We start from the raw sequence: 57,671 nt of genomic DNA, 5'->3' as shown, positions 1-57,671 counted from the left end.
GGGGCGACGTCCGTGGGCGAGTGCCACGTTGTCCAGAAGCATCAGGTCGCCGCGGTTCCACTCGATGTCCACGGCGTGGTCGAAGCCCCGGTCGGAGATCTGGAGCACGTACTCCTCGGGGATCGGGGAGCCGTCGGTGAAGGTGACGTCGCGGGGCGGCGCGTCGACCGGGAGGACCCGGGACAGGGCGGCGCAGGCGGGGTCGTCGTCGTACGCGGGCGGGTACCAGCGGTGGGCCTGGTTGAACCAGACCTCGGCGCCGGTGACGGGGTGGGCGACGGTGGCGGGGCGGATCCGGGTGACCTGGATGCCGCCGTCCGCCTTCCAGGACCATTCGTCGCCGGTGCCGTCGAGGAAGACCTCGACCTCTTCGCGGTGGGTGGTCTCGAAGGTGTCCTGCCAGCTGTCGCCGAGGCCGGGGCCGTCGTGCAGGTAGCGGACGTAGCGGACCCCGGGGGCGAACCGTTCGCGCACTTCGGGATCCAGGGCGGCCAGCCAGCGTTCGCCGTCGACCACCACGGTGGCGCCGCCGCTGGTGGGGGCGGTGTGGCAGTGGAGGGCGAGGCGGGTGGGCCAGACGTGGTTGCAGCTCATCTCGTGGTGCGGGGCGACGGTGGCGTGCGGCCGGTCCTGGCCGGTGACGCGGATGTTGCCGCCGATGCGGTCGCACCGGTTCGGGCGTCCGAACCGGTTGGGCAGCACGAGGTCGAGGATGTCTTCGAGGGAGTCCGCGGTGATGTCGAAGTCGCGGAAGACCACGGCCTTCTCCTCGGTGAGGAGGGTGGTCAGCTCCTCCGGGCCCATGATCTTGAGCCGGTCGACGAGCTCTTCGGGGCCGCCGATGCCTTCTGGATCGATCTCCAGAGGGGTCCAGTCCTCCATCGCCATAGCGGCCTTTCTTCAGCGTCTCAACGGGGGCGGGCCGCCGGGTGGCCGCCGCGACCTGGGGTCGGGGAGGCCGGCCGCGGGGTGACTGCCGGTGAGAGGGGACGGGAAAGGTGTGCCGGACGCTTACGGCACGTGACCAATCGAAAGCCGGTCGCCTACTGCGTTCCTATGGCGGGCGGGGGTTCCGGCCAAAGACCTTGCCCGGTTGGCGAGTTGGCGGCGCCGACGGGGCCGGGGCTTATAGGCGGCGCGTAGAGGCCGCCGGAAGTTTGTGCTCCCCGACGATGTGACGGAAGACGCCACGTGGTTCGTCCCCCGGACGGCGTGGCGACGGCTCCGGGATCCGGAACGGGCGGGCCCGTACTCCGTCGTTCCTTCTGCCCTGTGAGGTGCTCGTGAACATGACCGCCACCGCCACCCCCACTGCCATCCGCCTCGATCAGCGTCGCTTCCGGGAGGTCCTCGGCAGGTTCTGTACGGGGGTGGCGATCATCTCCGCCGTCGACGAGGGGGCACCGGTCGGCTTTGCCTGCCAGTCCTTCGTCTCGCTGTCGCTGGAACCGCCGCTGGTGGCCTTCGCGGTGGCCGAGACGTCGACGAGCGGGCCCCGGATCGAGCGGGCGGGGTCGTTCTGCGCGACCGTGCTGGGCGCGGACCAGGCCGAGTTGTGCCGGGGGTTCGGGCGCAGCGGTGCGGACAAGTTCGCCGGGGTGGACTGGAGTCCGGCCGCGGCGACGGGTTCGCCGCGCATCTCTGGCGGGCTGGCCTGGGTGGACTGCCGGATCGAGTCGGTGGTTCCGGCCGGTGACCACCGGATCGTGGTGGGCCGGGTGCTGGATCTGAGTGTGGGCGACGCCGTGGAGGAGGCGGGCCCGTTGCTGTACTACCGGGGTGGTTTCCTCGGTTCTCCGATGGTGCGGGCGCGTACTGCCTGAGCGGCCGGCTTTTCTTGCTTCTTCTGCGGCCGGTCCCGTTACGGGGCCGGCCGCAGGTGCGCGGATGCCGTTTTCTGGTGGTGACGGGTGGTGACGAGCCGTCAGGAGCCTTCGCCGGAGCGCGGGTTGGGTACTGCGCCGATCGCCTTCGGGGCGCTCTGGAGGAGGCCGACGAGCTCGCTGTCGCTGTCGTTGTCGTTCTCGGCGTCCGGGGCGGGCAGCTCGTCGAGCCAGCCGAGGCGGGCGGCGCGCATTCCGGCCTGGAAGCGGCTCTTGGCGCCGAGCCGGCCCATCAGGTCGGCGGTGATCCGGCGGCCGGTGCGCACCGAGACGCCCAGTTTGCGGGCCACGCCCTCGTCGGTGAATCCCTCGCCGAGGAGCCGCAGTACGGCCTTCTCCTGGCTGGTGAGCCCCTGGGAGTCGGTGCTGGTGCGCTGGCGGCGGGCGGTGGTCAGGGGTGCGGAGCGCTCCCAGATGAGGTGGAAGAGTTCGCAGAGGCCGGCCAGCAGGCCCCGGCCCCGGAAGAGGTGTGCGCCGGTGCCGCTGTTGTCGGGGTCCATCGGGAGGATGGCCGCTTCGCCGTCGAAGACGATCATGCGGGAGGGGAGGGAGGCGACGGTGCGGACGTCGTCCCCCAACTCGACCAGCCAGCGGGCGTGTTCGAGGGTGGCGGGGTCGTTGTAGATGCTGTCCAGGTAGATGGTGCGGACGGCGACGCCGCGTTCGCGCAGGGACTGGCTGAGCGGGCGGGCGGCCTCGCGGTTGTCGGAGTTCTGGTGTCCGCCGGGAGCCAGGGTGACCAGGCTCCGCTCGCAGTTGAGGGTGAGCTCCTCTATGCGGTCGCGTATCTGGTCGATGCCCTCCAGCCGTTCGACCTCGCCGCGTCTTCGGTTGCGGGAGGCGGAGAACTCCTCCATCAGCCGGGCGACCTCCACCCGGGCCTCGGCCATCTGACGCTGCCGGGCGAGCAGGGTGGATTCCTGGCGGGCCAGGAGGGCCTGGAGCGCGACATCGGGGCTGGTGGCCCTGAGTTGGCCGGGAACCTCCCACGAGGGACGGATCAGGCCGAGCCGGACGCAGTCGTCCAGGGCGCTGCGTACACTTTCGACCGGTCGGCCGACCAGCCGGGTCAGTTCCTCGATCGATCCGCACGAATTCAGTAATGAGGCTCGATAAACCTCGGTTGCGTCCTCGCTCAATCCAATGGGCTCCAGCACGCGTCCCCCACGCCTGTCGTACGAAATCACCGTAAGTTCTCCACGACGCCGCGCAGTGTAACACGTAGACATGGCCAAAATAAGCCACCCTTCCCCCCGGCCGAGGGGAAGGGTGAGGGGATCCGGAATTAGTCAGCAGGTCATCCGGAGATGCCGGTGGGAGGGTTCTGCCAGCCCGGGTCGGAAGGGTTCGCGACATCGGCGAGCAGGCCGGTGGGGGGATTCTGCCAGCCGGGGTCGCCGGTTACCGAGACGTCGCCCTGCAGGCCGGTGGGCGGGTTCTGCCAGCCCGGGTCGCCGGTCACCGAGACGTCGCCCTGCAGGCCGGTGGGCGGGTTCTGCCAGCCGGGGTCGCCGGTCACGACGTCAGCGGCCCCCAGGCCGGTGGGCGGGTTCTGCCAGCCCGGGTCACCGGTCACCGCGTCATCGGTCCGCACACCGGTGGGAGGGGTCTGCCAGCCCGGGTCGGAGGGGTCCGTGGAGAGGTCCCGGACACTGACCGAAGATGGCTGCCGCGCGCTGTCCTTGTCACTGGCAAATGCGGTGCCTGCGGCCATCTGCACGACGACCAGCGAAAACAGGGTTGCAGTGGCGACGGATATCTTCTGGAATGCAGTGGACTTCATTTCCGTACTCCCCCAAGAGTATTTCCCGCTCGGACCGCCAAACACTTCCGATCTTCCGCCGGTGTTCTCTTCGGCGGGATTCCGGTGGTGCCTGCCGTGTTTCCCTGAGAAGGATTCTTGCCGCCTGATTCGGGGGTTGCCAGGTAAGGAACCCTTCATCCTGTTGCGATGGCATCAAACTGACAGCACCCGCCTCTACCGCCCCTCGACCCCCTCTCAACCCGGCCATACCGGGGAAAGCCGCAGGCAGCGGCGGTGCGGGGCCCGTTCGGGGGCCGTTCGGGGCGGATTCGGCGCATGATCGATTAGGCGGAGCGGCGTAGGAATCTCGTAGAGGGGCGGCCGACGCTCTCACCAACCGCAATTCCGCGCGCACTTGTGAGGTGGCACCGTGGCCAATCCGTTCGAGAACGAAGAGGCGTCGTACTACGTGCTCGTCAACGACGAGGGCCAGCACTCGCTGTGGCCGGCATTCGCCGAGATCCCAGCCGGCTGGCGGACCGTGCACGGGGAGGATTCCCGTGCCTCCTGCCTTGAGTACGTCGAGAACAACTGGACCGACATGCGCCCGCTGAGCCTGGTCAGGGCCATGGCGGGCAGCGCGGCCTGAACCGCGCACGAGCACGGCACAGGGCACACAGGGAAGGGGCCGCGGTGGGATCACCACCGCGGCCCCTTCCCTGTGCGTGCCCCACGGGGCGGGCCCGGCACCGGTGGTGCCGGGCCCGTGAGGGGCACTCAGGCGGCCTGCGACTGCGGGCTCCGCTGGTCGAGTTCGACCGAGAGGTGCTTGGCCAGCTGGGCCACGGTCGGGTAGTCCCAGATCGCGGTCGGGTCGAGGGGGGTGCCGAGGCGCTCCTCCACGTCGGCGGCGAAGGCCACCACCGCGATGGAGTCGAGGCCGTACTCGCCGAGTTCGCGGTCCGGGTCTATCTGTTCGGTGAGGTCGGGCAGGTACTCGCTGACCCGCTCGATGAGCCAGCCCTCCAGGCCGGCCGGGGTGGCGGTGTCGAATTCGGGGGCGGGAGTGATCACGAGGGTCTCCTCGGTTCGTGGGACGGGCGGAGTGAGGAACGTGCTTGTGGGGGATGGGAGTTCGGGGTGCCGCCCGCGCCGGGGCGGGCGGCGGTGCGGCGGTTCTCGCGGTGCACGTGGTGCGTGCGGTCCGTGCGATCCGAGCAGTGCCCGTGGCGCGTGCGGTCCGTGCAGTGCGTGCAGTGCGTGCAGTGCGTGCAGTGCGTGCGGTCCGCGCGGTTCATGCGGTCCGCACGGTGCACGTGGTGCGTGTGGTGCACGTGGTGCGTGTGGTGCACGTGGTGCGTGTGGTCCGCGCGGTTCATGCGTAGGGACGGGAGGTGAGGCCGAAGGAGAGGCGCTGGTCGTCGCGGGTCATGAGTTCCTCGATGAGCGCCCCTTCCACCTCCAGGGGCAGGGCGACGGGTGCCGCCTGCTCGAATCCGGTGAGGCGGGTGAGGGCGGCGACGAGCCATTCGGGCCGGGACAGGAAGTCGCCGGTGGGCGCGTGCCGGTGGACCCCGAGGCACGCCGCGGCGGCGAGTGCCACCGTGTAGCGGGCGGCGAGGTCGCGTACGGATACGTCGGCCGAGATGGACAGGTCGCGGGGCCTCAAGGCAGCTGCGGCGTCCGCGAGTTCGCCCAGGCGTCGTACGTGTTCCTCGGCGAGCGGGCGCACCGTCGGGTGGAGGTCCTGGTCGAGGGCGGTGCCGAGCGAGGCGGCGAGCCGGTCCCGGCCGCCGGAGACCAGGCGCAGCGCGGGCATGTCCAGCGCGGGCAGGATCGTTTCGGCGGTGAACAGGCCGCCCGGGGCGTCGGCCGGGTTCCGGTGGGACCGGGAGGTCAGGGCGGGCAGTTGGGGCAGCAGGGCGGACAGGCAGGCCGCGCGGGCAATGTGTCCGAAACCGATGGGCTTGACGTCGCGCACCAGCTTCTGGAACACGGCGTGCTCGCCGTCGCGGCGGTAGAACTCCGCGCCCATCACCTGGGCGAGCCGTTCGGTGGCGTCGAGCAGCATCCCGGCGACCAGGTACTTCACCGCCGGGGCGTGCACGCTGCCGGACTCGGGGGTCAGGTGCAGTCCGCGGGACGCGGCCCGGGAGAGGGCCTCGCAGATCAGCAGGTCCGTGAACGCCTCGGCCAGGGTGGTGCGCACCATCGGCACCGCGGCGGCCGGGCGGCCGTAGAGCCGGCGGCCGCGGGTGTGGTGCAGGGTGACGCGCAGGGCGGTGTCGAGCAGGCCGGTGCTCATGGCGGGCAGGGCGATGCGGGTCAGCTGGAAGGCGCGGGCGATGGTCTCGACTCCGGTGCCCGGGGCGCCGAGCAGTGCGTCGTCGTCGACGTGCAGGCCGTTGACCTCCATGCCGCCCAGGCGTACGCCGCGCATGCCGACCGAGCGGAAGCGTGGCAGGAACCGGACGTGCCGGGGATCGAGCTTGTCGAGCGGCAGGAAGAGCTGGGAACGGGCGCGGGGGCCGCCGCGCGGGTCGGTCTGCGCGAGGATGACCAGGGCGTCGGCGCGGTCCAGGTTGGAGATGCTCTCCTTGCTGCCGTTCAGGATCATGCCGGTGCCGCTGGGGTGGCGGTCGGCGGCGAACTCGACGGCGCCGACGTCGTTGCCGTGGGCGAGTTCGTGGAAGGCGCAGGCGATCTTGCGGCCGTCGAGGAGGAGACCGGCCGCGGTGGCCTGCTGTTCGGGGGAACCGGAGGTCCAGATGTTGACTCCGGCGAGGAGCTGGCCGGAGCAGTGGGCGAGGCCGAGTGCCGGGTCGCGGCGGTAGACCGAGCGCATCACCTCGATCAGGTGGTCGGCGCGGGAGAACCGGCCGCCGAGCCGCTCAGGGACGACCTCGGCGAGGATGTTGAACTCGTTGAGGGCCTCTTCGGCCGCCCGCGCGTTCTCCTCGCGTTCGTCGGCGGCCACGGCCGCGGCGAAGCCGGTGCCGCTGGAGTGGTCCCAGGGGTCGCCGAGGAGCTTTTCCAGGTCTGCGCTACGGGACATCAGGTCGCTCATGCGGGCACCTCCACCCGTATGTGGGTGTCGAGCACGGTCGCCCGGGCACCCGCTTCGGTCATCAGGAGTCCGCCGAGCCGGTCGTACACCTCGCCGGCCGACTCCTGCCGGTCGCCGAGGTGTTCCAGGACCAGGGCGAGGCAGCCGCGCAGCCAGAGCGCGTCCTGCCACCACTCGTCGCCGTGCCGCTGGTGGCGGGCGCGGTGCAGGGCGAGTGCGGCGGCGCCCGCCCAGCACCACTCGTAGCGTTCGGCGAGCCGCATCACGGCAGTGCTGGGGGTGCCGCCGGTGGGGCGGACGTCCGCGAGGTCGGCGCCGAGGCGCTCGTACGCGGTGAGCAGGGCGCGGGCGAGGCGGGCGGTCTCGGTGGCCGCGCAGGTGCCCTCGCCGGTGTCCCCGTTGTCCCCGTTGTCCTCGCCGGTTTCGGCGGTGAGGTCGGCGACCAGTTGCGGCAGGGAGCCGAGTACGGAGTCGCGGGGGGCCATCAGCCGCTGCCGGTCCGCGTCCAGCGGCGCGCTGTCGTAGTCCTCGCGCAGCCACTGGGCGGGCGGGTTCGGCGGCGGGGTGGCGGCGCGCGGGCCGCCGGGGCGGAGCAGGGGCAGGGCGGCGGCCAGGCCGGCCCGGTTGACCCAGGTGCTGCCGTCGAAGACGGGGACGACCTGGTGGTCGCGCTCCAGCTTGGCGAAGGGCCCGTACCCCTCGACCTCGGTGAGGAAGCCGCGGGCGCCCAACAGGTCGCCTATCAGGCGCAGTTGGCCCTGGATGATGCCGGGGACGCAGGCCTTGGTGACGGCGGAGACCAGGCTGAGTTCCTCCGGGATCTCGTGGGCGGCGCGGGCCGCGGTGTGGGAGAGCGCCTCGGCGAGGAACTGGCGGGCCACCGAGCGGCCCGCGACGGAGCGGGCGTGCGGCAGGTCGGCCAGCGGTTTTCCGTACAGCTTGCGCTCGGAGAGGAAGCGGCGGAGCAGGGCGAGGGCGTGATCGCCCGCGCCGAGGGAGAGCGCGACGCAGGCGATGCGGGTGAGCTGGAGTGCCTTGAGGACGAGTTCGACACCGCCGCCGACTGTGCCGACGAGGGCGTGGGCGGGCACCCGGGCGTCGGCGAATTCGAGGCCGCTGATGTCGGCGCCGCGGATGCCGTGGGTGGGCATCTTGGGCAGCGGGCGGACGGTGCCCTCGGGGGTGGCGCGCTTGTCGATGAGGAAGACGGTGAAGCCGCGGGCGCCGCCTGCCGGGTCGGTGCGGGCGAGCACGCACATGAAGCGGCCGCGGGTGGCGTTGTTCACCGGCCACTTGCGGCCGTTGAGGAGCCAGCCCGAGCCGTTGCGGGTCGCGGTGAGGGTGTTGGCGAGGAGGTCGCTGCCGTTGCCGGGTTCGGTGAGGCCCCAGGCGACGGGTTCGCCCGCCAGGACGTGGCGGGCGAGTATCGCGGCGGGTCCGTCGTCGGCGGCGGCCCACACGCAGGCGCCGCCGAGGAAGGTCTTGCCGTGGCCGACGGCCACCGTCATGTCGCGGGCGGCCAGCTTGCGCAGCAGCGCGTGCATCTCCTCCAGCCGGTCCTGCCGTCCGCCGTACCGCAGGGGTACGTAGTGCTCGGGCAGGCCCCAGGTGTCGAGGGCGGCGCACGCCTCGGCGGGGAAGGTCTCGGTCTCGTCGTGGGCGGCCAGCAGGGCGGGGTCGAAGGGGCCGCCGGGCGCCGACCACCGGGTGAGGTGGGCTTCGAGGCCGGCCGCTCTCATCGGTCCCCCCTGGCGGCGGCGAGGGCGGGCTCGGCGGCGGCCGTGCGGTAGCCGTCGGACCACAGCGGTTCGAGCTCTCCGCCGGTGTAGAGCGCGCGCATGACCGAGCGCTGGATCTTGCCGCTGGTGGTACGGCGGACGGCGCCGCGCCGCATGAGCATGACGGAGTCGGCGCGCACGCCGAACTCGCGGGCGACGGTGTTGCGGATGCGGGCGGCGAGGCGGGCGAGCTCCTCGTCGGTGCCCCGGCGGCGGACCTCGTGCATGACCACGAGGTGCTCGCCGGTGCCGTCCTCGGTGGGTACGGCGACGGCCGCGCCGAAGGTGTCGCTCAACTCCTCGTGGTGCTGGCGCAGTTCGTGCTCGATGTCGTGCGGGTAGATGTTGCGGCCCCGGACGATCATCATTTCCTTGAGGCGTCCGGTGACGTACAGCTCGCCGCCGACGAGGGTGCCGAGGTCGCCGGTGCGCATCCAGCCGCCGGTGTCGTTCTCGTCGTCGGTGAGGTGCTGGTCGAAGGTCGCGGCGGTGGCTTCGTCGTTGTGCCAGTAGCCGGCGACCACGGAGGGGCCGCGCAGCCAGATCTCGCCGACGGAGCCGTCCGGCCGGGCGCGGCCGGTGGCCGGGTCGACGATGACGGCGTCGAGGTCGCGGGGTTCGCCGCAGCTGACCAGGGCGCGGCCGGTGCCGTCGGCGGCGGGTGCCACGCGGCCCTGTTCCAGTTCGGTGGCGTCGCAGTGCAGGACGACGGGGATGCGGCCCGAGGTGGTGGAGATGAGGAGGGTGGACTCGGCCATGCCGTAGCAGGGGGTGCACTGTTCGATGACGAGGCCGGTGGGGGCGAAGCGCTCGGCGAAGGCCTCGACGACGCTCGCCTTGACCGGCTCGGAGCCGCTGATGGTCTGCTCCCAGCGGGACAGGTCGAGGTCCTCGATGCCCTCGTCGGGGACGCGGGTGAGGCACAGCTCGTACGCGAAGTTGGGGGCGGCGGACAGGCCGATGTCGAAGTGGTCGACGAGTTCGAGCCAGGCGCGGGGGCGGCGCAGGAACGCGGTCGGGGTCATCAGGGCGATGCCGTGGCCGGTGAGCAGCGGGGTCAGGATGTGCCCCATCAGGCCCATGTCGTGGTAGTTGGGCAGCCAGCCGCCGTAGCGCTGGCCCTCGCGGGTCGGGAGGTAGGTGTCGATGTTCCCGGCGTTGATGAGCAGGTTGCGGTGGGTGGTGATGCTGCCCTTGGGGTCGCTGGTGGAGCCCGAGGTGTACTGGAGGAGGGCCAGGTCGTCGGGGGCGGCCAGGTGCGGGGTGAAGGGCTCGGTGGGGGCGGCGGGGTCGGTGTCGGGGACCAGGACGGGGACGTCCAGGTTCTCCGTCCTGGCCCAGGCGCTGACCTCGGCGTGGTCGTCGGGGGAGGTGAGTACGCAGGTCACGGCGGCGTCGCGGGCGATGCCCCGGACGCGGCGCTGGTCCTGCTGGTAGCGGCCGGGCATGGAGGACGGCACCGGGACCAGGCCTGCGTAGAAGCAGCCGAGGAGGGAGACGACGAACTCGACGGAGTTGGGGTGCAGGAGCAGCACCCGGTCGCCGGTGCGGCAGGTGCGCAGCAGCTCCAGGGCGCAGACCCGGGCGGCCCGGTCCAGCTGTTCGTTGGTCGCCCACTGGGCGGTGGCGGGGTTGGCGGGGTCGGGGACGACCGCGAGGACGGGGAAGTCGCCGCGGGTGCGGGCGTTCTCGGTGAGGATCTCGACGACGTTCGAGGCGCCGGACAGGTCAGCCATGCTGCGCGTACTCCTGTGTCGTGGGGTCGGGGGCGGGCCGACGGGGGTCGGACCGCCGGGCCTTGTCGCCGGTCCTTGTCGGAGCCGGGCCTTGTCGGAGCCGGTCCGGGTCGGGCTCGGGGTGCGTCGGGCTCGGGGTGGTGGGCTCGGGGTGCGTCGGGCTCTGTGTGGTGGGCTCGGGGTGCGTCGGGCTCGGGGTGGTGGGTCCCGGTCAGACCCGGTGGGTGACGTGGCGCCGGGTGGGGAGCCAGGGGGCGAGCACGTCGAGAACGGCCTGCTCGTCGGTGAGGTAGAAGTGACCGCCGGTCAGGGCCCGGGTGCCGAAGGCGCCGTTGGTGCAGGCGCGCCAGCGGTGCAGGTCCTCGGGGCTGACGTCGGGGTCGGTGGTGCCGCCGAGGGCGAGCAGGGGGGCGGCCACGGGTACGGGGGTGTCCCTGCGGTAGCGGGCCACGACGCCGAAGTCGGCCCGGATGGGCGGCAGTACCAGGTCGAGGAGTTCGGGGGCGGCCAGCAGGTCGTCGAAGGAGTCGTTCAGGCTGCGGAGTTCCTCGATGAGGGCGGCGTCGTCGAGTTCGTGCCGGTCGTGCGTCTCCCGGTGGTGGGGGGCGCGCGAGCCGGAGACGGCGAGGAGGTCCACGACCTTGCCGTGGCGGCGTTCGAGTTCGAGGGTCGCCTCGTAGGCGACGAGGGCGCCCATGCTGTGGCCGAACAGGGCCAGGGGCTCGCCGAGGAAGGGTTCCAGTGCGTCGGCGAGCGGGCCGGCCAGGTCGGCCATGGTGGTGGGGGTGGGTTCGCCGAGCCGGTCCTGGCGGCCGGGGTACTGCACGGCGTGCACCTCGACGTCGGCCGGGAGGCCGGTGGGCCAGGTTCGGTAGGCGTGGGCGGTGCCGCCCGCGTGCGGGGCGCACACGAGTCGGCACCGGGGCCGGGGCACCTGGTGGAACGGCCTGAGCCACCGAGACTGCGTGCGCAGGTCCGGAATCGTCACTGTCATCGCCTCCCATCGCGCTTGCGCAGACCAGCAGAGTCAGGGGCGCTATCCGCGGTCTATAAGCGGTGGGGGTGGGGTGGGGTGTGTCCGGGTTTGGGGGGTGGGGGCGGTGGGGGGGTGGCTGGGTGCGGGCTCCGGCGGAGGGCGGGGTGCGGTGCGGTGCGGTGGGCGGTAGGGGGCTGTGGCGGGGGTGTGGGGGTGGGGGCCATGGCGGAGGTGGGGCGGGGGCGGAAGGTGCGACTCCGTCGGGGGCCGCCCCCTTGCCCGCCCGTTCCGCCCCCGGGGGGGGCGGCCCCGCCGCCCAAGGAGGCGGGCGGCGTAGGGGTGGCCGCGCCGCACAAGGGGGCGGGGCAACGGGTGGGTGCGGCCCCGCCGCCCAAGGGGGCTCGGCGGGGGCCGCCGCCCAAGGGGGCGGGGGCGTAGGGGCTTCGGCGGTCGAGGGGGTGGGGTAACGGGTGGGGTGGTGCACGGGAGCGGCCCCGGGGGGATTCCCCGGGGCCGTTCTGGTGGTGTGGTGCCCGCTTTGGTTTTTCTGGGGGTTCGCCTCCTTCCTACCTCCGTACCGGGCGGGCTGGGTTCGTGGGTTGTGGTGGGTTATGCGGGCTTCTTCAGGGTCTTTGCCGTGACCATCACCCCCGCCAGGATCGCTGCGACCAGGGTGCCGATGACTGCTGTGGTGATGGCGCCGTTGTTGAGGTGGAGGCCGACGTCGGCCGAGGTGGCCTGGGAGAGGCCGGAGGCCATTCCGGCCAGCGGGGGCAGGGTGACCAGGATGCCGAGGCCGGCGCCGACGCCGACCAGGACCGCGGTCTCGCTGGCCGCCAGCTTGAGGAGCTGGCGGACCGTGCCGCCCGCCGACTTCATGACCGCGAAGTCGCGGCGGCGGCCGTGGGCTGCCATGGCCATGCTGTTGGCGACGGCGATCACGCTGTAGCCGACGGCGATGGCGATGAGCATGGCGGCCAGGCTGTCGGTGAGCTTGGCGTCGGTGTTGTAGTCGTCGAGGGCGTACTGCAGGGCGTCGTGGACGGCGGTGCCGGGGACCGCGGCGGAGGCCTTGTGGCCGGCGGGTACGAAGATGTCGTCGGTGAGGGCGGCCGGGTCGTGGGCCCGGACCAGGTCACGGGCGACCACGAAGTCGCCTCGGGCCGGGTCGTCGGCCAGGACCTTGCTGATCTTCAGGTTGACGGTGGTGCCGTCCGCGAAGCGGACCGGGGTGCTCTGGCCCTCCTTCAGGCCCAGGTCGGTGGCGGTGCGCTGGCCGAGGACGGCCTCGCCGGGCTTGTTCCACTGGGGGTCGCGGGTGCCGAGGACATCCAGGACGGTGTGCTTGTCGCCGATGAAGGCGCGGGTCGGGACGGAGGCCTTGCCTACCGGGTTGGCGGCGACCACCTCGTCGGTGTTTCCGGGGGTTCCGTCGGAGGTGACGATGGTCTGGCCTGCGACCTTGAGGGCTTCGCCGGCCGGGTAGGCGACGCGCATCGTCTCGACCGCTCCGCTGAGCAGGACGGCGAAGCCGACCGCGGCGATGACGGGGGCGACCAGGGAGGCGGCGCGGCGGGAGTTGGCGGTGAGTTCGGAGCGGATCAGGACCGAGTCGGCCTTGCCGCGCTTCTGGAAGGGGGCGGTGAGCAGGCGGCCGATGGGGCCGACGAGGGCGGGGGCCAGCAGGGCGGCGGCGACGATGAGCGTCATGGTGGCGAAGAGCGCCATGCTGATGCGGCTGTCGGCGCCGGTGGTGGCGGTGGCGATGGCCAGGACCGCGCCCAGACCGAGGACGGAGAGTCCGGCGATCCAACGGCCGCGCCCCATCCCGCTGTTGGCGGAGCGGCTGTCGAGCAGTGCCTCGATCGGGGCGACCTTGGCGGCCTTGCGGCCGGCGGCCCAGGCACCGATGACGCTGACGCCGATGCCGACCGCGGAGGCGACGAGCAGCGGCCAGGCGGCCACGCTGATCTCCATGCCGGGCGGGGTGACGTCCAGGCCCTTGAGGATGTCGCGCAGTACCGGGGCGGCGGCGATGCCGGCCAGGCAGCCGACGGCGGAGCCGAGGAGGCCGACGACGGCGGCCTCGCCGAGGATCATGCGGCGGATCTGGCTGGGTGCGGCGCCGATGGTGCGCAGCAGGCCGATCTCCCGGCGGCGCATCCCGGTGGACAGGACCAGCATGGAGGCGACGACGAAGACGGTGGTGAAGAGGCCGAGCGCGGCCATGGCGCCGATGAGCTGGACACCGAGGTTGCGCTTGTGCTCGACGTACTGGGGCTGGAGTTCGGAGCGGGCGTCGCCGGTGAGGACGGAGCCCTTGTCGCCGACGATCTTCTGGGCGCCGGCGGCGATGGCGGAGGCGGCGGCCCCCTTGTCGGCGATCAGGCCGAAGGTGCTGACGCCGGGCTGCTGCTTGGCGGCGAACGCCTCGCTGAAGTAGTAGCCGGGGCCATCGACGGTGCCGACGACGGTGAACGGCTTGCGGCCTTCGGTGATGTTGACGGTGAGGGTGCTGCCTGCGGCCACGCCCAGCGCCTTGTCGACGACGACCTCGTTGGCGGCGCTGGGTGCCCGGCCGGAGGCCAGCTTGTAGGGCGCCATCTGGGCGCTGCCCCAGCCGTGTCCGGCTTCGGCGGCGCCCTCGTCGGTGACGGGCTTGCCGTTCTGGATGGCCTGGGCGTAGAAGGAGCGGTCGATGACGACGGAGGAGACTCCGGGGACCGCGTCGAGCTGGGCGCGGATCGGGGCGGCCTCGGCCGGGCTCCACGGCATCCGGTCCTCGGCGCTGCCGTCCGTCTCCAGTGCCTGCTGCGGCAGGGCCAGTGCGGCGGCGCCGGAGTAGCGGTCCTGGACGGTGGGGCGGCTGGAGTCGTAGATGACGAGGGTGGTGGTGATCAGGGCCACGCCGACCATGACGGCGAGGAAGGCTCCGAGGAAGCTGGACCAGCGCTCGCGTACGTTCGCGATGATCAACATCACGCCTCCAGCCGGGCCATGTGGGCGGCGATGGCCGCGGCGTTGTTGGCGTTGGGGTCGCGGTGGAGCGGGATGCGGTCGGCGATCCGGCCGTCCTTGATGAAGACGACGACGTCGGCCACGGAGGCGGCCACCGGGTCGTGGGTGACCATCAGCGTGGTCTGGCCCTCCTGGTCGACCAGCATCCGCATCATCCTCAGCACTTCCTTGGAGGTGACGGTGTCCAGGGCGCCGGTGGGCTCGTCCGCGAAGAGGACGTCGGGGCGTGTGACCAGGGCGCGGGCGAGGGCGACTCGCTGCTGCTGGCCGCCGGAGAGCTGGCTGGGACGGTGGTTGGAACGCTCGGCGAGACCGACCGAGGCGAGCGCCGCGGCGACGGCCCTCGGGTCGACCTTGCGGCCGGCGAAGCGGGAGGGCAGTTCCACGTTCTGGGCCGCGGTGAGCGACTCGACGAGGTTGAAGGCCTGGAAGACGAAGCCGATGTGCTTGCGGCGGAGCTCGGTGCGCTGCTTCTCGTTCTGCTTGCCGATGTCGACGCCCGCCAGGACGATCTGGCCTTCGGTCGGCTGCTCCAGGCCGGCCGCGCACTGCAGCAGGGTGGACTTGCCGGAGCCCGAGGGGCCCATGATCGCGGTGAAGGTGCCGCGGGGGAACCCGATGGAGATGCTGTCCAGTGCGGTGACCGCGTGGTCGCCAGTGCCGTGGACCTTGCGCACGCCGTGGAGTTCGACTGCGTCCTGTACGGAGGTTTGCGTCGTTGTCGTCATGCATTGATCTCACCGCACGAGGGGGGGTCGGGGCACTGACCCACCCTCTACTTCGCGGGTAGTGCCAGCACTACCCCGGTGGTTCGAACTGCCGGGCTACGGTGGCCACATGCGTCCCACAACGGCCTGGCAGGCCATGGCTCAGCGCCCCATGAGCTTCCTGAAATCGAGCTGGCCCTGGCGGTCCCTCGCCTATCTGAGCAGCGGTGTTCTGGTCGGCACGGCGGCGATCGTGATCTTCGCCGCCGGGCTGGCGGCCGGGCTGTCGCTGCTGGTGGTACTGATCGGCGTCGCCCCTCTGGTGGGGGTGGTGATGGCCTCCACCGTGGTGGCGAGGCTGGAGCGGTGGCGGCTGCGGCTGGTGGACCTGGACCAACTGCCCGACCCGCACCAGCGTCCGAACGAACCAGGCACCAAGGCGTGGGTGATGACCCGGCTCAAGGAGCAGGTGACCTGGCGGGAGCTGGTGTTCACGCTGATCTCGTCGGCGGGGCTGTGGTGGGTGGACCTGATGGTGCTGCTCTTCTGCTTCGGTCTGCCGGCGGTCTTCCTCAGTTCGCTGGACAGTGAGACGTGGCCGTGGGCGATCTTCTCGGCGGCTCTGCTGCTGGCGTCGCCGTACACGGTGACCTCGTGGGCGGGGGCGCGGGCCGCGATGGCGCGCACCTTCCTGGCGCCGCGCGACAAGGAGCTCGGGGAGGAGCTGCGCGAGGTGCGCGCCTCGCAGGTGCGGCTGCTGGACGCCTTCGACGCGGAGCGGGTACGGATCGAACGCGATCTGCACGACGGGGCGCAGCAGCGGCTGGTGTCGCTGGGGATGACGCTGGGCATGCTGCGCCTGGACACCCCGCCCGGCTCCCCGCAGGCCGAGCTGCTCACCCAGGCGGAGACCCAACTCTCCACCGCGCACCAGGAGTTGAGAGCGCTGATCCGTGGCCTCAATCCGCCGGTACTGGCCGATCACGGGCTGGTCGCGGCGATCGAGGACTACGCCGCCCGGTTCCCGATCCCGGTCACGGTGGACCTGCGGCTGCCCGAGGGGCTGCCGAAGAAGGTCGAGACGACGATGTACTACCTCATCAACGAGGCCATGACGAACATCGCCAAGCACAGCGGGGCCCAGAAGGCGGAGGTGCGCGGTCGGTACCATGCCGATCTGCTGATCTTCGACATCACGGACGACGGGAACGGCGGCGTGGACACGGAGGCGGGCACGGGTGTCACCGGGCTCGCCGACCGGGTCAGGGCGCTGGACGGCCGTATGCGGGTGTCGAGTCCGGTCGGTGGTCCCACCCTGTTGCATGTGGAGGTTCCGTGTCGCTACGCCTGATCGTGGCAGAGGACGCTGTGTTGTTACGCGAAGGCCTGGTCGGGCTGTTGCAGCGGGTCGGGCACGAGGTGGTGGCGGCGGTCGGTGACGCCGACGCCCTGGTCGCGGCGGTGCGCTCGGAGCGGCCGGACCTGATCGTCACCGACGTACGGATGCCGCCGACGCTGAGCGACGACGGGCTGAAGGCGGCCGTGCAACTCCGGGAGGAATTCCCCGGGTTGCCGGTGCTGGTACTGAGTCAGTACGTGGAACGCTCGTACGCGCTGGGCCTGTTGGACTCCGGCGGCGGTGCCGGGGTGGGCTATCTGCTCAAGGAGCGGGTGGCGGCGGTGGCGGACTTCACGGCCGCCATCGACCGGATCGCGATCGGTGGGACAGTGGTGGACCCGGAGGTGATCCAGCAGCTCGTACGGCTGCGGAAGGACCCCCTGGAGGGGCTGAGCCCCCGGGAGCGCGAGGTGCTCGCCCTGATCGCCCAGGGGCGTACGAATTCGGCCATCGCCGCGGAGCTGTTCGTCAGCGACGCCGCCGTGAACAAGCACATCGGCAACATCTTCACCAAGCTGGACCTGCCGGTGGCCACCGAGGGGCACCGGCGGGTGCTGGCGGTGCTGGCGTTCCTGCGGGCGTGAGGGGCGGCAGCCGTACGGGCGTGTGCCGGGCGGCCGTTCGGGAATGAGCCGGGCGGCCGTTCGGGCCCGGGGGCATGCCGGTGCCCCCGTACTCCCTGGGGGGTGGGAGGACGGGGGCCGGCCGGGGGCAGGGGCCGGGGGTCAGTCGGACATGGCCACCAGGATGCGGCGGGAGCCCTCGAAGGGGCGGCGGCCGTGGCCGGTGAGGACGTTGTCGATCAGCAGCACGTCGCCGACCTGCCAGTCGCAGTCCACCGCGAGCTCCAGGCCGCGGTCGCGGATCTGCGTGACGTACGCGTCGGGGATGGTGCTGCCGTCGGCGAAGGTGACGTACTGCGGGAACTCCTCGGGCGGCAGGATGTCGTACAGCTCCTTGGAGGTCTCGTCGCCGAGGCCCGCCGGGTGCCACTGGTCGGCCTGGTTGAACCAGACCTCGGCGCCCGTCACCGGGTGCGTGGTGGTGGACTTGCGGTGCTGGACGACGCGGATGCCGTCCGGGCCCCACTCCCACTCGGCCTCGGAGGCGGCCAGGAAGCGCTCCACCTCGGCCTTGTCGTCGGTCTCGAAGGTGTCCATCCAGCTCTTGCCGAGGCCGTATCCGTCGTGCAGGTTCTGCACGTAGCGGATGCCGCCGGCGAACGCCTCGCGGACCTCGGCGTCCAGGGACGCCAGCCACAGCTCGCCGTCCACGACCGGGGTGGCACCGCCGGACTCGGCGGCCGTCTCGCAGTAGAAGGCGAGCCTGGCCGGCCAGCGGTGGGCGTAGTTCAGCTCGTTGTGCATCGAGATGGTGAAGCGCTGCGGGTACTCGGTGGAGGTGTAGAGGTTGCCGCGCACCCGGGTGCGCGGGGAGTTCCCGTGCACGTACGGCAGCCGGTTGGGCAGCAGCTGGTCGAGGACCGGCTCGATGGACGTGGGGGTGACGCCGAAGCCCCGGAAGACGAGCGCCTTGTGCTCGGTCAGCAGCTCGGTCAGCCCGTCCGCGCCGAGCTCGGTGAGGTGGTCGGCCAGGTCGCGGCCCTGGGCCTCGGCGCCGGTGATCTCGCGCGGGGACCAGGTCCGGTCCGCCCGCAGGGTCGTGCTCATGACGTCTCCTGTCTCGTCTGGCTCATCTGAGGGTGTGGCTTGCGTGACGTGCGTGACGTACGAGATGTGCGTGGCGTGCGTGACGTGCGGCGGGGCTCGGCGGGAGGGGCTCAGCGGGAGATGATCTCGTTGAGCTTGCCGAGCTTCTCGATGCCGTCGAGCACGGTCTTGGACTCGACCCCGAAGTCGACCAGGCAGCCGATCTCGTCGACGCCCAACGCCTGTACCTGCGGCAGCAGTTCGGCGGCACGCTCGACGCTGCCGAACAGGCCGCCGGTCTCGAAGTAGCGGTCGAAGGCGCGGGCGGCGAGGTAGTCCATGTCCGCGGCGTTCATCTCGGAGAGGTCCGTCTCCTTGCCGGTGAAGGACTTCGCGGTGAGGTTGGCGGAGCTCTTGAGGTAGTTGGTGAACGGCTCGCGGACCTGCTCGCGGACCTGCTCCAGGTCGTCGCCGAGCAGGGTGTGCAGCATCAGGACGACGTGGCCGCCCCAGCCGTCGTGCTCCTCGGCGGCCACCCGCCGGTACTCGGCGATCTTGCCCGCCACCTCCTCCAGGGACTGGCCCAGCAGGTGGGTGAGGATTCCGGCGCGCATCCTGGCGGCCGCCCGGAAGGTGTCCACGCCGCCGGCCGAGGTCAGCCAGATCGGCAACTCGCTCTGGACGGCGGGCGGGTAGGCCCGGATCTCGACGGGGCGGCCGAGGCCGTCGGTGGTGGCGAGTGCCTCGCCGCGCCACAGCCTGCGCACCTCTTCCGCGGTGTCGCGGACCAGGGTGCGGCGGTCGGCGTGGTTCTCCGGGCGCAGCGCGAAGTCGACGGTGTTCCAGCCGGACGCGAAGGCGACGCCGGCCCGGCCGCCGGAGAGGTTGTCCACCACGGACCACTCCTCGGCGATCCGCGCCGGGTGGTGCAGCGGGGCAACGACGCTGCCCGCGCGGATGCCGACCCGCTGGGTGGACATGGCGAGGGCGGCGCCGAGCACGGCCGGGTTGGGGTAGGCCCCGCCGAAGGGGTCGAAGTGGCGCTCCGGGGTCCACACGGCGGCGAGCCCGGCCCGGTCGGCCAGCTTCGCACCCTCGATCAGCAGTTCGTAGCGGCCGGCCTGGCCGGGCGCGGTGGAGTCGTGCGCGAAGTAGAAGAGGCTGAGGTCCATGGACGGTCCTTCGGGTGGTCCGGGTGGGTGGGGTGGATGGGGTTCGGGCGGCTGGGCATGGGCGGGTGTACGGCGAAGTCCGGTGCGGGGAGCGGTAGTTCAGGGAGTCAGGACGCTCTCTGAGCCGGGTTGCGCATGCGGCTCGGGGCGCGGGGGTCCGGTGTGGTGGGCGCGGCGGACGGACGGGATCAGGGTGCCCGTCAGGGCGAGCAGGGCCATGCCTCCGGCGGCGGTCAGGAGGGAGCGGGTGCCGCCCCATTCGGCGAGGAGGGTGCCCGCGCCGAACGCGCCGAACGTGGATCCGGCGGCGGTGATCAGTCCGGCCAGGGCCGCGACCCGGCCCTGGAGTTCCTCGGGGGTGGTGGTCATCTGGAAGACGGCGGTGGCCACGCCGAAGACCGCGCCGACCGCGTTCATGACGGCGAACAGCACGCCCATGAGGACGGGGCCCGAGGCCAGCGCCATGCCGGTCATCAGCCCGGCCCACAGGGCCAGTCCGCCGAGCAGCAGCACGGGCATCGGGCAACGGGCCATCCACCAGCGGGCGGTGAGCGCGCCGAGCACGCCGCCGCAGCCGCTGATGCCGAGCACCAGGCCCACCGTGGACTCCGGGTGGCCCTGTTCCTTGACGAGGAGTACGACGAGGGAGAGCTGGACCACCTGGAGGAGTACGGCGGCCAGCGTGACGACGGGCAGTACGGCGCGCAGCACGTGCTGTCCGCGCAGCCAGCGCACGGCGTCGGCCAGGTCGTCCCTGATCCGGCGGTGCTCCGCTCTGGCCGGTGGCCTGAAGTCGGCCTTGATGAAGCGCAGTTGGACGGCCGCGGCGAGCGAGCCGACGGCGGCGCCGAGGTAGGGGCTCCAGCGCGCCCAGGTGAACAGCACGGTGCCGGCCGGGCCGCCGAGCAGTCCGGCGACCCTGACCCGGGCCTCGTTCTGCGAGAGCGCGGCGGTGAGCTGGGAGGGCGGGACCACGGTGCGTACGGCGGCCCGTTCGGCGAGGTTGGCGACGATGGTGAGGGAGACGTCGGCGGCGATCAGTGCGAGCAGCACGCCGACGGAGAGCGCGTCGAGGTAGGCGGCGACCGCGAGGGTGCCCAGGACGAGGGCCCGGCCGAGGGCGCAGGCCCGCATCACGGTGCGGCGGTCCCAGCGGTCGACCAGAACTCCGGCGGGCAGCTGCACGACGGCGAAGGGAAGGACCGCCGCCGCGGAGGCGAGACCCACCGCACGGGCCGACCCGCCGGAGATCTGGAGCGCGAGCAGCGGGTAGCAGACGCCTCCCATGCGGGAGCCGAAGAACTGCAGCCAGTTGCCCGTCCACAACAGGAGGAAGTCGCGGTTGCGGCGAAGGGGGGTCGCCGCAACCGTGCTCTCGTCCGTTGTTGTCATGCGCCGAGCCTGGGCGCTGCCCCTACGGTATTTCTACGTACGTGGTCCTCGGCGGCCGCACCGGTGGCGCCGGCCGCGTCGAGGTCCGCCAGCCGGTCGGCGAGCAGCCGTCCGACGTGGGCGATCGGTCCGGGGCGGGTCATCAGGCCCTCGTGGTCGGAGTCGACGGGGTGGTTCTCGATCACTCCGCCGACGTACGGCTCCCAGGCCTGGTGGCCGCGTTCCAGGGCGAGTGCGCCCCGGTCGCGTTCGGCGGTGACGAACAGGACGTCGCCGCTGAACCGGGTGGGGGTGTGGGACCACATGAGTCGGGTGTTGTTGACGTAGACGTCCTTCATGGCGAGGATCTCGTGCGCCTCGAAGCGGGCCATGACCTTGTTCTCGCGGGCCAGGAAGGCCCGGTAGCGGTCGATGGGGAAGGTCTCGGCGGTGAGTTCGCCCTCCTGGAAGTCGAAGCCGATGGCCCGGAGGTTGTGGGCGACGATGGTGGCCTCGGAGGGGGGTTCGGTGCCGACGGCGTCGGCGACCGGGTAGGCGTCCAGGATCGCGAGGAGTTCCACCTCGGCGCCCCGGCGCTCCAGTTCGGCGGCGACCGCGTGGGCGACGGTGCCGCCGACCGACCAGCCGAGCAGCCGGTAGGGGCCCTCGGGGCGGACGGCGCGGATCTGGTCGGCGTAGTCGACGGCCATCTCCTCGATGGAGGCGGGCAGCACCTCGTTGCCGTCGGTGCCGCGCGCCTGGAGCCCGTACAGCGGGTACTGGGGGCCGAGGTGGGCGAGCAGTCCGAGGTAGCACCAGCTCAGTCCGGCGGCGGGGTGCACACAGAACAGCGGCGAGGCGGTGCCGGAGGCGCGCAGCGGGACCAGGACGCCGTGCCCGTCCTGCGCGTCCGCCGGTTCGAGGGCGCGCAGCAGGGCGTCGGGGGTGGGTGCCTGGAAGAGGCGGCGCAGCGGTACGTCGACGCCCAGGACGGCGGTGACCCGGCCGACCAGCCGGGTGGCCAGCAGGGAGTGGCCGCCGCACTCGAAGAAGTTGTCGTCCAGGCCGACGCGGGCCAGGCCAAGGACTTCTGCGAACAGGGCGCACATCAGCTCTTCGCGCGGGGTGGTCGGGGGGCGTCCCGTGGTGCCCGCGGAGAAGTCGGGGGCGGGGAGCGCCTTGCGGTCGACCTTGCCGTTGGGGGTGAGTGGGAGCGCGTCGAGGGTGACGACGGCGGCGGGCACCATGTGGGCGGGCAGGGCCTCCTTGAGGCGGTCGCGCAGTACGGTGCCGAGCCCGGCGTCCTCGCGCCAGCGGGCGGGGTCGTTGTGGTGGGGGCGGGCGGGGTCGGGGGCCGCGCGGTACACCCCGGTGAGGGTGAGGCCGTCGAGTCCCCCGGCGGTGCCGTGGTCGGCGGTGCTGTGGTCGGCGGCGGTGTCCTCGGCGACGAGTACGGCATCCAGTTCGCCCGCCCCGTCGTCGCCGGTGCCCGCCCAGGTGAGGGCGACGCGGTGGCCGGTGCGTTCGGTGAGGGCGTGCAGTTCCTCGGGGTCGACGGCGGTGGCCGCGTGCGCGGCGGGGCGCTGTTCCTGGCCGAGGAGGTCGCGGACCGCGCGGGTCTCGGCGAGCACCCGGCGGTTGGGGATGCGGGTGACGCGCAGGACGCGGGGGGCGTCGGGGCGGGTGAGTTCGACGACCAGGTCCTCGACGGAGCCGATCCGCTCCCCCCAGACGAGCTCCGGGGCGCCGGCCACGTCGAGGCCGGGCGCGGTGCGCAGGACGACGTCGTAGCGGTGGCGGGTGAGTTCGTTGTGGTGGGTGCCGCGCCGGACGCGCAGGTCCACGCCCCGGACGCCGGGCAGGGTCTCGCGCAGTGCGGTGAACCAGTCGGGGGCCAGCAGCAGTTCCTTCTCGCGGGCGACGGTGCGCTCGGTCTCGGCGCGCAGTTGGTCCCTCTCGGCGGTCGCGAGGTCCGCCGGGTCGCGGTCCTGGAGGGCGACGGCGCCGCGCAGGGCGGGCAGGGTGCGCAGGTTGCGGACGTCGCCGACGAAGACGGTGCCGCCGGGGGCCAGCAGCCGCATCACCTTGGCGAGGACGTCGGTGAGGTAGTCGGCGCTGGGGAAGTACTGGACGACCGAGTTGAGGATGACGGTGTCGAAGGCGCCGAGCGGCATGCCCTCGATGTCGTGGGCGGGGCGGGCGGAGAGGATGACCCGGTCGGCGAGGTCGGGGCGGGCGGCGACCTGGGTGCGCAGCCGCCGGACGACGGCGCCGGAGAGGTCGGTGGCCCAGTAGCTCTCGCAGTGCGGGGCGACGTGGGCGAGGATCAGGCCGGTGCCCGCGCCGATCTCCAGGACGCGTCCTGGGCGGTCGGCGAGGATCCGCTCGACGGTGCCCGCGCGCCAGGCGCGCATCTCCTCCAGCGGGATGGGGTCGCCGGTGTAGGTGCTGCGCCAGATGCCGAAGTCCTCGCCGAAGGGGACGGCGGAGGAGGTGCCGTCGGCGGAGGTGTCTGCGGCGCTGTCGTCGTAGAGGGCGTCGTAGGCGGCCTCCCACTCCTCGACCTGGCGGTTCTCCTGTTCGGTGTCGCGGGTGCCGTCGCCGCGCTCGGGGACGGCGTAGGCGACCAGGCGTTTGTCGCCGGGGGTGTCCTCGCGCGCCACGACGACGGCCTGCGCCACTTCCTGATGCGCCGTCAACTCAGCCTCGATCTCGCCGAGTTCGATGCGGAAGCCGCGGAGCTTGACCTGGTGGTCGGTGCGGCCGATGTATTCGAGTACGCCGTCGGGGCTCCAGCGGACCAGGTCGCCGGTGCGGTACATCCGGGTGCCGGCCTGGCCGAAGGGGTCGGCGGTGAAGCGTTCGGCGGACAGGCCGGGGCGGCGCAGGTAGCCGCGGGCCACGCCGAGGCCCGCGATGTAGAGCTCGCCCGCCTCGCCCGGGGCGACCGGGCGGAGCCCGCCGTCCAGGACGTACACCTGGGTGTTGTCGAGGGGGCGGCCGATCGGGGGCCGGGCGCTGGTGCCGGCGTCGAGGACGGCGGCGGTGGACCAGATGGTGGTCTCGGTGGGTCCGTAGACGTTGGTGAGGGTGCCGCCGAGCTCTTCGAGGGCGGTGCCGAGCGGGCCGGGGAGAGCTTCGCCGCCGACGAGTTTGGCCAGGCCGCGCAGGGCCTGCGGGCGGGCGTTGACCAGGCCCTGCCAGGTGGTCGGGGTGGCCTGGAGGACGGTGGCGCGGGACGTCTCGACGAGCCGGGCCAGGGCGTGCGGGTCCTTGACGGTCTCGCGGGCGGCCAGGACGAGTTGGGCGCCGTGTGCGAGGGGGGTCCACAGCTCCAGGTTGGAGATGTCGAAGCCGACGGTGGTGACGGCCAGCAGCCGGTCGTCCTCGGTCATCGAGAGGTGGTCGCGCATGGCGTTGAGCAGGTTGAGCAGGTTGCCGTGGCCGACGACGACGCCCTTGGGGCGGCCGGTGGAGCCCGAGGTGTAGATGACGTACGCCGGGTGGTCGGGGTGCGGCGGGGCGAGCGCGCGGGCCGTGGCGAGCTGGTCGCCGGTGGTGGCGTCGAGGGCGCGGACGGTCTCCGGGTCGTCGAGGACCAGGCGCGGCACCTCGGGGGCGGTGTCCGCGGGCAGCGCGGTGGCGGTGTCGTGGTCGGTGAGCAGGAGTACGGGGCGGGCGTCGTCGAGCATGTAGCCGACCCGGTCGGCCGGGTATTCGGGGTCGATCGGCACGTACGCGGCACCGGACTTGAGGACCGCGAGGAGCGCGACGACCAGTTCCTCGGTGCGGGGCAGGGCGACGGCCACCAGGTCCTCGGGGCCCACGCCCCGGGCGGCCAGCGCGTGGGCGAGCCGTTCGGAGCGGAGGTCGAGCTCGCGGTAGTCCAGGACGCGTCCCTCGAATTCGAGGGCGGGTGCGTCGGGGGTGCGGGCGGCCTGGGCGCGGAAGAGCGCGGGCAGGTGGTCGGCGGGGAGGTCCCTGGCGGTGTCGTTCCACTCCACGAGCAGCCGCTCGCGGTCCGCCTCGGGCAGGCTGTCGAGGGAGCCGACGGGGGCGTGCGGGCGGGCCGCCGCCGCGGTCAGTACGGCGACGAGCCGGTCCGCGAGGGCGCGGGCGGTGCTGCGGTCGTAGAGGTCGCCCGCGTACTCCAGTACGCCGGCGATCCCGGCGGGGCGGCCGTCGGCGGCGGGCCGCTCGCCGAGCCGGAACATCATGTCGAAGCGAGCGACGCCGGTGCCCACGCCCTGGCCGGATGCGGCCAGTTGGGGCATCGCGTCGTCCCCGGCGGCCTCGGCGGCGCTGCGGGCGGCCACGTTGTCGAAGGTGAGCATGGTCTGGAAGAGCGGGTGGCGGGCCATCGAGCGGGCCGGGTTGAGGACGTCGACCAGGCGCTCGAAGGGCACGTCCTGGTGGGCGTACGCGGTGAGGTCGGTCTCCCGTACCCGGGCGAGCAGGTCGGCGAAGCTCTCCTCGGGCCGTACCTCGGTGCGCAGTACGAGGGTGTTGGCGAAGAAGCCGACCAGGTCCTCCAGCGCGTCGTCGGTGCGGCCCGCGATGGGGGTGCCGATGGGGATGTCGGTGCTGCCGCTGAGCTTGGCGAGCAGGGCGGCGAGGCCCGCCTGGACGACCATGAACAGGCTGGCCTGATGCTCCTTGCCGAGGTCGGCGAGGAGGGCGTGGGTGGCGGCCGGTATCTCCACGTCCAGGACGTCGCCCCGGTAGGAGGCGACGGCCGGGCGGGGCCGGTCGGTGGGCAGGTCCAGTTCCTCGGGCAGTCCGGCGAGGGTCTGCCGCCAGTGGTCGAGCTGGCGCGAGGCGAGGCTGTCGGGGTCGTCCTCGGAGCCGAGCAGGTCGCGCTGCCACAGGGTGTAGTCGGCGTACTGCACGGGCAGTTCGCTCCAGCCCGGCGCCCGGCCCGCGCAGCGGGCGGTGTATGCGGCGGTCAGGTCGCGGACCAGCAGGGGCATGGACCAGCCGTCGGTGGCGATGTGGTGGACCAGCAGGAGCAGTACGTGTTCCTCGGGGCCGACCTCGAACAGGCGGGCGCGCAGCGGGGGTTCGGCGCTGACGTCGAAGCCGTACGTGGCTTCCTTCTCCAGCGCCCGGCCGAGGTCCGCCTCGGTGGTGCGGATCAGCGGGAGCTCCGGGCGGGCCTGGTCGGGGGCGAGCACCGTCTGGTAGGGGCCCTCGGCGTCCTCGGCGAAGACGGTGCGCAGGGTCTCGTGGCGGGCGGTGAGGTCGGCGAGGGCGGCCTTGAGCGCGTCGTGGTCGACGGTGCCGGACAGGCGCAGCCCGGTGGGCACGTTGTAGGTGTGGCTGCGGCCCTCGAACCGGCCCAGGAACCACAGGCGTTGCTGGGCGAAGGAGAGCGGGATGCGGTCGGGGCGGGCGCCGGCCAGCAGCCGGGTGCGGGCGGGTCCGCCGTCGCCGAGCACGGCGGCGAGACCGGCCACGGTCGGCGTCTCGAAGAACTGCCGGATGGTCAGTTCCTCGCCGAGGGTGGTGCGGATCCGCCCGGCGAGACGGGTGGCGAGCAGGGAGTGGCCGCCGAGGGTGAAGAAGTCATCGTCGAGGAACACCTGCGGCACACCGAGAACCTCGGCGAACAGCCCGCACAGCAACTCCTCGTGCGGAGTACGCGGGGCCCGGCCCTCGCGGGGCGCGGTGTGGTCGGGGGCGGGCAGGGCGGCGCGGTCGAGTTTGCCGTTGGGGTTGAGCGGCAGGGCATCCAGCGCGAGGAACGCGGAGGGCACCATGTGGGCGGGCAGGGCCGCGGCGACGTGGGCGCGCAGGGCGGCGGTGTCCAGGTCGGGGGCGGCCGGGCCAGCGGTGCCCAGGTCGGTGGCAGCCAGGCCAGCGGTGCCCAGGTCGGAGCCGGCCAGGCCGGCGGTGTCCAGGCCGGCGGCGAGGTGCTCGGCGGCCGCGCGGTCGGTGGTGGTGCGGTCGGCGGCCGCACGGTTGGGGACGACGTACGCCACCAGGCGTTTGTCGCCGGGCCTGTCTTCGCGGACGATGACGGCTACGCGGGCCACGTCCCGGTGGGTGGCGAGTACGGACTCGATCTCGCCGAGTTCGATGCGGAAGCCGCGGACCTTGACCTGGAAGTCGGTGCGGCCCAGGTAGTCGAGCTGTCCTTCGGCGTCCCAGCGGACCAGGTCGCCGGTGCGGTACATGCGGGTGCCCGCCGGGCCGTGCGGGTCGGCGACGAAGCGTTCCGAGGACAGGCCGGGGCGGTGGTGGTAGCCGCGGGCCAGGCCGGGTCCGGCGATGTAGAGCTCGCCGGTGACGCCGACGGGGACGGGGCGCAGGGCGGCGTCCAGGACGTAGAGGCGGGTGTTGCGCAGGGGGGCGCCGATCGGGGGGACGCGGGTGATCTCGTCCTCGGTGTACCAGGCGCTGGCGTAGACGGTGGCTTCGGTGGGGCCGTAGATGTTGGCGAAGCGGCGGGCGCCGACGGCGCTGACGATGGCGTTGGCGTCGTGGGCGGAGACCCCTTCGCCGGCGAGGACGACCTCGCGGGCGGTGACCAGTCGGCCGCCGTCCCCGACGATCTGGGCCATGGCCGAGGGCACTCCGCTGACCAGGCCGAACGAGCGGCCCGCGTGGGCCGGGTCGGCGAGTTCCAGTACGTCGCGCATCACTTCGACGGTGCCGCCGGACAGCAGCGGGCCGAACATCTCGAAGACGGAGACGTCGAAGTTGAGCGAGGTGGAGGCCACCACGTGGGCCATGCCCAGGGGGCCGAACTGCTCGACCGCCCAGGCGGCGAGGTCGCCGACGTTCTCGTGCGGGACGACGACGCCCTTGGGCAGGCCGGTGGAGCCCGAGGTGTAGATCGCGTACGCGGCGTGCGAGGGCAGCAGGGGGGCGCGGCGGTCGCGGTCGGTGGGGTTGTGGGCGGGGCCGGCCGCCAGGGCAGCAGCGGTGTCGGGGGCGTCCAGGACGAGGCGGCGCGGCCCGCCTTCGGGCAGCCGGGCGGCTGCGGCGGCGGAGGTGAGGAGCAGGGCGGGGGCGGCGTCGCCGAGCAGGTGGGCGATGCGGTCGGCCGGGTACTCGGGGTCCACCGGCAGGTAGGCGGCACCGGACTTGAGGACGCCGAGGACGGCGACGAGGGTCAGTTCGGTGCGCGGCAGCGCGATGGCGACGAAGTCCTCGGGGCCCGCGCCGTGCGAGGTGAGCAGGTGGGCCAGGGCGTTGGCCCGGGTGTTGAGCTCGGCGTAGGTCAGGGTGCGGTCCGCGAAGCGGACGGCGGGGGTGTCGGGGGTGCGGGCGGCCTGTGCCTCGAAGAGGGCGGGCAGGGTCGCGCGGGGTGTCTCGCGGGCGGTGTCGAGCCAGTCGCCGAGGATCTTCCCGCGCTCGTCGTCCTCCAGCAGGTCGACGCGGCTGAGCGGCAGTTCGGGCTGTCGGCTGACGGCGTCCAGGAGCAGCAGGAGGCGTCGTACGAGGGTCTGGGCGCTGTCCTTCTCGAAGAGGTCGAGGTTGTACTCCAGGTGGCCGGTGAGTCCGGCGGGGGCGCCGTCGTCGGTGCGGCCGTCGGCGACGGCGAGCAGCAGGTCGAACTGGGCGATGCCGGTGGTGACCTGGCTGCCGGAGACGGTCAGTCCCGGCAGCCGGCCCTCGCCGAGGGCGGCCCGCTGGTCGACGTTGTTGAAGGCCAGCATGGTCTGGAAGAGGGGGTGGCGGGCCATCGAGCGGGCCGGGTTGAGTACCTCGACGAGGCGCTCGAAGGGCACGTCCTGGTGGGCGTACGCGGCGAGGTCGGTCTGCCGGGTGCGGGCGAGCAGGTCGAGGAAGGTGGGGTCGCCGGAGACGTCGGTGCGCAGCACGAGGGTGTTGACGAAGAAGCCGACCAGGTCGTCCAGGGCCTCGTCGGTGCGGCCCGCGATGGGGGTGCCGATGGGGATGTCGGTGGTGCCGCTGAGCTTGGCGAGCAGGGCGGCGAGCCCTGCCTGGACGACCATGAAGAGGCTGGCCTGGTGGTCGCGGGCGAGGCTCTCCAGGCGCTGGTGGAGTTCGGCGGGGACGGTGAGGGGCACGGTGTCGCCCCGGTAGGTGGCCTCGGCCGGGCGGGGCCGGTCGGTGGGCAGGCCGAGCTCGTCGGGGAGGTCGGCGAGGGCGGTGCGCCAGTGGTCGAGCTGGCGGGAGACGGGGCTGTCGGGGTCGTCCTCGGAGCCGAGTACCTCGCGCTGCCACAGGGTGTAGTCGGCGTACTGCACGGGCAGTTCGCTCCAGCCCGGTGCCTCGCCCGCGCTGCGGGCGGTGTAGGCGGCGGTGAGGTCGCGGACCAGGACCGGGGTGGACCAGCCGCCGTCGCTGGCGATGTGGTGCACGAGGAGCATCAGTACGTGCTCGTCGGGGCCGAGTTCGAAGAGGTGGACGCGCAGCGGCGGTTCGGCGGCCAGGTCGAAGCCGCGCCGGGCGGCCCGCTGGAGCTCGGCGGTCAGTCCGTCCTCGTCGGTGGCCACGACCTGCGGTTCGGGCCTGGCCTGTTCGGGGTCCAGGACGATCTGGTGGGGGCCCTCGGCGTCCTCGGCGAAGACGGTGCGCAGGGTCTCGTGGCGGGTGACGACGTCCAGGAGTGCGGCGCGCAGGGCGTCCCGGTCCAGGGAGCCGGTCAGCCGCAGGGTGGTGGGGATGTTGTGGGCGGCGCTGGGGCCTTCCAGGCGGCCCAGGAACCACAGGCGGCGCTGGGCGAAGGAGACGGGGATGCGGGCCGGGCGCGGCTGGTGGGCGGTGAGCGGGATACGGGCGGCGTCGCCGGTGGCGACGAGTCCGGCGAGCCCGGAGACGGTGGGCGTCTCGAAGAGCTGGCGTACGGGGAGTTCGACGCCGAAGGTGGCGCGGATGCGGGTCATCAGCCGCAGGGCGAGCAGCGAGTGTCCGCCGCGGGCGAAGAAGTCCTCGTCGACGGTGATCCGGCCGACGCCGAGCACCTCGGCGAACAGCCCGCACAGGATCTCCTCCTGCGGGGTGCGCGGGGCGCGGCCGGCGCTCTCCACGCCGTAGGCGGGGGCGGGCAGCGCGGCCCGGTCGAGCTTGCCGTTGGGGGTCAGCGGCAGCGCGTCGAGGGTGACGAAGGCGGTGGGCACCATGTACTCGGGCAGGGCGGCGCCCATGTGCTTGCGGAGCACCGCGTGGTCGATCCTGCGGTCGGGGGCGGCGACCGCGTAGGCCACCAGGCGTTTGTCGCCGGGGGTGTCCTCGCGGACGACGACGGCGCTGCGGGCGACGTTGGGGTGGTCGGCGAGCACCGTCTCGATCTCGCCGAGTTCGATGCGGAAGCCGCGGACCTTGACCTGGAAGTCGGTACGGCCGAGGTACTCCAGGCTGCCGTCGGTGCGGCGGCGGACCAGGTCGCCGGTGCGGTACATGCGGGTGCCGGCCGGGCCGTACGGGTCGGCGACGAAGCGCTCCGAGGACAGTCCGGGGCGGTGGTGGTAGCCGCGGGCCAGGCCGGATCCGGCGATGTAGAGCTCGCCCGCGACGCCTGCCGGGACCGGGCGCAGGCCCTGGTCGAGGAGGTAGAGGCGGGTGTTGGCGATGGGTCCGCCGAGGGAGACGTCGCCGTCGGCGGTCACCTCGGAGGCGGAGGACCAGACGGTGGTCTCGGTAGGACCGTAGAGGTTGGTGACGGACCGCCCGCCGGCCGCCAGGGTGCGGGCGAGCGGCGCGGGCAGTGCCTCGCCTCCGACCAGCACCCGCAGCCCGGCCGGGATGCCGTCGGCCTCGGCGAGGGCCTGCCAGAGGCTCGGGGTGGCCTGCATGGCGGTGGCGCCCGACTCGTGGAGCAGGCGGGCCAGTGCGGGGGCGTCGCGGACGGTGTCGCGGGAGGCGAGGACGACGGCGGCGCCGTGCAGCAGCGGCAGGAAGAGTTCGAGCCCCGCGATGTCGAAGCCGACGGTGGTCACCGCGAGCAGCCGGTCGGCGGGGGTGAGGGCGAACCGGTCCTGCATGGAGGTGAGGAAGTTGACCAGTGCGGCGCCGGGGACGGCCACGCCCTTGGGGCGGCCGGTGGAGCCCGAGGTGTAGATGACGTACGCGGTCTGCTCGCCGGAGCGGCCCGGTATGTGCACGTCGTCGGAGGGGTGGGTGCTCAGCTCCGCCTCGGCGAGGTCGGCGCCGGTCAGGGTGAGGACCGGTTCTGCGTCGCCCAGGATGTGGTCGATGCGCTCGCGCGGGAAGTCCGGGTCCACGGGTACGTATCCGGCGCCCGACTTCAGTACGGCCAGCAGGGCGACGACCAGGTCGACCGAGCGCGGCAGCAGTACCGCCACCAGCTTCTCGGGGCCCGCGCCGCGTGCTGCGAGCCAGCGGGCCAGGCGGTTGGCGCGGGCGTTGAGGTCGGCGTAGCTGATCTCCGTACCGCCGAAGAGGAGGGCCGGTGCGTCGGGGGTGCGGGCGGCCTGCGCGGCGAAGAGCTCGGGGACCGAACCGGCGGGCGTCCGACGGCCGGTGGCGTTCGCCGTCTCCAGTTCCCGCTGCCGCTCGTCGGCGGACAGCAGGTCGACGGCGGCGACGGGTGCGTCGGGTGCGCCGACCAGCGCGGTGAGCACCCGGACGAAGCGGGCGGCGATCTGCTCGGCGGTGTTCCGCTCGAAGAGGTCGGTGCTGTAGTTGAGGGCGCCGGTCAGGCCGCCGGGGGTGCCGTCCGCTCGGGGGGCGCGCTCCTCCAGGGTGAAGGAGAGGTCGAAGCGGGCGGTGCGGGTTTCGGCCGAGTGGCCGGAGACGGTCAGTCCTGGCAGTTCGGCGGCGGCGCCGCGGGCCTGCCGCTGGTCGTTGTCGTTCCAGGTCAGCAGGGTCTGGAAGAGGGGGTGGCGGGCCATCGCCCGGGGCGGGTTGAGGACCTCGACCAGGCGCTCGAAGGGGATGTCCTGGTGCTCGTAGGCGGCCAGGTCGGCGGCGCGGACGCGGGTGAGGAGCTCGCGGAAGGTGGGCGTGCCGGAGAGGTCCGTACGCAGCACCAGGGTGTTGACGAAGTACCCGACCAGGTCTTCGAGGGCCTCGTCGGTGCGGCCCGCGATGGGGGTGCCGAGGGGGACGTCGGTGGTGCCGCCCAGTTTGGACAGCAGGGCGGCCAGGGCGGCCTGGACGACCATGAACGGGCTGGCCCGGTGTGCGCGGCCCAGCTCCAGCAGGGCCGCATGGACGTCGGCGGGCACGCTGAAGGGCAGGGTGTCGCCGTGGTGGGTGGCCGTCGCGGGGCGGGGCCGGTCGGTGGGCAGGTCCAGCTCGTCGGGGAGGTCGGCGAGGGTGGCGCTCCAGTGGGCGAGCTGCCGGGAGATGACGCTGTTGGGGTCGTCCTCGGAGCCCAGCAGTTCCTGCTGCCAGACGGTGAAGTCGGAGTACTGGACCGGGAGTTCCTCCCAGCCGGGGGCGTGGCCCGCGTGCCGGGCCGCGTAGGCGCCGAGCAGGTCGCGGACCAGGACGGGGACGGACCAGCCGTCGCCGGAGACGTGGTGCAGCAGGATCATCAGGACGTACGCGTCGTCGCCGAGGTCGAACAGGGTGCAGCGCAGCGGGGTCTCGGTGAGCAGGTCGAACTCGTGGCGGGCGGCCTGCTCCAGCGCCCCGTCGAGCTCGTCCGCGCCGATCAGTACCTCGGGCAGGTCGGGGACGGCGGCGGGCGAGTCGGCGTCCAGGACGATCTGCTGGGGTCCTTCGGGGCCCTCGCCGAAGACGGTGCGCAGGGTCTCGTGGCGGGCGGTGACGTCGACGAGGGCGGCGCGCAGGGCTTCCCGGTCCAGGGTGCCGGTCAGCCGCAGGGCGGTGGGGATGTTGTAGATCGCGCTCGGGCCGTCCAGCTGGTTGAGGAACCACAGGCGGCGCTGCGAGAAGGACAGCGTGGTCACGAGTTCTCCTTGTTGCCGGCGGTCCGGCGGCGAAGCGCGGGGCGGGTGGTGGTGGCCTGCGCGCCTTCGAGGCTCGCGGCGAGTGCGGCGACGGTGGGCTTCTCGAAGAAGCCGCGGATGCTCATCTCCTTGCCGAGCGCGGCGCGGACCCGGGCGACCAGGCGGCTCGCGAGCAGGGAGTGCCCTCCGAGGGCGAAGAAGTCGTCGTCGACGGTGACCTGCACGACGCCGAGTATCTCGGCGAACAGGCCGCACAGGACCTCCTCCTGCGGGGTGCGCGGTGCGCGGCCCTCGCCGAGGCTTCCGTAGTCGGGGGCGGGCAGTGCGGCCCGGTCGAGCTTGCCGTTGGGGGTCAGCGGCAGGGCGTCCAGGGTGACGAACGTGGACGGCACCATGTAGTCGGGCAGGGTCTCGGCGACGTGCTTGCGCATGACGTCCCCGTCGGGGGCGCTGCCCACGACCGGCACCAGGTAGGCCACCAGTCGTTTGTCGCCGGGCCGGTCCTCGCGGACGACGACCGCCGTGCGGGCGACGTCCGGGTGGCCTGCGACGACCGCCTCGATCTCGCCGGGCTCGATGCGGAAGCCGCGGACCTTGACCTGGAAGTCGGTGCGGCCCAGGTAGTCGAGCCGGCCGTCGGTGCGGCGGCGGACCAGGTCGCCGGTGCGGTACATGCGGGTGCCCGCCAGGCCGTACGGGTCGGCGACGAAGCGCTCCGAGGACAGGCCCGGGCGGTGGTGGTAGCCGCGCGCCAGACCGGATCCGGCGATGTAGAGCTCGCCCGCCACTCCGAGGGGGACGGGGCGCAGTGCGGCGTCCAGGACGTAGAGGCGGGTGTTGGCGATGGGGCCGCCGAGGGATACGTCGCCGTCGGCGGTCACCTCGGACGCGGAGGACCAGACGGTGGTCTCGGTAGGACCGTAGAGGTTGGTGACGGACCGTCCGCCCGCCGCCAGGGTGCGGGCGAGCGGTGCGGGCAGTGCCTCGCCGCCGACAAGCACCCGCAGCCCGGCCGGGATGCCGTCGATCTCGGCGAGGGCGTGCCACAGGCTCGGGGTGGCCTGGGCGATCGTCGCCCCCGAGGTGGTGAGCAGGGAGGCGAGTGCCTCGGTGTCGCGGACGGTGTCCTTGTCGGCGAGGACGACGGCGGCGCCGTGCAGCAGCGGCAGGAAGAGTTCGAGCCCCGCGATGTCGAAGCCGACGGTGGTCACCGCGAGCAGCCGGTCGGTCGGCGTGAGCGAGAAGCGGTCCTGCATGGAGGACAGGAAGTTGACCAGTGCGGCGTCCGGTACGGCCACGCCCTTGGGGCGGCCGGTGGAGCCCGAGGTGTAGATGACGTACGACGTCTGCTCGCCGGAGCGGCCCGGGAGCGGGGTGTCGTCGGCGCCGTCACCGTCGGGGCCTGCCGGTGCGAGGTCGGCCTCGGTGAGGGTCAGTACGGGGTCGGCGTCGCGCAGGATGTACTCGATGCGCTCCTGGGGGAACTCCGGGTCCACCGGTACGTATCCGGCGCCCGACTTCAGTACGGCCAGCAGGGCGACGACCAGGTCGACCGAGCGCGGCAGCACCACGGCCACCAGCTTCTCCGGACCCGCGCCGCGTGCCACCAGGCGGCGGGCCAGCCGGTCGGCGCGTGCGTTCAGTTCCCGGTAGGTGACCTCCACGCCACCGAAGACCACAGCAGTCGCCTGAGGTGCGAGCGCCACGCGCGCCGCGAAGAGCTCCGGGAGCGAGCCCCCGGGTGTTCCTGTGTCGCTGTCGTTCCACTCATTGAGGACCCTCTCGGTCTCGCCCGGTGCCATCACGTCCACGTCCCGCACCGGGGTGTCCGGGGCGGCCACCACCGCTCGCAGCACCCGCTCGAAGCGCGCCACCAGGTCTTCGGCGGTGGTCCTCTCGAAGAGGTCGGTGGCGAATTCGAGGTGGCCGTGCAGGCCGTCGGGGGTGCCGTCGGAGGTGTGGGCCTCCTTCAGGGCGAGGGTGAGGTCGAACTTCGCGACCCGGGTGCCCAGTTGCATCGGGCTCGCGGCCAGGCCGGGGAACCGGTCGGCGACGTCGTCCGGCAGCCGGTCGTCGTTGTTGTTCCACATCAGCGCGATCTGGAACAGCGGGTGACGGGCCGTCGAGCGGGCCGGGTTGAGTACCTCGACGAGCTGCTCGAAGGGCACGTCCTGGTGGGCGTACGCGGCAAGTGACGTCTCGCGCACCCGGCCGAGCAGTTCGCCGAAGGAGGGTGCGCCGGACAGGTCGGTGCGCAGCACCAGGGTGTTGACGAAGAAGCCGACCAGTTCGTCCAGGGCGTCGTCGGTGCGGCCGGCGATCGGGGTGCCGAGGGGGATGTCCTCGCCCGCGCCCAGCCGGGACAGCAGGGTGGCCCAGGCGGCCTGGACGACCATGAAGAGGCTGGCGCGGTGCTCGCCGGCGAGGGCGGCCAGTGAGGCGTGCAGGTCGGCGGGGACCCGGAAGGCGACGGCGTCGCCCCGGTGGGAGGCGGCCGGGGGCCGGGGCCGGTCGGTGGGCAGGGTGAGTTCCTCGGGCAGTCCGGCGAGGGCCTCGCGCCAGTAGGCGAGCTGTTCGCCGGCGGCGCCGGGGGTGTCGTCGGAGCCCAGGACCTCCTGCTGCCACAGGGTGAAGTCGGCGTACTGGACGGGGAGTTCGGACCACTGGGGGCTTTCGCCCGCGTGCCGGGCCGCGTACGCCCGGGTGAGGTCCCTGGCCAGGACGGGGGCGGACCAGCCGTCGGTGGCGATGTGGTGCAGGAGCAGCAGCAGGACGTGCTCGCCGGGTCCGGTGCGCAGCACGGTGACCCGTAGCGGCGGCTCCTCGGCCAGGTCGAAGGGCCTGGCGGCGGCCCGGGCGAGCTGGTCCTCCAGGGCGTCGGGTGCCACCGTGACGGTGGCCTGGGAGCCGAGCCGGGAGAGCGCGTCGGCGGGGTCGAGGACGATCTGGTGTCCGCCGTCGGGGTCGTCGGCGAAGACGGTGCGCAGCGCCTCGTGCCGGGTGAGGACGTCGCCGACGGCGGCCCACAGCGCCTCGTGGTCGAGGTCGCCGGACAGGCGCAGTGCGGTGGGCATGTTGTAGGTGGCGGTGGGGCCGTCCATGCGGTGCAGGAACCACAGCCGCCGCTGGGCGTAGGAGAGCGGGATGCGGTCGGGGCGCTCGCGGCGGGTGACGGCCTGGCGGGCTCCTTCCGCGGTGTCCAGGAGGGTGGCGAGTCCGGCCGGGGTGGGCTCCTCGAACAGGCCCCGTACGGCGAGTTCGACGCCGAGTACGGAGCGGACGCGGGCGACGAGGCGGGTGGCGAGCAGCGAGTGGCCGCCCAGGTCGAAGAAGTCCTGGTCGATGCCGACCGAGGGGAGGCCGAGCACCTCGGCGTACAGGGCGCACAGGGCTTCCTCGCGCGGGGTGCGCGGGGCGCGGGTGTGCGCGGTCTCGTGGACGGGGACGGGCAGGGCGGCCCGGTCCAGTTTGCCGGTGCGGGTCAGCGGCAGTGCGTCGAGGACGACGAAGGCGGCCGGGACCATGTGGGCGGGCAGCCGTCCGGCGAGGTGGGCGCGCAGGTCGGCGGTGGCGGGGGCCGGGTGGCCCTGTCCCGCGACGACGTAGGCGACCAGGCGCTTGTCGCCGGGGTGGTCCTCGCGGACGACGACGGCGGCGCGGGCGAGGTCCTCGCGGGCGGTGAGGGCGGCCTCGATCTCGCCGGGTTCGATGCGGAAGCCGCGGATCTTGACCTGGTGGTCGGCGCGGCCGACGTAGTGGAGCTGTCCGTCGGCGGTGACCTTCGCCAGGTCGCCGGTGCGGTACATGCGGGTGCCGGGCAGGCCGTACGGGTCGGCGACGAAGCGCTCCGCGGTGAGGTCGGGGCGGTCGAGGTAGCCGCGGGCCAGCGGGTCGCCCGCCAGGTGGAGTTCGCCGGTGACGCCGGGTGCGACCGGCAGCAGTGCGGCGTCCAGGACGTAGGCGCGGGCGCCGTCGACGGTGGTGCCGATCGCCGGGGTGTCCGGCCAGCGGTCGACGTCGGCGGGCAGGGTCCACCCGGTGGCGACGTGGGTCTCGGCGGGCCCGTAGTGGTTGTGCAGGAGGGCGGTGGGGTGGTCGGTGTGGTGGGCGCGGACGTGCTCGCGGAGGGTGAGTGCCTCACCGGCCTGGACGAGGTGGCGCAGCGCGGAGAGGTCGGCGCCGCACTCGCGGACGGCCTCCAGGACGCCGTCGATGACGAGGTTGGGCGCGTACAGCTCGGCGACCTTGTTCGCGGCGAGCCAGCGGGCCAGTTCGCGGGGGTCGCGCCGGGTGTCCTCGGGGCAGACGGCGAGGGTCTTGCCGCTGAGCAGCGCGCCGAGGATCTCCTGTACGGAGACGTCGAAGCCGACGGCGGTGAACTGGGCGACCACGGTGCCCGCCGGGCCCGGTACCGCCCGCTCGTGCCAGTCGAGCAGGCCGGCGAGCGCGCGGTGGGGCATCACGATGCCCTTGGGGGTGCCGGTGGAGCCGGAGGTGTAGATGACGTAGGCGGGGTGGTCGGGCAGGGCGTCCCCGAGTGCCTCGGCGGTGGTCGCCGACGGCAGCGGGTCCTCGATGAGGATCCGGGGGGCGCCGGTGGCGGGGAGGCCGGCGGCGAGGGTCCCGTTGGTGAGGAGTGCGCCGGGTGCGGTGGCGCGGAGCATCAGCTCGATGCGCTCGGCGGGGAGTTCGGGGTCGACGGGTACGTAGGCGCAGCCCGCGGTGAGGGCGGCGAGGAGGGCGACGGTGAGTTCGGTGCCGCGGGGCAGGGCGACTGCGATCCGGTCCTCGGGGCCCAGGCCCCGGCGGCGCAGTTCGGCGGCCAGGGCGTGCGCCCGCTCGCGCAGTTGCCGGTAGGTGAGGGTGTCGGAGCCGTCGGTGACGGCGGTGACGTCGGGGGTGCGCTCGGCCTGCTCGGCGAAGGTGACGGCGAGCGGGCGGTGGGTGCGCGGGGCCTCGGGTACGGGGAGCCGGTCGCGGGCGGCGCCCGAGGTGAGGTCGATGCGGTGCACGGGGCGTTCGGCGTCGGCGGCGACGGCGGTGAGTGCGGCGAGCAGGGAGGTGGCGAACAGGTCGGCGGTGGCCGGGTCGTAGAGGTCGGTGGCGTACTCCAGGCGGACCGCGATGCCGTCCGGGGCGCCGCGCTCGGTGCGCAGGTCGCTGAAGCCGAACAGGAGGTCGAAGGTGGCTACTTGGGAGGTGACCTCGCCGATGCGCATGCGCAGGTCGGGGAGGTCGTGGGTGAGCGGCTGCGCGGTGTCGTGGCCCGCGTTGTTCCAGGTGACCATCGTCTGGAAGAGCGGGTGGCGGCCCAGCGAGCGGCTCGGGTTGAGGGTCTCCACCAGCCGCTCGAAGGGCACGTCCTGGTGGACGTACGCGGCCAGGGACTCGGTGCGGACGCGGTCGAGGACCTCGGTGAAGGCGGGGTCGCCGGAGAGGTCGGTGCGCAGCACCAGGGTGTTGACGAAGAAGCCGATGAGGCCGTCGAGGGCTTCGTTGACGCGGCCCGCGCTGGGGGTGCCGAGCGGGATGTCGTCGCCCGCTCCCAGCCGGGAGAGGGTCACCGCAACGGCGGCCTGGACGACCATGAAGAGGCTGGCGCGGTGGCGCTGGGCGAGCGCTTCCAGTTCCGCGTGGAGTTCGGCGGGGATGTGGAAGCGGATCTCGGAGCCCTGGCCGGTGGCGCGGCGGGGGCGGGGGCGGTCGGTGGGCAGGGCGAGCTCTTCGGGGAGGTCGGCGAGGGCCTCGCGCCAGTGGGCGAGCTGCTTGCCCAGTTCGCTCGCCGGGTCGTCGGCGGCGCCGAGCACCTCGCGCTGCCACAGGGTGTAGTCGGCGTACTGCACCGAGAGCGGTCGCCAGGCGGGGGCGGTGCCGGCCCGGCGGGCGGCGTACGCGGTGGTGAGGTCCTTGACCAGCAGCGGTACCGACCAGCCGCCGTCGCCCGCGATGTGGTGCATGACCAGCAGCAGGGCGTGCTCGTCGGCGGCGAGGGCGAACAGGTGGGCGCGCAGCGGCCGGTCCTGGGAGAGGTCGAAGCCGGTGCGGGCGGCCGCGGTGAGCAGTCCTGGCAGCTCCTGCTCGGTGGCGGGGATGACGGTCAGCGGTACGGGCGCGGGTTCGAGGACGATCTGGTGGGGGCCCTCGGTGTCCTCGGCGAACACGGTGCGCAGGGTCTCGTGGCGGGTGCTGACGTCGAGGAGGGCGCCGCGCAGGGCGTCCTCGTCGAGGGTGCCGGTCAGCCGCAGGACGACGGGGACGTTGTACGTGGCGCTGCCGGGCTCCTCGAACCGGCCGAGGAACCACAGCCGTTGCTGGGCCGGGGAGGCCGGGATCCGGTCGGGGCGGGGGCCCGCGACCAGCGGGGCGCGGGTCGCGGAGGCGCCGGTGAGGCGGGCGGCGAGGGCGGCGACGGTGGGTGCCTCGAACAGGACGCTGATGGGCAGGTCCACGTCGAGGACGGAGCGGATCCGGCCGACCAGGCGCATCGCGGCGAGCGAGTGGCCGCCGGAGGCGAAGAAGTCGTCGTCGATGGAGATCCGGGCCCGGTTGAGGATCTCGGCGAACAGCCCGCAGAGGATCTCCTCCTGCGGGGAGCGCGGCGGGCGGCCGGTGGTGTCGTGGGTCTCGGTGGGGTCGGGCAGGGCCTTGCGGTCGAGCTTCCCGTTGGCGGTGAGCGGGAGTTCGGGCAGCGCGACGAAGGCGGCGGGGACCATGTACTCGGGGACGGCGGCGGCCAGGTGGGCGCGGAGCACGAGCGGGTCGACGTCGCCGACGGTCCAGGCGACCAGGCGGTCCTCGCCGCTGGTGGCCGGGCGCACGCCGACGGCGGCGGCGGTGACGTCGGGGTGGGCGGCGAGCAGGGTCTCGATCTCGCCGGTCTCGATGCGGAAGCCGCGCAGCTTGACCTGCTGGTCACCGCGGCCGACGTACTCCAGGAGGCCGGCCGGGGTGCGGCGGACCACGTCGCCGGTGCGGTACATCAGGGTGCCGGGGGTGCCGTACGGGTCGGCGGTGAACCGCTCGGCGGTGCGTCCCGGCTGGGAGAGGTAGCCGCGGGCCAGGCCCGCGCCGGAGAGGTAGAGCTCGCCGGGGACGCCCGGTGCGACCGGCCGCAGCCGGTCGTCCAGGACGTACGCGCCGGTGTTGTCGAGCGGGGTGCCGAGGTGGATCGCGGCCGGGTCGGTGACCGGGGCGGCGGTGGACCAGACGGTGGTCTCGGTGGGCCCGTAGACGTTGAGGACGCTTTGGGCGGACGCGGTCAGTACGGCGGCCAGGTCGGCGGGCAGTGCCTCGCCGCCGACCAGGACGCGGACGTCGGCGAGGAACGGGGCCTCGTTGCCGGTGGCGGCCCGCCAGAGGGTCGGGGTGGCCTGCATGACGGTGATGCCGTGCGCGGTGACGGCGGCGCGCAGCGCCTCGGGGTCGCGGACGGTGTCGGGGCCGGCGAGGACGACGCTGCCGCCGGTGGCCAGCGGCAGGTAGAGCTCCAGGCCCGCGATGTCGAAGCCGACGGTGGTGACGGCGAGCAGCCGGTCCTCGGGGGTCATGGCGCAGCGGTCGGCCATCGCCCGCAGGAAGTTGTCGAGGGCGGCGCGGGGCACCACGACGCCCTTGGGGACGCCGGTGGAGCCGGAGGTGTGCAGGACGTAGGCGGTACTGCCGCCAGCCGCGCGCAGTTGCGGGTTGCCGTCGTCGTAGGCGGAGGTGTCGGCCTCCTCGGCGAGGACGGTGGGCACGGCGGCGTCGGGCAGGCCGGGCAGGAGTTCGCCGGTCGTGACCAGGACGGCCGGGTCGGCGTCGGCGATCATGCGGCGGATGCGGTCGGCGGGGAAGCGGGTGTCCAGCGGCAGGTAGGCGGCGCCGGACTTCTGGACGGCGAGCAGGGTGACCAGCAGGTCGGCGGTGCGGGGCAGGGCGACGGCGACGAACCGCTCGGGGGCGGCGCCGCGTTCGGTCAGCAGCCGGGCGAGGGCGTTGGCCCGGGAGTTGAGCTCGGCGTAGGTCAGGGTGGTGTCGCCCGCGTGCACGGCGGGCGCGTTCGGCCGTACGTCGGCGTGTGCCTCGAACCGGTCGAGGAACCAGCGGTCCTGGAGCGGGCGGTGGGTGTCGGCCGGCAGGGCGAGGGCGGCGGGCCGCTCCCCTTCGAGGAGTACGTCGATGTCGCCGACGCGGGTGCCGGGCGCCGCGACGAGGCGGGCCAGGACGGTGACGAAGCGGTCCACCAGACGGGCGGCGGTGGACGGGTCGAAGAGGTCGGCGGCGTATTCGAGGATGCCGGTCATGCCGTCGGGGGCGCCGTCGGCGGTGAGGCGTTCGCGCAGGTTGAAGGCGAGGTCGAACTTGGCGACGCCGCTGCCGACGCCGCCTCGGTTGGCCACGGTCAGCTCGCCGAGCAGGGCTTCGCCGTCCGACGGGGCGCCCTCGCCGCGCGCGGCGGTGTTGTTGAAGGCCAGCAGGGTCTGGAAGAGCGGCGAACGGGCCAGCGAGCGGGTCGGGTTGAGGACCTCCACGAGCCGCTCGAAGGGCAGGTCCTGGTGGGACCAGGCGGCCAGGTCGGCCTCCCGGACGCGGGCCAGGAGCTCGGTGAAGGTGGGGTCGCCGCTGACGTCGGTGCGCAGGACGAGGGTGTTGATGAAGTCGCCGACGAGGTCGTCGAGGGCCTCGTCGAGGCGGCCGGCGACCGGGGAGCCGAGCGGGATGTCGTCGCCCGCGCCGAGCCGCGAGAGGGTCACCGCGAGGGCGGCCTGGACGAGCATGAAGACGGTGACGTCGGCGGCGCGGGCGCAGTCGGCGACGGCGCGGTGCAGGTCGGCGGGGACGGCGAGGGGGATGTTGTCGCCCCGGTAGGAGGCGACGGCCGGGCGCGGCCGGTCGGTGGGCAGGGCGAGTTCCTCGGGCAGGTCCGCGAGGGTCTCGCGCCAGAACGCGAGCTGGCGGGACGACCTGCTCTCCGGGTCGTCCTCGGCGCCCATCAGTTCGTGCTGCCAGAGCGCGAAGTCGGCGTACTGGACCGGGAGTTCGGTCCACTTGGGGGCGTCGCCCGCGGCCCGTGCGGCGTAGGCGCGGGTCAGGTCGCGGGTGAGCAGCGGGGTGGACCAGCCGTCGCCCGCGACGTGGTGGAGCAGGACGAGCAGTTCGTGGCGGTCCTCGGCGAGCCGGAACAGGGAGAGCCTGAGCGGGGTCTCGGCGGACAGGTCGAAGGGGTGGGCGGCGTGCTCGGCGAGCAGACCGTCCAGCTCTTCCTCGGTGCAGTCGACCGGGTCGAGTTCGGGCCGGATGCCGGTGAGGACGCGCTGGTGGGCGCCCTGGTCGTCCTCGACGATGACGGTGCGCAGGCTCTCGTGGCGCTCGACGACGTCGGCGTACGCGGCGCGCAGTGCCGCCAGGTCGAGGGGTCCGCCCAGGCGCAGTGCGCAGGCCAGGTTGTAGACCGGGTTGGGGCCTTCCATGCGGTGCAGGAACCAGAGCCGCTGCTGGCCGTAGGAGAGCGGGATCCGGTCGGGGCGCTCGCCGCGCACCAGCGGCGGGCGGGCCTCCTCGGCGTCCGCCAGGGAGCGCACCAGCGAGGCCGGGGTGGGGTTCTTGAACAGGTGCTTGACCGACAGTTCGACGCCCAGCGTCGCGCGCAGCCTGCTGACCAGGCGGATCGCGAGCAGGGAGTGGCCGCCGAGGTCGAAGAAGTCGTCCTCGGCGCCGACCTGGGCCAGGCCGAGCACGCCGGCGAACTGGTCGCGGACCAGTTCCTCGCGGGGGTCGCGCGGCACCCGCTGGACGGCGAGCGCGGTGGCGGTCTCCTCGGGGGCGGGCAGTGCCTTGCGGTCGATCTTGCCGTTGGGGGTGAGCGGCAGGGCGTCCAGGGCGACGATCGCGGCCGGGACCATGTAGGGCGGCAGGGCGGCGGCGAGGTGGGCGCGCAGGGAGTCGGGGTCGACGTCGCCGGGGGTGACGTAGGCGACCAGGCGCATGTCGCCGGGGCGGTCCTCGCGGGCCAGGACGACGGCGCGGGTGACGGCGGGGTGTCCGGCGGCGGCGGTCTCGATCTCGCCGGGCTCGATGCGGAAGCCGCGCAGCTTGATCTGGTCGTCGGCGCGGCCCGCGTAGACGAAGGTGCCGTCCTCGCGGCGGCGGACCAGGTCGCCGGTGCGGTACATGACGGTTCCGGCCGGGCCGTACGGGTCGGCGACGAAGCGTCCTGCGGTCAGTCCTGGGCGGTCCAGGTAGCCGCGCGCGAGCACGACGCCCGCGACGTACAGCTCGCCGGGGACGCCGGGGGCGACCGGGCGCAGGGCCGCGTCCAGGGCGTAGGCGCGGGCGCCGGCGAAGGGGCGGCCGATCGGGACGGGTCCTTCCGCGAGTTCGGTGCCGGGTTCGATGCGCAGTTCCAGGCAGTTGACGGTGGCTTCGGTGGGGCCGTACGCGTTGATGACGGTGACGTCGGGGTGGGCGGCGCGCCAGCCGCGCAGGGCCTCGCCGCGCAGGGCTTCGCCGCCGAGCACGAGGGTGCCGGACGGGGAGACCTCGGTGGGGAGGGTGTCGAGGAGTTCGAGGTGGCTGGGGGTGCCCTTGAGGAAGGTGGGGCGGGGGCCGCCGACGGCGTCCGGGAGGTCGGAGAGGTGGGCGCAGCCGCCGGAGACGAGCGGGCTGTAGAGCCCGGTGACGGTCAGGTCGAAGGCGACGGAGGAGTGCACGAGGGTGAGCCCGGCGGCGTCCGGGTACGCGGCGCGGGCGCGGGCGAGATAGGCGCCGACGGAGCGGTGCTCGACGACGACGCCCTTGGGGCGGCCGGTGGAGCCGGAGGTGAAGATCAGGTACGCGGGGTCGTTCGGGTGCGGGGCCGCGGTGTACGAGTCGGCCTCGTCGGCGGTGACGACGAGCGTCTCGACGCCGTGGAGCGCGGTGGCGGGCGTGGTGTTGGTGCCGGACGCGGACGCGGAGCCGGACCCGGCGACGGACGCGGTGTCGGAGTCGGTCAGGACCAGCAGCGGGTCCGCGTCAGCGAGGACTGCGGCGATTCGGTCGGCCGGGTGTTCCGGGTCCAGTGGTACGTACGCGGCGCCCGACTTGGCGACGCCCAGCAGGGCCACCACCAGGTCGGTGCCGCGCGGCAGCAGCACGGCCACGTTGCGGCCGGGGGCGGCGCCCCGGGCGCGCAGTGCGCGGGCCACGAAGCTGGCCCGCCGGTCGAGTTCGCGGTACGTCAGCACCTGCGTGCCCGCGCGCACGGCGGGCGCGTCGGGGGTGGCCTGGGCCTGCGCGGTGAACAGTTCGGGGAGGGTGGCGCCCATGGCGTCCGGGCCGACGGCGGGTCCGGCGGAGGCGGCCAGGGCGCGGGAGGTCTCCTCGGCGCCGATCACGTCGATGCGGCCCAGCGGGAGTCCGGGCTCGCGCACCAGGGTGTCCAGGATGCCGAGGAAGCGCGCGGCGATGCCGGCGGCAGCCGTGTCGTCGAACAGGTGGGGCTGGTGGAAGAGCTTGAAGCGCAGGCAGTCCTGCGGCATGCCGACGAGGCTGAGCGGGAAGTGGTTGGCGGAGTGGCTCTCGGCGCGCACCACACGCAGCGGATCCGCGTCGGCGGAGACGGCCGGCGCGGAGTCGAAGGGGAAGTTCTCGAAGACGACCGAGGTGTCGAAGAGCGGGCCGAGCCCGGTGCGGTGCTGGATCTCGGAGAGGCCCACGTACTGGTGGTTGATCATTTCGGCCTGGGCGTGGTGCACCTTGCCGAGGAGGTCGTTCGCGCTGTCGCCGGGCCGCAGTGCGATGCGCAGCGGCAGCGTGTTGATGAAGAGGCCGACCATGGACTCGATGCCGGGCAGTTCGGCGGGGCGGCCGTTGACGGTGACGCCGAAGACGACGTCGTCGGTGCCGGTGAGTCCGGCCAGGACCAGCGCCCAGGCGGCCTGCACCACGGTGTTGACGGTGACTCCGGCGGCGCGGGCGCGTGCCGTGAGGGCGGCGGTGCGCTCCTCGGTGAGGCCGAACTCGTACCGGCCGGGGTCCTGCGGGGTGTGCTCGCCGCTGCCCGCGACCAGGGAGGGGGCGGCGAGCCCGTCGAGCATGGTGTCCCAGGCGGTGCGGGCGGCGTCCGCGTCCTGGCGGGAGAGCCAGGTGAGGTAGTCGCGGTAGGGGGCGACGGACGGCAGGTGCCGGGCGTCGCCGCCCGACACGTACAGGCTGTGGAACTCCTTGAGCAGGGTCGGCAGCGACCAGCCGTCGAGGACCGTGTGGTGGATGGTGAAGACCAGCCGGTGGCTCTCGGCGCCGGTCTTGATGAGGGTGAAGCGGATCAGCGGCGGGCGGCCGATGTCGAAGCGGGTCTCCCGGTCGGTGAGGGTGGCCCGGCGGGCCTCCGTGTCGGCCTCCTCCGCACCGAGGTGGCTGAGGTCGATCTCGGTCCACGGCAGCTTGTAGCGGGCGGCGACGAGCTGCGCCCACTCCCCGTCCTTGCGCTGCCTGAACGCCACCCGCAGGCTCGCGTGGCGGCGCAGCAGCGCCTCCGCGGCCCCCCTGGCCCGGTCCGCGTCGAGCGGACCGGCCAGGTGGAAGGTCGACTGCACGGTGTAGATGTCGGGCGTCGCCTCATCGAAGACGCTGTGGAACAACAGGCCGCTCTGGAGCGGGGAGAGCGGCAGGATGTCTTCAACGGTGCGGGTGGTTCGCGCCACTTCAATTCTCCCAGTCCGAGGCCAGTTCGTCCTCGAACTCTTCGATCTCGCTCTGTGTGATGTCTATAAGCCCCACGTCGTGGGGGGTCAGGCCGCCGGCGTCGGGCCGCTGGGCGTAGTCGGCGAGGGCGGTCAGGGCCTCGAACCAGCCGTCGGCCAGAGCGGTTACTTCCTCCTCTCCCAGCACTCCGGGGGCCCAGGTCCAGGTGGCGCCGAGCCGGGGTCCCTCCTCGCTCTCCTCGATGTAGGCGTTGATCTCGACGGCGTGCGCCAGCGGGGTCGCCGGGTCCTCGCCGTCGGGCCGGGGCAGGCCGTTGGCGACCGTCCAGTCGCCGCTCTCGCCGGGGATGAACCGGCCGAGGTAGTTGAAGCCGATCTCGGCGGCCCCGAGGCCCTCGAAGGCGGCGGCGGTCTGCGGGTTGAGGTGGCGCAGCTGCCCGTAGCCCAGGCCCTCGCGGGGGACGGCACGCAGTTGCTCCTTGACGTGCTTGAGTACGGTTCCGGCGGCGGCGCCGGACGCGAAGGCGTCGGTGAGGTCGGCGCCGCCGGTGTCCAGCAGCACCGGGTACAGGGCGGTGAACCAGCCGGTGGTGCGCGACAGGTCCAGGGTGCCGGTGGTGTCGCGGCCGTGGCTCTCCACGTCGATGAGTACGGCTGCGTCGGCGTCGCCGCGCACCTTGGCGGCGGCCATCGCGAGGCCGGCCATCAGGACGTCGTCCACGCCCGCCCCGACCACTGCGGGGGCGGTGGTCAGGAGGTGTCCGGTGGGCTGCGCGGGCAGGGTGCGGCGCAGCTTGTGGGCACCGGCCAGGAGGTCGGTGGACGGGTCGAGGGGGCGTGCGCCCAGCGGTTGCCGGCCGCGCCGCAGGGTGCCGGTCCAGTGGTCGAGCTCGGCCAGTGTCTGCGGTTCGGTGGCGCGCTGTACGGCCCGCTCGGACCAGCGGCGCAGTGAGGTGCCGCCGGTGTCGAGGCGGGGCCGTTCGCCCGCCTGGACCTGCTGCCAGGCCAGGACGAGGTCGGGCAGCAGGATCCGCCAGGACACCCCGTCGATCGCGAGGTGGTTGGCGGCGACCAGGAGCAGGCCGGGCTCGGCGCCCCGGTCGAACCAGACGATCTCGATCATGGCGGCGTCGGCGGGGGCGAGCCTGGTGACGGCGGCGCGGCCGTGGACGCGTACGGCTTCGGCGAGTTCGGCCTCGGTGAGGGTGGTGGTGTCCATCCGGCGCACCAGGTCCTCGGCCCGTACGGCGCCGACGGGGTGGACCTCCACGCCCCAGGTGGTGGCGTCGTCCGGGTCGACGACGGCCACCTGGAGGCGCAGGCTGTCGTGGCGCTCCAGGAGGGCTCCGACGACGGCGTGCAGCTTGGCCAGGTCGAGTCCGGCGGGGGCGTGCAGGATGGTGGTCTGGTTGAACCGGTCCATCGGGACGCGGCGTTCGGCCAGCCAGTGCAGCATCGGCCAGGCGGGCAGGGTGCCGACGGGCTCGTCGGGCTCGGTGTCCTCGGCGTCGACGGCCGCGGCGGCGGCGCGGGCGAGTTCGGCGACCGTACGGTGCGTGAAGACGTCGGCGCCGGTGATCCGCAGGCCCTCCCGGCGGGCGGCGCTGACCAGTTGGATGGCCATGATGCTGTCGCCGCCGAGGTCGAAGAAGGCGCCGTCGGGGTCGACGGACCCCTCGGGCAGGCCGAGGGTCTGGGCGAAGAGGCGGACGAGGATCTCCTCCTCGGCGCCCTCCGCGGCGCGGCCGTCTGCGGTGCCGAACTCGGGTACGGGCAGCGCCTTGCGGTCCAGCTTGCCGATCGGGGTGAGCGGCAGCTCGGTCAGCTCGACGATCGCGGCCGGGACCATGTAGTCGGGCAGGGTGGCGCCCAGGTGGGCGCTCAGCCCGTCGCGGTCGTAGCCGGGGCCGGTGACGGTGTAGGCGACCAGGCGCTTGGTGCCGGGTCGGTCCTCGCGGACGATCACCGCGCAGGCGGTGACGCCGGGGGCGGCGGCCACGGCCGACTCGATCTCGCCGAGCTCGATGCGGAAGCCGCGCAGCTTGACCTGTTCGTCGGCGCGCCCGGCGAACTCGACGAGGCCCTGGGAGTTCCAGCGGGCCAGGTCGCCGGTGCGGTACATGCGGCTGCCGGGGGCGCCGTACGGGTCGGCGGTGAAGCGGTCGAAGGTGAGGTCGGGGCGGCCCCAGTAGCAGCGGGCGAGTCCGGCTCCGGCCGCGTACAGCTCGCCGGTGACGCCGGGCGGGACGGGCCGCAGCGCGTCGTCGAGGACGTAGTGCCGCATGCCGTCCAGGGAGCGGCCGATCGGGACGCTGAGGGAGTGGGGGTCGAGGGTGGCCGGGTCGACGCGGTGGGACAGCGCCATCACGGTGACCTCGGTGGGGCCGTAGGCGTTGACCATCCGCAGCCGCGGGTTGAGCTCCAGCAGGCGTCGTACGCCCGCCCCGGAGACCACGTCGCCGCCGGTGGCGACCTGCCGGACGGAGGCGAGCACCTCGGGTATCTCCTGGGAGAGCACCCGGAAGAGACCGGCCGTCAGGAACAGCGAGGTCAGTGCGTGGTCCTCGATGAGGGCCCGCAGGTCGGCCACGTCCAGCTCGCCGGGCGGGGCGACGACGACCTGGCCGCCGCGCAGCAGCGGCACCCAGAACTCCAGGATGGAGCCGTCCCAGGCGTGCGGGGAGTGCAGCGGCACCCGGTCGGTGACGTCGTCCCAGCAGCGGTCCTCGGCGAGCTGTACGAGGTCGCCGTGGGTGATGGCGACGCCCTTGGGCAGTCCGCTGGAGCCGGAGGTGAACATGACGTACACCAGCCGCTCCGGGGTGATCTCCACGCCCGGGTCGGTGTCGGGGAGGTCGTCGGTGCCGGCCGCCGAGGACATCAACTCGGCGCTGGTGTCGAGGAGTTCGGCGCGCTCGCGGCAGGGCTCGTCGACGACCAGCAGCGGTGCCTGGACCTGGTCGAGGAGCCAGCTGAGCCGCTCGTCGGGGTTGGCGGCGGCGAGCGGTACGTAGGCGGCGCCCGCCTTGACGATGCCGAGCAGGGTGACGGCGAGGGCGTCGGAGCGTTCCATCAGGACGCCGATCCGGTCCTCGGGGCCGACGCCGCGGCGCAGCAGGGCGTGGGCGAACCGGTTGGCGCGGGCGTCGAGTTCGGCGCGGGTCAGGGTGGTGCCCGCCCAGTCGAGGGCGGGGGCGGCCGGGTCGGCGGCCACGTGTGCGGCCAGTGCGCGGGTGACGGTCGTGGGGGCGATCGGGTCGGGGGTGTCCAGCCAGCTGCCGAGGATCCGCTCGCGCTCGCCGTCCACCAGGACGTCGTGGGCGGTGACCCGGGCGGCCGGGCGGGCGGTCAGCGCGTCGAGGAGGGCGACCAGGCGGCGGGCGAGCCGCTCGACGCTGTCCGCGTCGAACATGTCGGCGCTGTACTCGACGGCGCCGCTCCACTCGACGGGGGTGCCGCTCTCGCCGAGCCGGTCGGTGAGGGTGAAGGTCAGGTCGAACTTGGCGACCTTCGGGTCGACGGCGCAGGGCCGCGCGGTCAGTCCGGGCATGTCGGCGACCTCGGCGAGGGCGCTGCCCAGGGAGCTGTCGAGGCTGAGGACGACCTGGAAGAGCGGGTGGCGGGCGGCGGAGCGCTCGGGGCGCAGGACCTCCACCAGCCGCTCGAAGGGGACGTCCTGGTGGGCGAAGGCGGCCAGGTCGGTTTCCCGTACGCGCTCGACGAGTTCGGCGAAGGTCGGTTCGCCGGACAGGTCGGTGCGCAGGACAAGGGTGTTGACGAAGAAGCCGACCACGTCGGCCAGTGCCTCGTCGCTCCGGGAGGCCACCGGGGAGCCGATCGGGATGTCGGTGCCCGCGCCCATCCGGGAGAGCAGTGCGGCCAGTGCCGCCTGTACGACCATGAAGGGGGTGGCGCGCAGTTCGCGGGCGACCTCGCCGACGCGCTCGTACAGCGGCTGCGGGACGGTGAAGACGTGGCGGCCCGCGCGGTGCGGTCCGACGGCCGGCCTGGGCCGGTCGACGGGCAGCGTCAGCTCGTCCGGAAGGCCACTCAACTGGCGCTCCCAGAAGTCCAGTTGGCGCTGGGTCTCGCTGCCTTCCGCGCCGTCGCCGAGCCTGGCGTGCTGCCACAGGGCGTAGTCGGCGTAGCCGACCGGCAGCGGTGCCCAGCCGGGGGCCGTCCCGTGGGCCCTGGCCGTGTAGGCGGCTGCCAGGTCGCGGGCGAGCACCGGCATGGAGGTGCCGTCGCCCGCGATGTGGTGGACCACGATCAGCAGCACGTGCTCCTCGGGCCCGGCCCTGAACAGCCGCGCCCGCAGGGGCACTTCGGCCGTCAGGTCGAATCCGGCGGCGGCGCCCTCGTCGATCCGCGCGGCGAGGTCGTCGGGGTGCGTCGGCAGTACGGGCAGGTCGACGGGGGCGTCGGCGAGTATCCGCAGCCAGGCGTCGGTGCCGTTGCCGGTCGGGTCCTCGATGAGGGTGCGCAGGCTCTCGTGCCGGCGCACCACGTCCCCGAGCGCCTCGCGCAGCGCGTCCACGTCGAGGGCGCCGGTCAGCCGCAGCGCGATGGGGATGTTGTACGTACCGCTGGGCCCGGTCAGCCGGTCCAGCAGCCACAGCCGCTGCTGGGCCGGGGAGAGCGGGATCCGCGCGGGGCGCGGCAGCGCGCCGAGTACGGCGGAGCCGGTGGACGCCGCGTCGGACGCGTCGTCAGCCGGGGCCGCGCGGCGGGCCAGGGCGGCCGGGGAGGGTGACTCGAAGAGTTCGCGGACGCCGACCTCGACGCCCAGGACGGTACGGATGCGGGCGGTGAGCCGCATGGCGAGCAGGGAGTGGCCGCCGAGGTCGAAGAAGGAGTCGTCGACCCCGACCCGCTCCACGCCGAGCACCTCGGCGAAGGCGTCGACCAGGAGCCGCTCGGCCTCGCTGGCCGGGGCGCGGCCCTCGGCGCGGGCGGGTGCCTGCGGGGCGGGCAGCGCCTTGCGGTCCAGCTTGCCGTTGACGGTCAGCGGCAGCCGGTCGAGGAGGACCACGTGGGAGGGCACCATGTGGGACGGCAGCCCGTCGGCCACCGCGTCGCGCAGCGCGCCGCCCTGGTCCGGGGAGCCGTCGCCGTCGGTGACCACGTACGCCACCAGTCGCCGGTCGCCGGGGTTGTCCTCCCGTACGACGACGGCGGCCTGGGCCACCTCGTCCAGCGCCAGCAGCGCCGACTCGATCTCGCCGAGCTCGATGCGGAAGCCGCGCAGCTTGATCTGGGCGTCGGCCCGGCCGAGGTACTCCAGGGAGCCGTCGGCCCGGCGCCTGGCCAGGTCGCCCGCCCGGTACATGCGGGTGCCGGGGGCGCCGAACGGGTCGGCGACGAAGCGGGTCGAGGAGAGGCCGGGGCGGTGGGCGTAGCCCCGGGCCACTCCCCCGCCGGAGACGTACAGTTCGCCGACGACGCCGACCGGGGTCGGCCGCAGCCGCTCGTCCAGGACGTGCACGCCCAGGTCGGGGATGCCGGCGCCGATGGCGCCGACGACACCGGTGCGCACCTCGTCGGCGGCCAGCCTGCGGTAGGTGACGTGCACCGTGGTCTCGGTGATGCCGTACATGTTGACCAGGGCGGGGGCGTCGTCGGCGTGCCGCTCGTACCAGGGCAGCAGCCGGGCCGGGTCGAGGGCCTCGCCGCCGAAGACGACGTAGCGCAGGCTCAGCGGGGCGCCGCCCGCGTCGCCGTCGGCGGCGATGAGTTCGTTGAAGGCGGAGGGGGTCTGGTTGAGGACGGTGACCTTCTCGCGGACCAGCAGGTCGAGGAAGGCGGCGGGTTCGCGGGTGACCGCGTGCGGGACGACGACCAGGCGTCCGCCGTGCAGCAGCGGGCCCCACAGCTCCCACACGGAGAAGTCGAAGGCATACGAGTGGAAGAGGGTCCAGGTGTCGTCGGCGCCGAAGCCGAACCAGTGGTCGGTGGCGTCGAAGAGCCGCAGCACGTTGCGGTGGGTGACCACGACGCCCTTGGGGGTGCCGGTGGAGCCCGAGGTGTAGATGACGTACGCGGCGTGGTCGGCGGCGGCGACGGGTGCCGGGTCGTGCTCCGGGCGCCGGGCCAGGTCGGCGGCGGTGGCCGGGTCGTCGAGGGCGAGCCAGCCGTCGTCGCCGCCGAGGGCGGCGGCGGTGGCGCGGGTGGCGACGGTGACGACCGGCCGGGTGTCGCCGAGCAGCAGTGCCACCCGCTCGGCCGGGTAGGCCGGGTCGACGGGCAGGTATCCGGCGCCGGACTTGAGGACGGCGAGCACGGCGACGGCGAGGTCGGTGACCCTGGGCAGGGCGAGGGCGACGAACTCCTCGGGGCCCGCGCCGCGTTCGCGCAGCAGGGCGGCGAGGCGGTTGGCGGCGGCGTTGAGCTCGCGGTACGTGAGGGATGCGGGTGCGCCCGTCTCGTCCTCGCCGGTGACGGCGACGGCGTCGGGGTGGGCGGCGGCGACCGCCTCGAAGCGGCGGACGATCGAGTCGTCGGCGGCGACGGGGGCGGCCGGGTCGGCGGGCGTGTACGTCCAGTCGCCCGCCAGTTGGCGGCGCTCCTCGGGCGCGAGCACGTCGAGGTCCGCGACGGGGGCGGCGGGGTCGGCGAGTGCCGCGCCGAGGAGCCGTACCAGCCGCTCGCCCAGCTCCTCGGCGGTCCGCGCGTCGAACTGCTCGGCGCTGTACTCCAGGCCGACCGCGATCCCGGCGGGCGCGGCGTCTTCCGTCAGCTGCGGGCGCAGGTGCAGGACGAGGTCGAACTTGGCGACCTCGGAGGCCAGGTGGAGGGGCTCGACGGCCAGGCCGGGCAGGTCCTCCAGGGACTCCATGGCGCGGGTCTCGTCGTCGCCCCACTCGACGACCACCTGGAACAGCGGGTGGCGGCCGGCCGAGCGCTCGGGGCGCAGTGCCTCCACCAGGCGCTCGAAGGGGACGTCCTGGTGGGTGAAGGCGGCCAGGTCCGTCTCCCGTACGCGCTCGACGAGTTCGGCGAAGCTGGGCTCGCCGGACAGGTCGGTGCGCAGGACGAGGGTGTTGGCGAAGAGGCCGACCACGTCGGACAGGGCCTCGTGGGAGCGGCCCGCGATCGGGGAGCCGATCGGGATGTCGGTGCCCGCGCCCATCCGGGAGAGCAGTGCGGCCAGTGCCGCCTGCATGACCATGAAGGGGGTGGCGCGCAGTTCGCGGGCGAGGCGGTTGACCTCGCCGTGCAGGGCGGCGGACAGCTCGAAGCGGTGGCGTCCGGCGCGGTGCGCTCCGGCTGCCGGGCGGGGCCGGTCGACGGGCAGGACCAGCTCGTCGGGCAGCCCGGCGAGCGTGGTCCGCCAGTGGTCGAGCTGGCGCCCGAGGACGGACTCGGGATCGCTCTCGTCACCGAGCCCGTCGCGCTGCCAGAGGGCGAAGTCGGCGTACTGCGGGACGGATCCGGGGGCCTGCGGCGCGGTGCCCGCGAGCCGGGCGCGATAGGCGGCGACGAGGTCACGGGCCAGGACGGGCACGGAGGCGCCGTCGCCGGAGATGTGATGGACGACGAGGAGCAGGACGTACTCGCGGGGCTGGTCGGAGGCGTTGGCGTCCCCGTCCGCATCCCCGTCCGCGTCGGTGATCGTGAACAGCCTTGCCCGGACCGGGATTTCAGCCGTCAGGTCGAAGGGGTGGGCGATGTCCTCGGCCAGGGCGGCGTGCAGGGTGGCCTCGGTGGTCTCCGAGCGTTCCAGGGTGAGCCGGGCGGGCACGATCCGCTGGTGGGCGCCCTCCTCGTCCTCCGCGATCAGGGTGCGCAGGCTCTCGTGGCGGTCGATCAGGTCCTGGAGCGCGGCGGCGAGCGCCGGCTCGTCGAGGGTGCCCTTGAGCCGTAGGGCCAGCGGGATGTGGTAGGCGGTGTTGGGTCCGTCGAAGCGGTCGAGGAACCACTGCCGCTGCTGTGCGTACGACAGCGGGAGCCGCTCGGGGCGGGGCAGTTCGCCCGGTGCGCCCGCCCGGCCGCGCGGTCCGCCGGTGGCGGTCCTGGCGAGCTCGCGGACGGTGGGCGTCTCGAAGACCTCCCGTACCCCCAGCTCCACGCCGAGGACGGCCTGCGCCCTGGCGACCAGCCGCATCGCGAGCAGGGAGTGGCCGCCGAGGTCGAAGAAGGAGTCGTCGACGCCGACCCGCTCCACGCCGAGCACCTCGGCGAACACTCCGGCGAGGAGTTCCTCGACCGGGGTGGCCGTCTCGCGGCCCGTCGGGGCGGCGAGCTGCGGGGCGGGCAGGGCGGACTCGTCCAGCTTGCCGTTGACGGTGACCGGCAGTGCGTCGATGACGACGACGGCGGCGGGCACCATGTGCTCGGGCAGCGTCTCGCGCAGCCGGGCGCGCAGCGTGTCGGGGACCACGGTGGCGCCGGGGGCGGGCACCGCGTAGGCGATCACCCGCCGGTCGCCGGGCCGGTCCTCGCGGACGACGACGGCGCTCGCGGCGACCTCCGGGTTGCGTACGACGGCGGCCTCGATCTCGCCGGGTTCGATGCGGAAGCCGCGCAGTTTGATCTGCCGGTCGGCGCGGCCCGCGTAGACGAGCTGGCCGTCGGTGCGCCAGGCGGCGAGGTCGCCGGTGCGGTAGAGGCGGGTGCCGGGGGCGCCGAACGGGTCGGCGACGAAGCGCTCCGCGGTCAGCGCGGGCCGGTCCAGGTAGCCGCGGGCCAGGCTGTCTCCGGCGACGTACAGCTCGCCGGTGACGCCGACCGGTACCGGCTGGAGGTGCGGGTCCAGGACCCGGACGGCCTGTCCGGGCAGGGCGCCGCCGATCGGCGGGATGCCGGGGCCGGAGAGCGGGGTGCTCATGGTGGCGCAGACGGTCGTCTCGGTCGGCCCGTACGCGTTGATCATGCGGCGGTCCGCCGACCAGATCTCGGCGACCTGCGGCGGGCACTGCTCGCCCGCGACGGTGAGGCCGCGCAGGGTCGGCAGGTCCTCGGGGGCCATCTCGCGCAGGGCGGCGGGCGGCAGGGTGGCGTGGGTGATGCCGTGGGCGGCCACGGTGCGGATCAGCGGGGCGCCGGGCAGGAGTTCGTCGCGGGAGGCCAGGACGAGGGGGACGCCGGCGAGGAGGGTGACGACGACCTCGGAGACGTACGCGTCGAAGCTGGGCGAGGCGAACTGCAGGACCCGGCTGTCCGGGGTGATGCCGAAGGCGGCGCGCTGGGCGCGGGCCAGGCCGGGGATGCCGCCGTGGGTGACGACGACGCCCTTGGGGCGGCCGGTGGAGCCCGAGGTGTAGATGACGTACGCGGCCTGGTCGGGGCGCGGGGTGCGGTCGGGTGCCGGGTCCGCGTCGGCCGGGTCGAGAGCCAGGTCCAGGGTGTCGATGTCGAGGCGGCGCACACCGGTGTCGGGCAGTTCGGTGCCGCTGGTGGTCAGGAGCAGTACGGGGGCCGAGTCGGCGAGCGTGTTCGCGATGCGCTCGGCGGGGTGGGCCGGGTCGACGGGGACGAACGCGCCGCCCGCCAGGGCCACCGCGTGCAGGGCCACCACGAGTTCGGGCGAGCGGGGCAGCACGATCGCCACGCGCCGCTCGGTGTCCACTCCGGCGTCCGCGAGGGTCCGGGCGAGTGCCCCGGCGCGGCGGGCCAGTTCGCCGAAGGTGAGGGTGCCGGTGGCGTGGATCAGGGCGGGGGCTTCGGGGGTGCGGCGGGCCTGCGCCAGGAACAGTTCGGGCCACGAGCGGGCGTCGGAGCCGGTGTCGGTGCCCGCCCCGGTGCCCGCGTCCGCCCCGGTGCCCGCCTCGGCGCCCCGGCCGAGCTTGAGCAGGGCCGCGCGGGTGGCGCCGCCGTGGGCGGCGATCCGTCCGACGGGCAGCTCGGGCTGGGTGACCACGGTGTGCAGTACGCGGCGCAGCATCCGCCCGATGTCGCCGATGCGTTCGGCGGGGATGGTGTCGGGGCGGTGGTGCAGGCGCAGGTGCAGTCCGTCGGCGGTGGGGCTCGCCTCCATGGCGAGGGCGTAGTGGGTGACGGAGTGGTGGCCGGGGATGCCGGCCTCCAGTCCGGCGCCCCGGGCCACGGAGCGGAGCGACTCGATGTCGAGGGGGTAGTTCTCGAACACCATGGAGGTGTCGAAGAGTTCGCCGTGTCCGGCGGACCGCTGGATGTCGGCGAGGCCGAGGTGCTGGTGCTCGCCGAGGCGGGCCTGTTCGAGCTGGATGCGGCGGGCGAGGACGCCCACCGGCTCGTCGGCGCGCAGGGTGGCCCGCAGCGGCAGGGTGTTGATGAAGAGGCCGACCATGGAGTCCACGCCGGGCAGGTCGGCGGGCCGTCCGCTGACCGTGGTGCCGGTGACGACGTCGTCGCGGCCGGTGAGGCGGGCCAGCAGGAGCATCCAGGCGGTCTGTAGAAGGGTGTTGACGGTGACGCCCGCGCGCCGGGCGGCGCCCTCGGTGTCGAGTCCGGCGACGACGAGGTCGTACCGTCCGGGTTCCTGTCCGGCCGGGGCGGGGCCGTGGGCGAGCAGGGTGCCGCCGTCGAGTCCGGACAGTGCCTGCTGCCAGGCGGCGCCTGCCGCCTCGCGGTCCTGCCGGGCCAGCCAGGCCAGGTACTCGCGGTGCGGCCGGGCGTCGGCGAGCGTCTCGCCCCGGTAGAGCGCCATGAGTTCGCGCAGTACGACGGGCAGCGACCAGCCGTCGCGGATGCTGTGGTGCGAGGTGACGAGGAGGGTGTGCCGGTCGCCGACGGAGCCGAGCGTCCAGCGGATCAGCGGGGCGCGGGTGATGTCGAAGCGGCGCTCCCGGTCGGCCTCGCAGAGCGCGTCGACGGCCGCCGTGTCGGCCAGTTCGCGCTCGGTGAGGTCCAGCGGCGGGTCGGCGACGACGACCTGAACGGGGGTGCCGTGCGAGGTGCGGCGGAACGCGGCGCGCAGGGCCGGGTGGCGGCGCTGCACCTCGGTGGCGGCGGCCCGCAGCCGGGCCCGGTCCAGCGGGCCGGTGAGCTCGATGCGGAACTGGGTGACGTACGGGTCGTTCTCGCCGTCGCCGTACTGGTGGTGGAAGAGCAGGCCCTCCTGGAGGGGGGCCAGCGGCAGCAGGTCGGCGACGTCTCCGGCCGCCTCCAGCTCGCGGATCTCCGACTGCTCCAGCTTGAGCAGCAGGTCGGAGGGGGTGAGTCCGCCGGCGTCGGGGCGCTGGGCGTAGGCGGCGAGGCCGCGCAGCGCGGTGAACCACAGCTCGGCGAGCCGGGCGGCGCCCGCGTCGTCGACCAGGGCGCGGGCCCAGGTCCAGGTGGCCACCAGCTCGGGTCCGTCCGGGCCTTCGTGGGCGGTCGCGTTGACCTCCACGACGTGCGAGAGCGGTACTTCGGGGGCGTCGTCGGCGCCCACGGCGGCCAGTTCCCAGCCGGGGGCGAGCGCGCCGCCCAGGTTCGTACGGCCCAGGTAGTTGAAGCCGATCTGGGCTTCGGGGAGGGCGGCGAAGAGCGGTGCGGTGGCGGGGTCGGTGTACCGGGCGAGGCCGTAGCCGACGCCTTCGCGCGGGACGGCGCGCAGCTTCTCCTTGACGGCGCGTACGGCGTCGCCCGCGGCGTCGCTGCCCGCGAGGACGGCCTGCGGTCCTGCGGCGGCGGTGTCCAGGCGCACCGGATGCGTGACGGTGAACCAGCCGACGGTCTGGGAGAGTTCGGCGCCCGGCACCAGCTCCTCGTGGCGGCCGTGGCTCTCCACGTCCACCAGCAGGGACTCCTGGTCGCCGCGCCACAGCGGTACGGCGGCGGCCAGCGCGGTCAGCAGGACGTCGTCGGGGGTGGCGCGGAACGCGGCGGGCAGTGCGGAGAGCACCGCGGCGGTGACGTCGGCGGGCAGTCGCAGGGTCAGCCGTCCGGCGTCGCCGCGCAGGTCAAGGGCGGGGTCGAGCGGCCGGTCGCCGAGCAACGGGTCGCCCTCGGCGAGCAGTTCGCGCCACAGCTCCGCGTCCTCGGTGGGCAGCGCGCCGAAGTCCTGGGCCCAGCGGGCGAGGGAGGTGCCCACCGGGGGCAGCCCGCTCTCGCGGCCCGCGACGGCGGCCTCCCACGCCTGGACGAGGTCGGGTACGACGATCCGCCAGGACACGCCGTCGACGGCGAGGTGGTGGACGACGAGCAGCAGCCTGCCGGGAAGCTCCGTACCCCGGTCGAACCAGACGGCGCGCAGCATCCGTCCGGCGGCCGGGTCGAGCAGGTCGCGGACGGCGGAGGCGCGGTCGGCGACGAGGTCGGCGAGGTCCGACTCGGGGACGTCGGCGGGGACTTCGATACGGGTGAGGTGGGTGCGGGCGAGGGCGGTGGGGCCCTCGGGTCCGACGGGCCGGATCTCGAACTCGTCGGCGCCCAGCGTCCGCATCCGCAGCGCCTCGTGCTGCTCCAGTACGGAGCCCAGGGCGGTCGCGAGGTGGTCCTCGGTGGTCGGGGGCAGCGTCAGGGTGAGCGACTGGTGGTACTGGGCGACGCGCCCGCCGCGCGCCAGCAGCCTGCGCATCAGCGGCAGGAACGGGGCGCGTGCGGGGCCCTGTCCGACGGTGGGCGCGGGTACGGCGTCCTCGGCGAGGACGGTGGCGAGCCTGGCGACCGTACGGTGCTCGAAGACGTGCCGCGGCGTGAACCGCAGCCCCGCCGCACGCGCCCGCCCCACCAACTGGATCGACATGATGCTGT

General features: G+C 73.7%; 20 protein-coding genes (1 of these 20 running past the window's edge). 4 read left to right on the top strand and 16 right to left on the bottom strand.

The window, feature by feature from the left end; translation table 11 throughout:
* Positions 1 to 888, bottom strand: the 5' portion of a protein-coding gene (locus ACZ5PB_RS38915) for a TauD/TfdA family dioxygenase (RefSeq protein WP_468697956.1). It extends 42 nt beyond the left edge of the window; only the first 888 of its 930 coding nucleotides appear in the window; its start codon is at positions 886 to 888; its stop codon lies off the left edge, out of view.
* A gap of 401 nt (positions 889 to 1,289) precedes the next feature.
* On the opposite strand from ACZ5PB_RS38915, the gene ACZ5PB_RS38910 reads away from it, so the two are divergent.
* Positions 1,290 to 1,823, top strand: coding sequence for a flavin reductase family protein (locus ACZ5PB_RS38910; protein ID WP_468697954.1), 534 nt, complete (start codon positions 1,290 to 1,292; stop codon positions 1,821 to 1,823).
* 101 nt (positions 1,824 to 1,924) lie between these two features.
* On the opposite strand, the gene ACZ5PB_RS38905 is transcribed toward ACZ5PB_RS38910, so the two are convergent.
* A complete protein-coding gene (locus ACZ5PB_RS38905; protein WP_468697952.1) occupies positions 1,925 to 3,022 on the bottom strand; it encodes a helix-turn-helix transcriptional regulator in 1,098 nt (365 codons plus the stop codon).
* Between the two features lie 158 nt (positions 3,023 to 3,180).
* Positions 3,181 to 3,666, bottom strand: coding sequence for a hypothetical protein (locus ACZ5PB_RS38900; RefSeq protein ID WP_468697951.1), 486 nt, complete (start codon positions 3,664 to 3,666; stop codon positions 3,181 to 3,183).
* A 391-nt stretch (positions 3,667 to 4,057) separates the two neighbouring features.
* Between ACZ5PB_RS38900 and ACZ5PB_RS38895 the strand changes: the two genes are divergently transcribed.
* The gene (locus tag ACZ5PB_RS38895) at positions 4,058 to 4,276 is read left to right on the top strand and encodes an MbtH family protein (protein WP_468697949.1); all 219 of its coding nucleotides are present in this window, start codon (positions 4,058 to 4,060) and stop codon (positions 4,274 to 4,276) included.
* A 128-nt stretch (positions 4,277 to 4,404) separates the two neighbouring features.
* Here ACZ5PB_RS38895 and ACZ5PB_RS38890 read toward each other — a convergent pair whose 3' ends face one another.
* The 7 genes from ACZ5PB_RS38890 to ACZ5PB_RS38860 form a co-directional block, all read right to left on the bottom strand.
* Positions 4,405 to 4,701, bottom strand: coding sequence for an acyl carrier protein (locus tag ACZ5PB_RS38890; protein ID WP_468697947.1), 297 nt, complete (start codon positions 4,699 to 4,701; stop codon positions 4,405 to 4,407).
* A 301-nt stretch (positions 4,702 to 5,002) separates the two neighbouring features.
* Complete coding sequence (locus tag ACZ5PB_RS38885; RefSeq protein ID WP_468697946.1) at positions 5,003 to 6,694, bottom strand: acyl-CoA dehydrogenase; 1,692 nt, start codon at positions 6,692 to 6,694, stop codon at positions 5,003 to 5,005.
* Positions 6,691 to 8,433: an acyl-CoA dehydrogenase family protein gene (locus ACZ5PB_RS38880; RefSeq protein WP_468697945.1), complete on the bottom strand. Its 1,743-nt coding sequence runs from the start codon at positions 8,431 to 8,433 to the stop codon at positions 6,691 to 6,693. The genes ACZ5PB_RS38885 and ACZ5PB_RS38880 overlap by 4 nt, the downstream gene beginning before the upstream one ends.
* Positions 8,430 to 10,208 (bottom strand): fatty acyl-AMP ligase, encoded by a 1,779-nt coding sequence (locus ACZ5PB_RS38875; RefSeq protein ID WP_468697944.1) that lies wholly within the window; start codon positions 10,206 to 10,208, stop codon positions 8,430 to 8,432. Before ACZ5PB_RS38875 ends, ACZ5PB_RS38880 begins: the two co-directional genes overlap by 4 nt.
* 211 nt (positions 10,209 to 10,419) lie before the next feature.
* Positions 10,420 to 11,202, bottom strand: a complete 783-nt coding sequence (locus ACZ5PB_RS38870) for a thioesterase II family protein (protein ID WP_468697943.1) — start codon at positions 11,200 to 11,202, stop codon at positions 10,420 to 10,422.
* Positions 11,203 to 11,793: 591 nt separating this feature from the next.
* Positions 11,794 to 14,163, bottom strand: a complete 2,370-nt coding sequence (locus ACZ5PB_RS38865; RefSeq protein ID WP_468697941.1) for an FtsX-like permease family protein — start codon at positions 14,161 to 14,163, stop codon at positions 11,794 to 11,796.
* Complete coding sequence (locus ACZ5PB_RS38860) at positions 14,163 to 14,930, bottom strand: ABC transporter ATP-binding protein (RefSeq protein WP_468697940.1); 768 nt, start codon at positions 14,928 to 14,930, stop codon at positions 14,163 to 14,165. The genes ACZ5PB_RS38865 and ACZ5PB_RS38860 overlap by 1 nt, the downstream gene beginning before the upstream one ends.
* Positions 14,931 to 15,039: 109 nt before the next feature.
* Here ACZ5PB_RS38860 and ACZ5PB_RS38855 point away from each other — a divergent pair, with 109 nt between their 5' ends.
* Positions 15,040 to 16,260 carry a sensor histidine kinase gene (locus ACZ5PB_RS38855; RefSeq protein WP_468697938.1) on the top strand — a complete coding sequence of 407 codons (1,221 nt, stop codon included), beginning with the start codon at positions 15,040 to 15,042 and terminating at the stop codon, positions 16,258 to 16,260.
* The gene (locus ACZ5PB_RS38850) at positions 16,260 to 16,892 is read left to right on the top strand and encodes a response regulator (protein WP_468697988.1); all 633 of its coding nucleotides are present in this window, start codon (positions 16,260 to 16,262) and stop codon (positions 16,890 to 16,892) included. Before ACZ5PB_RS38855 ends, ACZ5PB_RS38850 begins: the two co-directional genes overlap by 1 nt.
* A 141-nt stretch (positions 16,893 to 17,033) precedes the next feature.
* Here the strand turns inward: ACZ5PB_RS38850 and ACZ5PB_RS38845 are convergent, their stop codons facing one another.
* From ACZ5PB_RS38845 to ACZ5PB_RS38820, 6 genes are all read right to left on the bottom strand, one after another.
* The gene (locus ACZ5PB_RS38845; RefSeq protein ID WP_468697936.1) at positions 17,034 to 17,978 is read right to left on the bottom strand and encodes a TauD/TfdA family dioxygenase; all 945 of its coding nucleotides are present in this window, start codon (positions 17,976 to 17,978) and stop codon (positions 17,034 to 17,036) included.
* 110 nt (positions 17,979 to 18,088) lie between these two features.
* A complete protein-coding gene (locus ACZ5PB_RS38840; protein WP_468697935.1) occupies positions 18,089 to 19,129 on the bottom strand; it encodes a MupA/Atu3671 family FMN-dependent luciferase-like monooxygenase in 1,041 nt (346 codons plus the stop codon).
* A 99-nt stretch (positions 19,130 to 19,228) separates the two neighbouring features.
* Positions 19,229 to 20,521, bottom strand: a complete 1,293-nt coding sequence (locus ACZ5PB_RS38835; RefSeq protein WP_468697934.1) for an MFS transporter — start codon at positions 20,519 to 20,521, stop codon at positions 19,229 to 19,231.
* Complete coding sequence (locus tag ACZ5PB_RS38830) at positions 20,518 to 32,352, bottom strand: non-ribosomal peptide synthetase (protein ID WP_468697931.1); 11,835 nt, start codon at positions 32,350 to 32,352, stop codon at positions 20,518 to 20,520. The genes ACZ5PB_RS38835 and ACZ5PB_RS38830 overlap by 4 nt, the downstream gene beginning before the upstream one ends.
* The gene (locus ACZ5PB_RS38825) at positions 32,349 to 45,014 is read right to left on the bottom strand and encodes a non-ribosomal peptide synthetase (protein WP_468697930.1); all 12,666 of its coding nucleotides are present in this window, start codon (positions 45,012 to 45,014) and stop codon (positions 32,349 to 32,351) included. Before ACZ5PB_RS38825 ends, ACZ5PB_RS38830 begins: the two co-directional genes overlap by 4 nt.
* 1 nt (position 45,015) lies before the next feature.
* Positions 45,016 to 57,663 carry an amino acid adenylation domain-containing protein gene (locus tag ACZ5PB_RS38820; protein WP_468697928.1) on the bottom strand — a complete coding sequence of 4,216 codons (12,648 nt, stop codon included), beginning with the start codon at positions 57,661 to 57,663 and terminating at the stop codon, positions 45,016 to 45,018.
* Positions 57,664 to 57,671: the final 8 nt, after the last annotated feature.

Source organism: Streptomyces sp. NPDC032721 (assembly GCF_055579625.1).
Note: the sequence above shows the minus strand (reverse complement) of the source record. Positions and strands in the feature narration are given on the sequence as shown.

Bases quoted from the DNA above. Each gene is read 5' to 3' on its own strand.
- ACZ5PB_RS38910 (WP_468697954.1), top strand. From the start codon at position 1,290: ATGACCGCCACCGCCACCCCCACTGCCATCCGCCTCGATCAGCGTCGC.
- ACZ5PB_RS38900 (WP_468697951.1), bottom strand. From the start codon at position 3,666: ATGAAGTCCACTGCATTCCAGAAGATATCCGTCGCCACTGCAACCCTG.
- ACZ5PB_RS38885 (WP_468697946.1), bottom strand. From the start codon at position 6,694: ATGAGCGACCTGATGTCCCGTAGCGCAGACCTGGAAAAGCTCCTCGGC.
- ACZ5PB_RS38880 (WP_468697945.1), bottom strand. From the start codon at position 8,433: ATGAGAGCGGCCGGCCTCGAAGCCCACCTCACCCGGTGGTCGGCGCCC.
- ACZ5PB_RS38875 (WP_468697944.1), bottom strand. From the start codon at position 10,208: ATGGCTGACCTGTCCGGCGCCTCGAACGTCGTCGAGATCCTCACCGAG.
- ACZ5PB_RS38870 (WP_468697943.1), bottom strand. From the start codon at position 11,202: ATGACAGTGACGATTCCGGACCTGCGCACGCAGTCTCGGTGGCTCAGG.
- ACZ5PB_RS38865 (WP_468697941.1), bottom strand. From the start codon at position 14,163: ATGTTGATCATCGCGAACGTACGCGAGCGCTGGTCCAGCTTCCTCGGA.
- ACZ5PB_RS38860 (WP_468697940.1), bottom strand. From the start codon at position 14,930: ATGACGACAACGACGCAAACCTCCGTACAGGACGCAGTCGAACTCCAC.
- ACZ5PB_RS38855 (WP_468697938.1), top strand. From the start codon at position 15,040: ATGCGTCCCACAACGGCCTGGCAGGCCATGGCTCAGCGCCCCATGAGC.
- ACZ5PB_RS38845 (WP_468697936.1), bottom strand. From the start codon at position 17,978: ATGAGCACGACCCTGCGGGCGGACCGGACCTGGTCCCCGCGCGAGATC.
- ACZ5PB_RS38840 (WP_468697935.1), bottom strand. From the start codon at position 19,129: ATGGACCTCAGCCTCTTCTACTTCGCGCACGACTCCACCGCGCCCGGC.
- ACZ5PB_RS38835 (WP_468697934.1), bottom strand. From the start codon at position 20,521: ATGACAACAACGGACGAGAGCACGGTTGCGGCGACCCCCCTTCGCCGC.
- ACZ5PB_RS38820 (WP_468697928.1), bottom strand. From the start codon at position 57,663: ATGTCGATCCAGTTGGTGGGGCGGGCGCGTGCGGCGGGGCTGCGGTTC.